55 protein-coding genes and 1 pseudogene (1 of these 56 only partly in view) are annotated in these 54,951 nt (G+C 68.4%); 29 read left to right on the plus strand and 27 right to left on the minus strand.

The annotated features are described in order from the left end of the window. Positions 1-48: 48 nt before the first annotated feature. The 5 genes from ACK4IU_RS11670 to ACK4IU_RS11690 all read right to left on the minus strand — a co-directional run bounded on the left by ACK4IU_RS11670 (position 49) and on the right by ACK4IU_RS11690 (position 3,460). Complete coding sequence (locus ACK4IU_RS11670; protein ID WP_149589499.1) at positions 49-267, minus strand: hypothetical protein; 219 nt, start codon at positions 265-267, stop codon at positions 49-51. Positions 268-583: 316 nt separating this feature from the next. Beyond that, positions 584-982 (minus strand): hypothetical protein, encoded by a 399-nt coding sequence (locus ACK4IU_RS11675; protein ID WP_409735198.1) that lies wholly within the window; start codon positions 980-982, stop codon positions 584-586. 186 nt (positions 983-1,168) lie between these two features. Next, the gene (locus ACK4IU_RS11680; RefSeq protein WP_268815787.1) at positions 1,169-1,303 is read right to left on the minus strand and encodes a hypothetical protein; all 135 of its coding nucleotides are present in this window, start codon (positions 1,301-1,303) and stop codon (positions 1,169-1,171) included. 211 nt (positions 1,304-1,514) lie between these two features. Continuing rightward, on the minus strand, positions 1,515-1,925 hold the full coding sequence (locus ACK4IU_RS11685; protein ID WP_409735355.1) for a DUF6497 family protein: 411 nt from the start codon (positions 1,923-1,925) through the stop codon (positions 1,515-1,517). 2 nt (positions 1,926-1,927) lie between these two features. After that, complete coding sequence (locus ACK4IU_RS11690; protein ID WP_409735201.1) at positions 1,928-3,460, minus strand: acyl-CoA carboxylase subunit beta; 1,533 nt, start codon at positions 3,458-3,460, stop codon at positions 1,928-1,930. Positions 3,461-3,643: 183 nt separating this feature from the next. Between ACK4IU_RS11690 and ACK4IU_RS11695 the strand changes: the two genes are divergently transcribed. From ACK4IU_RS11695 to ACK4IU_RS11705, 3 genes are all read left to right on the plus strand, one after another. After that, the gene (locus ACK4IU_RS11695; RefSeq protein ID WP_149589496.1) at positions 3,644-3,994 is read left to right on the plus strand and encodes a DMT family protein; all 351 of its coding nucleotides are present in this window, start codon (positions 3,644-3,646) and stop codon (positions 3,992-3,994) included. 64 nt (positions 3,995-4,058) lie between these two features. After that, positions 4,059-5,267 carry a multidrug effflux MFS transporter gene (locus ACK4IU_RS11700; RefSeq protein ID WP_409735204.1) on the plus strand — a complete coding sequence of 403 codons (1,209 nt, stop codon included), beginning with the start codon at positions 4,059-4,061 and terminating at the stop codon, positions 5,265-5,267. Positions 5,268-5,322: 55 nt separating this feature from the next. Next, positions 5,323-6,717, plus strand: coding sequence for a short-chain fatty acyl-CoA regulator family protein (locus ACK4IU_RS11705; RefSeq protein WP_409735207.1), 1,395 nt, complete (start codon positions 5,323-5,325; stop codon positions 6,715-6,717). 71 nt (positions 6,718-6,788) lie between these two features. Here the strand turns inward: ACK4IU_RS11705 and ACK4IU_RS11710 are convergent, their stop codons facing one another. The 3 genes from ACK4IU_RS11710 to betI all read right to left on the minus strand — a co-directional run bounded on the left by ACK4IU_RS11710 (position 6,789) and on the right by betI (position 9,330). Then, a complete protein-coding gene (locus ACK4IU_RS11710; RefSeq protein ID WP_409735210.1) occupies positions 6,789-7,025 on the minus strand; it encodes a YdcH family protein in 237 nt (78 codons plus the stop codon). A 71-nt stretch (positions 7,026-7,096) separates the two neighbouring features. Continuing rightward, entirely contained in the window at positions 7,097-8,746 is a 1,650-nt protein-coding gene (gene betA / locus ACK4IU_RS11715) for a choline dehydrogenase (RefSeq protein ID WP_409735213.1), read from the minus strand. Next, complete coding sequence (gene betI / locus ACK4IU_RS11720) at positions 8,746-9,330, minus strand: choline-responsive transcriptional repressor BetI (protein ID WP_409735216.1); 585 nt, start codon at positions 9,328-9,330, stop codon at positions 8,746-8,748. Before betI ends, betA begins: the two co-directional genes overlap by 1 nt. Positions 9,331-9,420: 90 nt before the next feature. Between betI and choX the strand changes: the two genes are divergently transcribed. The 3 genes from choX (at position 9,421) to choV (ending at position 12,301) form a co-directional block, all read left to right on the plus strand. Beyond that, positions 9,421-10,350: a choline ABC transporter substrate-binding protein gene (gene choX, locus ACK4IU_RS11725; protein WP_409735219.1), complete on the plus strand. Its 930-nt coding sequence runs from the start codon at positions 9,421-9,423 to the stop codon at positions 10,348-10,350. 74 nt (positions 10,351-10,424) lie between these two features. Beyond that, entirely contained in the window at positions 10,425-11,276 is an 852-nt protein-coding gene (gene choW, locus ACK4IU_RS11730; protein WP_149589489.1) for a choline ABC transporter permease subunit, read from the plus strand. Beyond that, positions 11,273-12,301, plus strand: a complete 1,029-nt coding sequence (choV, locus tag ACK4IU_RS11735) for a choline ABC transporter ATP-binding protein (protein WP_409735222.1) — start codon at positions 11,273-11,275, stop codon at positions 12,299-12,301. Before choW ends, choV begins: the two co-directional genes overlap by 4 nt. A 225-nt stretch (positions 12,302-12,526) precedes the next feature. Here the strand turns inward: choV and topA are convergent, their stop codons facing one another. Then, entirely contained in the window at positions 12,527-15,109 is a 2,583-nt protein-coding gene (topA, locus tag ACK4IU_RS11740) for a type I DNA topoisomerase (protein ID WP_409735225.1), read from the minus strand. A 149-nt stretch (positions 15,110-15,258) separates the two neighbouring features. After that, complete coding sequence (gene dprA, locus ACK4IU_RS11745; RefSeq protein WP_409735228.1) at positions 15,259-16,404, minus strand: DNA-processing protein DprA; 1,146 nt, start codon at positions 16,402-16,404, stop codon at positions 15,259-15,261. A gap of 186 nt (positions 16,405-16,590) precedes the next feature. Here dprA and ACK4IU_RS11750 point away from each other — a divergent pair, with 186 nt between their 5' ends. The 5 genes from ACK4IU_RS11750 to ACK4IU_RS11770 all read left to right on the plus strand — a co-directional run bounded on the left by ACK4IU_RS11750 (position 16,591) and on the right by ACK4IU_RS11770 (position 20,282). Further along, entirely contained in the window at positions 16,591-17,868 is a 1,278-nt protein-coding gene (locus tag ACK4IU_RS11750; protein ID WP_409735231.1) for a 4-aminobutyrate--2-oxoglutarate transaminase, read from the plus strand. A gap of 139 nt (positions 17,869-18,007) precedes the next feature. Next, positions 18,008-18,271: a glycine zipper 2TM domain-containing protein gene (locus ACK4IU_RS11755; RefSeq protein WP_409735234.1), complete on the plus strand. Its 264-nt coding sequence runs from the start codon at positions 18,008-18,010 to the stop codon at positions 18,269-18,271. Positions 18,272-18,405: 134 nt separating this feature from the next. Beyond that, positions 18,406-19,137: an energy-coupling factor ABC transporter ATP-binding protein gene (locus tag ACK4IU_RS11760; RefSeq protein ID WP_409735237.1), complete on the plus strand. Its 732-nt coding sequence runs from the start codon at positions 18,406-18,408 to the stop codon at positions 19,135-19,137. Next, the gene (locus ACK4IU_RS11765) at positions 19,112-19,708 is read left to right on the plus strand and encodes an energy-coupling factor transporter transmembrane component T (RefSeq protein WP_409735241.1); all 597 of its coding nucleotides are present in this window, start codon (positions 19,112-19,114) and stop codon (positions 19,706-19,708) included. Before ACK4IU_RS11760 ends, ACK4IU_RS11765 begins: the two co-directional genes overlap by 26 nt. 31 nt (positions 19,709-19,739) lie before the next feature. Beyond that, positions 19,740-20,282, plus strand: coding sequence for a biotin transporter BioY (locus tag ACK4IU_RS11770; RefSeq protein WP_149589481.1), 543 nt, complete (start codon positions 19,740-19,742; stop codon positions 20,280-20,282). Between the two features lie 4 nt (positions 20,283-20,286). Here ACK4IU_RS11770 and ACK4IU_RS11775 read toward each other — a convergent pair whose 3' ends face one another. The 4 genes from ACK4IU_RS11775 to metF form a co-directional block, all read right to left on the minus strand. After that, the gene (locus ACK4IU_RS11775) at positions 20,287-21,357 is read right to left on the minus strand and encodes a thiolase family protein (protein ID WP_409735244.1); all 1,071 of its coding nucleotides are present in this window, start codon (positions 21,355-21,357) and stop codon (positions 20,287-20,289) included. Then, positions 21,345-22,472, minus strand: coding sequence for an AMP-binding protein (locus tag ACK4IU_RS11780; RefSeq protein ID WP_409735247.1), 1,128 nt, complete (start codon positions 22,470-22,472; stop codon positions 21,345-21,347). The genes ACK4IU_RS11775 and ACK4IU_RS11780 overlap by 13 nt, the downstream gene beginning before the upstream one ends. Positions 22,473-22,624: 152 nt before the next feature. Further along, entirely contained in the window at positions 22,625-23,065 is a 441-nt protein-coding gene (aroQ, locus tag ACK4IU_RS11785; RefSeq protein WP_409735250.1) for a type II 3-dehydroquinate dehydratase, read from the minus strand. Between the two features lie 166 nt (positions 23,066-23,231). After that, positions 23,232-24,098, minus strand: a complete 867-nt coding sequence (gene metF / locus ACK4IU_RS11790; protein WP_409735253.1) for a methylenetetrahydrofolate reductase [NAD(P)H] — start codon at positions 24,096-24,098, stop codon at positions 23,232-23,234. 85 nt (positions 24,099-24,183) lie between these two features. On the opposite strand from metF, the gene ACK4IU_RS11795 reads away from it, so the two are divergent. Then, a complete protein-coding gene (locus tag ACK4IU_RS11795; RefSeq protein ID WP_409735256.1) occupies positions 24,184-25,089 on the plus strand; it encodes a LysR family transcriptional regulator in 906 nt (301 codons plus the stop codon). A 206-nt stretch (positions 25,090-25,295) separates the two neighbouring features. Beyond that, on the plus strand, positions 25,296-25,754 hold the full coding sequence (locus tag ACK4IU_RS11800) for an acyl-CoA thioesterase (RefSeq protein ID WP_409735259.1): 459 nt from the start codon (positions 25,296-25,298) through the stop codon (positions 25,752-25,754). Here ACK4IU_RS11800 and ACK4IU_RS11805 read toward each other — a convergent pair. From ACK4IU_RS11805 to ACK4IU_RS11820, 4 genes and pseudogenes are all read right to left on the minus strand, one after another. Continuing rightward, the gene (locus tag ACK4IU_RS11805; RefSeq protein WP_409735262.1) at positions 25,751-27,328 is read right to left on the minus strand and encodes a cation:proton antiporter; all 1,578 of its coding nucleotides are present in this window, start codon (positions 27,326-27,328) and stop codon (positions 25,751-25,753) included. The genes ACK4IU_RS11800 and ACK4IU_RS11805 overlap by 4 nt on opposite strands. Before the next feature lie 61 nt (positions 27,329-27,389). Next, positions 27,390-27,557 (minus strand): annotated as a pseudogene (locus ACK4IU_RS11810) (hypothetical protein); the annotation flags it as partial. Positions 27,558-27,652: 95 nt separating this feature from the next. Then, positions 27,653-28,165 (minus strand): hypothetical protein, encoded by a 513-nt coding sequence (locus tag ACK4IU_RS11815; protein WP_409735265.1) that lies wholly within the window; start codon positions 28,163-28,165, stop codon positions 27,653-27,655. A 5-nt stretch (positions 28,166-28,170) separates the two neighbouring features. After that, positions 28,171-28,584, minus strand: a complete 414-nt coding sequence (locus tag ACK4IU_RS11820; protein WP_409735358.1) for a VOC family protein — start codon at positions 28,582-28,584, stop codon at positions 28,171-28,173. Positions 28,585-28,805: 221 nt separating this feature from the next. Between ACK4IU_RS11820 and ACK4IU_RS11825 the strand changes: the two genes are divergently transcribed. Continuing rightward, positions 28,806-30,095 carry an O-acetylhomoserine aminocarboxypropyltransferase/cysteine synthase family protein gene (locus ACK4IU_RS11825; RefSeq protein ID WP_149589470.1) on the plus strand — a complete coding sequence of 430 codons (1,290 nt, stop codon included), beginning with the start codon at positions 28,806-28,808 and terminating at the stop codon, positions 30,093-30,095. A gap of 19 nt (positions 30,096-30,114) precedes the next feature. Here ACK4IU_RS11825 and ACK4IU_RS11830 read toward each other — a convergent pair whose 3' ends face one another. The 3 genes from ACK4IU_RS11830 to ACK4IU_RS11840 all read right to left on the minus strand — a co-directional run bounded on the left by ACK4IU_RS11830 (position 30,115) and on the right by ACK4IU_RS11840 (position 32,881). Beyond that, complete coding sequence (locus ACK4IU_RS11830; RefSeq protein ID WP_409735268.1) at positions 30,115-30,915, minus strand: hypothetical protein; 801 nt, start codon at positions 30,913-30,915, stop codon at positions 30,115-30,117. Beyond that, positions 30,915-32,066, minus strand: a complete 1,152-nt coding sequence (locus ACK4IU_RS11835) for a hypothetical protein (RefSeq protein WP_409735271.1) — start codon at positions 32,064-32,066, stop codon at positions 30,915-30,917. The genes ACK4IU_RS11830 and ACK4IU_RS11835 overlap by 1 nt, the downstream gene beginning before the upstream one ends. 119 nt (positions 32,067-32,185) lie before the next feature. Further along, the gene (locus ACK4IU_RS11840; RefSeq protein WP_409735274.1) at positions 32,186-32,881 is read right to left on the minus strand and encodes an SIMPL domain-containing protein; all 696 of its coding nucleotides are present in this window, start codon (positions 32,879-32,881) and stop codon (positions 32,186-32,188) included. 160 nt (positions 32,882-33,041) lie between these two features. On the opposite strand from ACK4IU_RS11840, the gene ACK4IU_RS11845 reads away from it, so the two are divergent. Continuing rightward, positions 33,042-36,032 (plus strand): hypothetical protein, encoded by a 2,991-nt coding sequence (locus ACK4IU_RS11845; RefSeq protein WP_409735277.1) that lies wholly within the window; start codon positions 33,042-33,044, stop codon positions 36,030-36,032. Positions 36,033-36,201: 169 nt separating this feature from the next. Here the strand turns inward: ACK4IU_RS11845 and cobT are convergent, their stop codons facing one another. Next, on the minus strand, positions 36,202-37,206 hold the full coding sequence (gene cobT / locus ACK4IU_RS11850) for a nicotinate-nucleotide--dimethylbenzimidazole phosphoribosyltransferase (protein ID WP_409735280.1): 1,005 nt from the start codon (positions 37,204-37,206) through the stop codon (positions 36,202-36,204). 86 nt (positions 37,207-37,292) lie between these two features. Here cobT and ACK4IU_RS11855 point away from each other — a divergent pair, with 86 nt between their 5' ends. From ACK4IU_RS11855 to ACK4IU_RS11880, 6 genes are all read left to right on the plus strand, one after another. Then, positions 37,293-38,054, plus strand: a complete 762-nt coding sequence (locus tag ACK4IU_RS11855; protein ID WP_409735361.1) for an adenosylcobinamide-GDP ribazoletransferase — start codon at positions 37,293-37,295, stop codon at positions 38,052-38,054. Between the two features lie 131 nt (positions 38,055-38,185). Beyond that, on the plus strand, positions 38,186-39,268 hold the full coding sequence (gene ribB / locus ACK4IU_RS11860; protein WP_409735283.1) for a 3,4-dihydroxy-2-butanone-4-phosphate synthase: 1,083 nt from the start codon (positions 38,186-38,188) through the stop codon (positions 39,266-39,268). Between the two features lie 3 nt (positions 39,269-39,271). After that, positions 39,272-39,772 (plus strand): 6,7-dimethyl-8-ribityllumazine synthase, encoded by a 501-nt coding sequence (locus ACK4IU_RS11865; RefSeq protein WP_409735286.1) that lies wholly within the window; start codon positions 39,272-39,274, stop codon positions 39,770-39,772. Further along, the gene (gene nusB, locus ACK4IU_RS11870) at positions 39,769-40,236 is read left to right on the plus strand and encodes a transcription antitermination factor NusB (RefSeq protein WP_409735289.1); all 468 of its coding nucleotides are present in this window, start codon (positions 39,769-39,771) and stop codon (positions 40,234-40,236) included. Before ACK4IU_RS11865 ends, nusB begins: the two co-directional genes overlap by 4 nt. Positions 40,237-40,305: 69 nt before the next feature. Beyond that, a complete protein-coding gene (locus ACK4IU_RS11875; protein WP_409735292.1) occupies positions 40,306-40,716 on the plus strand; it encodes an META domain-containing protein in 411 nt (136 codons plus the stop codon). An 88-nt stretch (positions 40,717-40,804) separates the two neighbouring features. Continuing rightward, positions 40,805-41,575 (plus strand): ion transporter, encoded by a 771-nt coding sequence (locus ACK4IU_RS11880; RefSeq protein WP_409735295.1) that lies wholly within the window; start codon positions 40,805-40,807, stop codon positions 41,573-41,575. Between the two features lie 84 nt (positions 41,576-41,659). Here ACK4IU_RS11880 and ACK4IU_RS11885 read toward each other — a convergent pair whose 3' ends face one another. Then, positions 41,660-42,607, minus strand: a complete 948-nt coding sequence (locus ACK4IU_RS11885) for an alpha/beta fold hydrolase (RefSeq protein WP_409735298.1) — start codon at positions 42,605-42,607, stop codon at positions 41,660-41,662. After that, positions 42,604-42,891, minus strand: a complete 288-nt coding sequence (locus ACK4IU_RS11890; protein WP_409735301.1) for an SCP2 sterol-binding domain-containing protein — start codon at positions 42,889-42,891, stop codon at positions 42,604-42,606. Before ACK4IU_RS11890 ends, ACK4IU_RS11885 begins: the two co-directional genes overlap by 4 nt. Positions 42,892-42,954: 63 nt before the next feature. On the opposite strand from ACK4IU_RS11890, the gene ACK4IU_RS11895 reads away from it, so the two are divergent. The 5 genes from ACK4IU_RS11895 to ACK4IU_RS11915 all read left to right on the plus strand — a co-directional run bounded on the left by ACK4IU_RS11895 (position 42,955) and on the right by ACK4IU_RS11915 (position 47,898). Continuing rightward, positions 42,955-43,518, plus strand: a complete 564-nt coding sequence (locus ACK4IU_RS11895) for a tetratricopeptide repeat protein (RefSeq protein WP_409735304.1) — start codon at positions 42,955-42,957, stop codon at positions 43,516-43,518. 3 nt (positions 43,519-43,521) lie between these two features. Continuing rightward, positions 43,522-46,386 carry a helicase-related protein gene (locus tag ACK4IU_RS11900; protein WP_409735307.1) on the plus strand — a complete coding sequence of 955 codons (2,865 nt, stop codon included), beginning with the start codon at positions 43,522-43,524 and terminating at the stop codon, positions 46,384-46,386. After that, positions 46,387-46,707, plus strand: a complete 321-nt coding sequence (locus ACK4IU_RS11905; RefSeq protein ID WP_409735310.1) for an RNA-binding S4 domain-containing protein — start codon at positions 46,387-46,389, stop codon at positions 46,705-46,707. It begins immediately after the preceding gene. 52 nt (positions 46,708-46,759) lie between these two features. After that, positions 46,760-47,098 carry a ferredoxin FdxA gene (gene fdxA / locus ACK4IU_RS11910; protein WP_149589455.1) on the plus strand — a complete coding sequence of 113 codons (339 nt, stop codon included), beginning with the start codon at positions 46,760-46,762 and terminating at the stop codon, positions 47,096-47,098. 290 nt (positions 47,099-47,388) lie between these two features. Beyond that, a complete protein-coding gene (locus tag ACK4IU_RS11915) occupies positions 47,389-47,898 on the plus strand; it encodes a CarD family transcriptional regulator (RefSeq protein WP_409735315.1) in 510 nt (169 codons plus the stop codon). Between the two features lie 314 nt (positions 47,899-48,212). Here ACK4IU_RS11915 and ACK4IU_RS11920 read toward each other — a convergent pair whose 3' ends face one another. Together ACK4IU_RS11920 and ACK4IU_RS11925 are read right to left on the minus strand one after the other, a co-directional pair. Next, positions 48,213-48,761: a hypothetical protein gene (locus tag ACK4IU_RS11920; protein ID WP_409735318.1), complete on the minus strand. Its 549-nt coding sequence runs from the start codon at positions 48,759-48,761 to the stop codon at positions 48,213-48,215. Between the two features lie 106 nt (positions 48,762-48,867). Next, positions 48,868-49,464: a riboflavin synthase gene (locus tag ACK4IU_RS11925; protein ID WP_409735321.1), complete on the minus strand. Its 597-nt coding sequence runs from the start codon at positions 49,462-49,464 to the stop codon at positions 48,868-48,870. A gap of 145 nt (positions 49,465-49,609) precedes the next feature. On the opposite strand from ACK4IU_RS11925, the gene ACK4IU_RS11930 reads away from it, so the two are divergent. The 3 genes from ACK4IU_RS11930 to ACK4IU_RS11940 all read left to right on the plus strand — a co-directional run bounded on the left by ACK4IU_RS11930 (position 49,610) and on the right by ACK4IU_RS11940 (position 54,186). Continuing rightward, positions 49,610-50,917: a capsule biosynthesis protein gene (locus ACK4IU_RS11930; RefSeq protein ID WP_409735323.1), complete on the plus strand. Its 1,308-nt coding sequence runs from the start codon at positions 49,610-49,612 to the stop codon at positions 50,915-50,917. 76 nt (positions 50,918-50,993) lie between these two features. Next, positions 50,994-52,136, plus strand: a complete 1,143-nt coding sequence (locus ACK4IU_RS11935; protein ID WP_409735325.1) for a polysaccharide biosynthesis/export family protein — start codon at positions 50,994-50,996, stop codon at positions 52,134-52,136. Between the two features lie 46 nt (positions 52,137-52,182). Next, positions 52,183-54,186 (plus strand): capsular polysaccharide biosynthesis protein, encoded by a 2,004-nt coding sequence (locus ACK4IU_RS11940; RefSeq protein ID WP_409735328.1) that lies wholly within the window; start codon positions 52,183-52,185, stop codon positions 54,184-54,186. A 67-nt stretch (positions 54,187-54,253) separates the two neighbouring features. On the opposite strand, the gene ACK4IU_RS11945 is transcribed toward ACK4IU_RS11940, so the two are convergent. Beyond that, on the minus strand, positions 54,254-54,951 hold the 3' portion of the coding sequence (locus ACK4IU_RS11945; protein WP_409735331.1) for an MATE family efflux transporter. Its footprint extends 649 nt past the window's final position; only the last 698 of its 1,347 coding nucleotides appear in the window; its start codon lies off the right edge, out of view; it ends in the stop codon at positions 54,254-54,256.

The following is a 54,951-nucleotide window of genomic DNA, read 5'->3' on the forward strand; positions in this document are numbered from 1 at the left end:
GCCCGGATGGTCCCTGGTGTCAGGTGAACCCGCCCGAAGGCGGTTACGTCAGTAGCCCGAGCGGCAGGGCGGCAGGCCCAGCTCGATGCCGCAGGTCGCGACCCCGGCAAGACCGCCGATGAGCGCGCCGGCGAGCACGTCATTCTCGGTCGCATCGGCGACCAGCGCACCGGCGGCCGCACCGGCGGCGCCGCGCGATGCCGGGTCCTGCATGCAGCCGGCAAGCGATGTGGAAAGAAGGGCAAAAACGATAAGCGACTTGCGCATGGGATACTGCCTCGCGGGTTTGTTGTTATTGCAGCGGAATCTACCGCAAAATCGCGGATTTGAAAGCAGTTTCTCGCCGTGTCGGCGCAATCGGCAAGGACCCGCTCCGGCCACAGGATCGGTCCGGCCGGGGACAGGCCGGACCGAAGAGAAGGGGAAGGGTAACAACGTAGACGATGCAAGCCAGAGCTGTAATGGCACGGGCCTGCAAGGAAACAATGGCGCCACGATCCGCCCATTGCAAATGCCTTGCAAACAGCCGCCCGGGCCTGAGCAAAACAGCGCCAAAAGCCATTCCCGGTCGGCAAGATCATGCCTAGTCCTCCCCGTCCCGGTCGTCGCCGGCGTCCAGCGCATCGGGCGCGTCCGGTGCGAAGACTTCGGGGAAGGCCGCCTCGGCGCGCTTGACGTCGATCCGCAGCAGTGCCTCGTAGGAGCAGGGATCGAACGGGTCCTCGGCTGCGATGACCTCGCGGCCGAACAGCCACGACAGCCGGCCGGCATCAAGATTGCCGCGCTCGAACGGTTCGGCGCCGAAGTACTGCCAGAGAGCGGCCATGAAGGCCCGGTCCGCCATCCGGTCCAGATGCTTGCGGTCCTTGAACCGCTCGCGCCGGATGAGTTTCGTCGCGCCCTCCTTCACGTTGGCGCGGCGGATGGTGAACTGGAAATCGGTGCCCGGCATCCGGCCCGGGAAGCCCCTGTGCTTCAGCATCTGTCCTGTCCTTTGTCGATGCGGCTGACGGGACGGATAGGCGAAACAGTCGGGCCCGCCCAGATCGGGCGACACCGAAGTTCTGACGGAGCTTGGAAAGATGATGCCTCGACCGCACGTCCGCGCAGGAGGCGAGGGGTTGGCGCGGGCCCGTCCGGCAGAGGCCGGCAGGCCCGCTCCGCAAGATTACTTGTACTTGCCCGTGTAGGTCGGCTCGACCGTGACCGGCTCCACCGGCTCGACCGGGGCCTCTTTCTTGGCGCAAGCGGCGAAAGCCGAAACCATAGCCAGAACCAGAACGAGACGTGCGCTCTTCGACATCCTCTACTCCATCCTTCTTGTGGTGCTTCGGACCCCTCGCGAGTATCCGGCACCTGTTCGCTGTTCAAGGCCGATTTGGCCCGGCCCGCAAGCACCCTAACCGAAACGGATCCGGATTGGTATGTCGGCGAGGCCAAGTTCCCGACCTGTGGCGTTCCTACATCAGCCCAATGTGCAAGGCCAGTCGAAAAAACAACATTTAGCGTCCGCATCAGAAAACTTCCCACACGCAAGTGCCGTTTTCCGGGCGGTAGGATTCGAAGAACTGCACGACACCGGGCGCCGCCTCGCCGAAGGGAACGACCTCGCTGGAAAACGAGATCACGATCTGCTGCGGCGCAGGCACCATTCCCTCTATACGCTTGATGGCAAAGCTGTCGCACAGCGCCTGCATGTCCTCGGCCGCGGCCTCGGCGTCATCGGCGTTCAGCCCCGGCGCCAGGAACCGGAATCGCGCCGTCGCCCCGGCCGGGCCGCGCGCATTGGTGATCACGTCGATAAGCGACAGTGTCCGCCCCGACGGAACGCTGATCGTCTCGCCCGCCGGCGCCTCCTCCTGACAGCCGGCCGTCGCCGCCAGGGCGACGAAGGTCACGACGTGAAGGATCGAGGCGCGGCGCATCGTCACAGCGGGATGTTGTCGTGCTTCTTCCAGGGCATCAGCGCCTTCTTCCCGCGCAGCGCCGCGAAGGCACGAGCCACCCGGCGCCGCGTCGAATGGGGCATGATGACCTCGTCGATGAAGCCCTTTTCGGCCGCGACGAAGGGGTTTGCGAAGCGGTCCTCGTAGTCCTTGACCCGGGCGGCGATCTTCTCCGGCTCGCCCAGCTCGCTGCGATAGAGGATCTCGACCGCACCCTTGGCCCCCATCACGGCCACCTCGGCCGTGGGCCAGGCATAGTTGAAGTCGGCCTTCAGGTGCTTGGAGGCCATGACGACATAAGCCCCGCCATAGGTCTTGCGCGTCAGCACCGTTACCTTCGGCACCGTCGCCTCGCCATAGGCGAACAGAAGCTTCGCCCCGTGCTTGATGACGCCCCCGTATTCCTGGCCCGTTCCCGGCAGGAAACCCGGCACGTCGACAAAGGTCAGGATCGGGATCTCGAAGGCATCGCAGAAACGGACAAAGCGCGCGGCCTTGCGGCTGGCGTCGATGTCCAGGCAGCCGGCCAGCACCATCGGCTGATTGGCCACCACGCCCACTGTCTGGCCCTCCAGCCGGATGAAGCCGATGATGATGTTGGCGGCAAAGTCCTTCTGAATCTCGAAGAAATCGCCCTCGTCCGCGACCTTCAGGATCAGTTCCTTCATGTCGTAGGGCTGGTTCGGGTTGTCGGGGACCAGGCTGTCGAGGCTGGGCTCGATGCGCGCGGGATCGTCGAAGAAGGGCCGCACCGGCGCCTTCTGCCGGTTGTTCAGCGGCAGGAAGTCGAACAGCCGGCGGATTTCCGCCAGCGCCTCGACATCGTTCTCGAACGCCCCATCGGCGACCGAGGACTTGCGGGTGTGGGTCGAGGCCCCACCCAGTTCCTCGGCCGTGACCACCTCGTTCGTCACGGTCTTCACCACGTCGGGGCCGGTGACGAACATGTAGGACGAATCCTTCACCATGAAGATGAAGTCGGTCATCGCCGGGGAATAGACCGCGCCCCCTGCGCAGGGACCCATGATGAGGCTGATCTGAGGGACGACGCCCGAGGCTTCGATATTGCGCTGGAACACCTCGCCATAGGCCGCAAGGCTGGCGACCCCCTCCTGGATCCGCGCGCCGCCGGAATCGTTGATCCCGATGACCGGCGCGCCGTTCTGCATCGCCATGTCCATGATCTTGCAGATCTTTCCGGCATGGGTCTCGCTGACCGACCCGCCCATGACCGTGAAGTCCTGCGAAAAGACATAGACCTGCCGGCCGTTGATCGTGCCCCAGCCCGTCACCACGCCGTCGCCTGCGGGGCGGTCCTTCTCCATGCCGAAGTCGGTGCAGCGGTGCGCGACGAACATGTCGAACTCCTCGAACGACCCCTCGTCGAGCAGAAGCTCGATCCGCTCGCGCGCCGTCAGCTTGCCCTTGGCATGCTGCGCCTGCACGCGGCGTTCGCCGCCCCCGGCGCGCGCCGCCGCACGACGGGCCTCAAGCTCTTCCAGGATGTCCTTCATCGCGCGCTCCCCCACGGCTGATGGCTCGGCGCAATCTAGGGGAAGGCGGCAGGTGCGAGAAGCACGAATGAGAAAATTTGCAAATCTATTTGAAAGGCAGCACATCAAATCGCAAATCTGCAAAGCATTGGACCTGCCGTCAGACCGCGCTATTCCCTTGCGGACACGCCCCCCGAGGACCCCATGACCCTGCCCATCCCCGTCATCACCATAGGCCTGCTGCTGGCCTCGAACATCTTCATGACCTTTGCCTGGTACGGACACCTGAAATTCAAGGAAAGCGCCCTGATCACGGTGATCCTGGTCTCCTGGGGGATCGCCTTCTTCGAGTATGTGCTGCAGGTTCCGGCCAACCGCATCGGCTATGGCTATTTCAACGCTGCCCAGCTCAAGACGATCCAGGAGGTCATCACCCTGACCGTCTTCGCCGCCTTTTCTGTCCTCTACCTGAAAGAGCCGCTGATGTGGAACCATGTCCTCGGCTTCGCGTTCATTGCGCTCGGGGCCTTCTTCATCTTCCACAAATGGGCGTGACCACGGCTACCCCCAGGCCTCGCGCCCCGTGGACAAACGACAGTCGCAGGCGTAGCCCATCCAGATGCAAGACGCGGTATTCCTCGACCGGACGACGCCTCCGAAGATCGTCACGCTGATCCTGATCGCCGGGCTCTCGGCGCTGACGATGAACATCTTTCTGCCCTCGCTCCCCGGAATGGCGACGTACTACGGCGTCCCCTATGGTGTGATGCAGCAGTCGGTCGCGCTCTACCTCCTCCTCTCCGCGCTCCTCCAGATCGTGATCGGCCCGATCTCCGACCGCTACGGCCGTCGCGCCGTGCTGATATGGTCGCTGGTCCTGTTCCTGCTGGCCACGATCGGCACGCTTCTTGCCCCCACCGCCACCTGGTTCCTGATCTTCCGCATGGCCCAGGCCGTCGTCGCCGCCGGCATGGTCCTGTCGCGCGCCGTGGTCCGCGACATGGTGGCCGATGAACGCGCGGCCAGCATGATCGGCTACGTCACCATGGGGATGAGCCTGGTGCCCATGATAGGCCCGGTCATCGGCGGCGTCCTCGACGACCTCTACGGCTGGCAGGCGAACTTCGCCCTCCTTCTGGTCCTCGGGCTCGCCACGCTCGCCCTCGTCTGGGCCGACCTGGGCGAGACTGCCACCCTCCGCCGCGTCAGCCTGATGGACCAGGTCCGCAGCTATCCCGCCCTCTTCGCCTCGCGCCGGTTCTGGGGCTATACGCTCGCGGCCGGCTTCGCCTCGGGCTGCTTCTTCGCGTATCTTGGCGGCGCGCCCTATGTCGGCGACAAGGTCTACGGGCTGAGTTCAACCCATGTAGGGGCGCTGTTCGCCCTGACCGCCATCGGCTATGCGGCGGGCAACTTCTTCGCCGGGCGCTATTCCGTCCGCATCGGCATGAACCGGATGATCCTTCTGGGCTGCCTCGTCACCTCCGCCGGTCTGGCCCTTCTCGCCCTCCTCACCCTTGCCGGCCTCTCCGGCCCGACCACCTTCTTCGGCCTCACCATCTTCATGGGCCTCGGCAACGGCATCTGCCTGCCGAACGCCAACGCCGGGATGCTGTCGGTCCGCCCCGACCTCGCCGGCACCGCCTCGGGCCTGGGCGGAGCCATCCTGATCGGTGGCGGCGCGGCCCTTGCCGCCATCGCGGGTATCCTCCTCGGCCCCGGCTCGACCGAGATGCCGCTGATCCTCCTGATGCTCGCCTCCTCGGTCGCCTCCGTGGTGGCCATCTTCTTCGTCATGCGCCGCGCGCGGCAGATCGGCGCCGCCTGACTTCCGCTTGACGCACCTTTGCAAAGCGCCGCATACCTTTGCAAAGAGGTCCCCGATGCCCACCCAGAAACTCTACGCCGGCGTCAAACTGCGCGAGATCCGCGGGCGGCTGGGCCTGACCCAGAAGGCCTTCGCCGACAAGCTGAACGTCTCGCTGCCCTACCTCAACCAGATGGAGAACAACCACCGCCCTGTCTCGGCGGCGGTCGTGCTGGCGCTGGCGCAGGAATTCGGCCTCGACGTGACCGAACTCACCGTCGGCGAAAGCGAACGCCTCGTCACCGACATGCGCGAGGCGCTGGCCGACCCGGTCTTCACCACCGCCAGCCCGCCGCTTGCCGACCTGCGGCTTGCCGCCTCGAACGCACCGGCCCTTGCGCGTGCCTTCCTGGACTTGCACCGCGCCTATCGCCAGACCCACGAACGCCTTGCCTCGCTGGACGAGGCGCTGGGGCGCGAGGACGCCGACCTGCGCCCCTCTGCCTGGGAGGAGGTGCGCGATTTCTTCCACTACTGCGACAATTACCTCGACGCGATCGACCGCGCGGCCGAGCATTTCGCGACCTCAGCAACCAACGGAAAACCTATCGAAATCCTGGCGCAAGACCTGCTAAGACGCGCAGGCATCAGCCTGCACTATTCGAACACCGCGCCCTTGCGGCACTACGACCCGCAGGCGAAACGCCTCGACATCTCGGCCCGTGCCTCCGGCCCCTCGCAACGCTTCCAGCTGCTGCATCAGGTGGCCCTTCTCACGCAGAATGAGCTTCTGGAAGCAACCCTCGACCTGGCGCGCTTTTCCACGCCCGAGGCGCGCGATATCGCCAAGATCGGCCTGGCGAACTACTTCGCCGGGGCCGCGCTCCTGCCCTACCGCGCCTTCCTCACCGCCGCGCAAGAGGTCCGCCACGACCTCGAACGGCTGGCCGACATCTTCGGCGCCTCGATCGAACAGGTCGGCCACCGGCTGTCCACCCTGCAACGCCCGGGCGCAAAGGGCATCCCCTTCTTCTTCGTCCGCGTCGACCAGGCCGGCACGATCACGAAACGCCATTCCTCGACCCGGCTGCAATTTGCCCGCTTCGGCGGCGCCTGCCCCTTGTGGAACGTCCACCAGGCCTTTGAAACCCCAGGACAATTCCTGCGCCAACTTGCGGAAACCCCGGACGGCGTGCGCTATCTCTGCCTCGCCCGCGATGTGTCGAAACCGGCCGGGGCCTTCCTCGCCCCGGTCCGCCGCTATGCCATCGGCCTTGGCTGCGAGGTGCAGCATGCCCCCCAGCTCGTCTATTCAGACGGGCTCGACCTGAAAGGCCGGTTCGAGCCCATCGGCATTTCCTGCCGCATCTGCGAAAGGGTGAACTGCCACCAGCGGTCTGTTCCGCCGCTGGAAGGGCGGTTGAAGATCAACCCCAACGCCCGCGACGTCCTGCCTTACGAGATCGGCTGACCCCTCGTCGTTTCCTTCGGTCCTCCTCGGTGCCCAGCGCGAGGAGAAGCCGAAGGCGCACGACGAGCAGCCTACTTGCGCAAGGCCGCCGCGATCTGGTCCTTCAGCCGCGACCGCTGCTTGCGCAGGTGCTCTTCCTCTTCCTCGGTCAGAAGATCCAGCCGGGTCTCGGCGCGATGCACCTTGTCGTTCACGCTGTCGTAGTCGGTCAGCAATTTGGCGAAATGCGCGTCCGATACCTTCAAGGCGCTGATCTTCGCCGCCTCGCCCGGGAATTCCTCTTGCAGCGTGTGCGGGGTGTTCGACATGCCGGTCTCCTTCTTGACTGTCTTGAAAAGTATGGTGCCCTGCGCCGGGTCGCGCCTTGACCCGGATCAAGTCAGCGCTGCGAAACGCGCCAGTTCGGGTTGATCCACGGCTCCAGGTTCGAGGCCGGCAAGGGCGCGCGTCCCAGGATGTGATCGGCCGCCTTCTCGCCGGTCATGATCGAGGGGGCGTTGAGATTGCCGTTGGTGATCTGCGGGAAGATCGACGAATCGGCCACGCGCAGCCCTTCCACCCCGATCACCCGGCACTCCGGATCGACCACCGCCAGCGGGTCCGAGGCCCGCCCCATCCGGCAGGTGCCGCAGGGGTGATAGGCGCTTTCGACATGCTCGCGCAGGAAGTCGTCCAGTTCGGTATCGGTCTGCACCTTCGGCCCCGGCTGCAGTTCGGCCTTCAGATAGGGCTTGAACGCCTCCTGCCCGAAGATCTCGCGGGTCAGGCGGATGCAGGTGCGGAAATCCTCCCAGTCCGAGGGGTCGGACATGTAGTTGAACCGGATCACCGGCGCGTCCGTGGGGTTGCCCGACCGCAAGCTGACCGACCCGCGCGATTTCGACCGCATCGGTCCGACATGAGCCTGGAAGCCGTGGCCCTCGGCCACGGCCTTTCCGTCATAGCGCACGGCGATCGGCAGGAAGTGGTACTGGATGTCGGGATATTCCACGCCCGCCTTCGACCGGATGAAGGCGCAGGCCTCGAACTGGTTCGAGGCGCCCGGGCCCTTGCCGGTCAAGAGCCACTGCGCCCCCACCCAGGCCTTTCCCCAGAGATTCCAGTATTTGTAAAGGGTTATCGGCTGGCTTGCCGCGAACTGCATGTAGATTTCCAGGTGGTCCTGCAGGTTCGCCCCCACCCCCGGCCGGTCGGCGACGACCTCGATCCCGTGCTCTTTCAGGTGCGCCGCAGGCCCGATCCCCGAAAGCATCAGAAGCTTGGGCGAGTTGATCGACGAGGCCGCGATGATGACCTCGCGCCCCGCCCGGATCACCTGCCGGCCGGCGCGGGTGTCGATCTCCACCCCCACGGCGCGCCTGCCCTCCATCACCACGCGCCGGGCAAAGCCGCGCACGACCTGGACATTCCCGCCCTTCAGCGCGGGCTTGAGATAGGCATTCGCCGCCGACCAGCGCCGCCCCTTGTGGATCGTCGCCTCGAAGGGGCCGAACCCCTCCTGCTGCTGGCCGTTGTAATCCTGCGTCACCGGATAGCCCGCCTGCCGCCCCGCCTCGATGAAGGCGTCGAACAGCGGATTCGCGCGGGACCCGCGCGTCACATGCAGGGGGCCGTCGGTCCCCCGGAACTCTGGCCCCGACCCGCCGTGCGACTGCTCCATCCGCTTGAAATAGGGCAGCACATCGGCATAGGCCCAGCCGTCCGCGCCCATCTCGGCCCAGGTGTCGAAGTCCTTGGCGTGACCCCGGACATAGACCATCCCGTTGATGCTCGACGACCCGCCGATCACCTTGCCGCGCGGCGTCGCCAGCACCCGGCCTCCAAGATGCGGCTCGGGCTCCGTGGCGAATCCCCAGTCGTAGATGCCCATGTTCATCGGATAGGACAGCGCGCCGGGCATCTGGATGAACGGCCCCGCGTCCGATCCGCCATGCTCGATCACCGTGACCCGCCGCCCCGCCTCGGCCAGCCGGTAGGCCATGGCGCAACCGGCCGAGCCCGCGCCGACGATCACATAATCCGCGTGCATCAGACCGCCCCCCGCACCAGTTCCGCCTCAAGATGCCGCAGCGCCAGTTCCACCGCCGCCGCCCCGTCCGGCGCGCCCGATTTCAGCACTTCCCGCAGGTAGAGCCCGTCGATCATCGCCCCCAGCGATTCGGCGATTCCCCCGGCCCGGTCCCCCGCCAGCGGCCGCAGCGCCGCCACCAGGTTCGACCGCAGCCGCCCCTGATAGACCGCCAGCAGCCGTTTGGCCTCGGGCACCGTCTGCGCCAGGACCCAGAAGTTCAGCCAGGCCCCCACCGCCTCGCGCCGGAAGTTGCCGGGGCTGAACGACGCCCGCAGGATCGCCCGGATCCGCCCCTCCGGCCCCTCCGCCGCAGCCAGCGCGCCCCGCACTTCCGCGCCGTACAGCGTCATGATGTGGCGCATCGCGGCCAGGAACATCTCTTCCTTCGACCCGAAGTAATGATGCGCCAGCGCCGAGGACATCCCCGCCCGCCGGGCGATCTGGCTCACGGTCACGTCCAGCGATCCCACCCTGCCGATCTCGACAATGGTGGCTTTCACCAGGGCTTCCTTGCGGATAGGCTCCATTCCAAGCTTCGGCATGACGGTCTGGCCCCAGAAAATGCTTGCCAAACCGAATAAGGGCGAAGTTTATTGACTCGTCAATCAACAAAAACACCACGGGGAGTTTCCATGTCCATCCGTTCCACACTCCTGACCAGCGCCGTGACCGTTGCTCTGGCGGGAAGCGCCTTCGCCGAGGGCTGCGACAAGATCGTCTTCTCCGATGTCGGCTGGACCGACATCACCGCCACCACCGCGGCCACGACCCTTGTCCTCGAAGCCCTGGGCTACCAGACCGAGACCAACATCCTCTCGGTCCCCGTCACCTACGCGGGCCTCGCCGAAGGCGACATCGACGTGTTCCTCGGTAACTGGATGCCGACGATGGAGGGCGACATCGCCTCCTACCGCGAGGCCGGCACGGTCGAGACCGTCCGCACCAACCTCGAGGGCGCGAAATACACGCTGGCCACCAACGAGGCCGGCGCGGCGCTGGGGATCAGCGATTTCAACAACATCAAGGACCATGCTGCCGAGCTTGAGAACAAGATCTACGGCATCGAGGCCGGCAATGACGGCAACCGGCTGATCCTCGACATGATCGCCGCCGACCAGTTCGGCCTGGGCGGGTTCGAGCTGGTGGAAAGCAGCGAACAGGGCATGCTCGCCGAGGTCGACCGCAAGACCGGCGCGGGCCAGCCCATCGTCTTCCTCGGCTGGGAACCGCATCCGATGAACTCGAACTTCAAGCTGACCTATCTTTCGGGCGGGGACGAGGTGTTCGGACCGAACTTCGGCGGCGCCATCGTGGCCACGAACACCCGCAAGGGCTATGTCCAGGAATGCCCGAACACCGGCAAGTTCCTGCAGAACCTCGTCTTCTCGCTCCAGATGGAAAACGAGATCATGGGCGCGATCCTGAACGACGGCACCGATCCGCGCGAGGCCGCAAAGGCCTGGCTCGCCGCCAACCCCGCCACCTGGGAAGCCTGGCTCGACGGCGTGACCACGAAGGACGGCGGTGACGCCAAGGCCGCGGTGGCCGCCGCGCTGCAATAAGGCGCTGACAGGACGGGCAGGCCGGGGCCAAACCCGGCCGCCCTTTTCGGGCCGGCTCATCGGGGGGGACGGATTTGGACTGGCTGCAAACCACGTTTCCGTGGCTGTTCGAGAAAATTCCGGTCGGCTGGGCCGCGAAACAGGCGGTGGACTGGCTGAAGGCCAACGCCCGGCCCTTCTTCGACGGGATCAGCGAGGCCTTCGGCTGGCTCATCGATGCCACTCTCTCCCTGATCCAGTGGCCCCATCCGCTGGTCGTGGTGGCGCTCTTCGTCGCGCTGACCTGGGTGCTGCAACGGTCCTGGAAGATCTGCCTCCTGGTCCTTCTGGGCTTCCTCTTCATCCTGAACCAAGGCTACTGGAAGGCCACGACCGAAAGCCTGGTCCTGCTGTTCTATTCCTGCCTGATCTGCATGGCCGTCGGCGTGCCCATCGGCATCGCCGCCGCGCACCGGCCCCGGCTTTACGCCGCCATGTCGCCGATCCTCGACCTGATGCAGACGCTGCCGACCTTCGTCTACCTGATCCCGGCCGTGGTGTTCTTCGGCCTCGGGATGGTGCCGGGCCTCCTCGCCACGGTGATCTTCGTGGTGCCCGCCCCGATCCGGCTGACCTATCTCGGCATCTCGGCCACGCCCCAGGCGCTGATCGAGGCCGCGACCGCCTTCGGCGCCACGCCCCGGCAGAAGCTGTGGAAGGTGGAACTGCCCTATGCCATGCCGCAGATCATGGCCGGCCTCACCCAGACCATCATGCTGTCGCTGTCGATGGTGGTGATCGCCGCGATGGTGGGCGCGAACGGCCTCGGCATCCCGGTGGTGCGGGCGCTTGGCCAGAACAACTCCGCGCTCGGCTTCGAATCGGGCATGGTGATCGTCGTGGTGGCGATCATGCTGGACCGCATGCTGAGGGTGACGCGCAAATGACCAATGCCGTCGAATTCGACCGAGTCTCCATCGTCTTCGGCGACCGCCCGGAAGCCGCCCTGCCCCTGATGGACCAGGGCAAATCCCGGGCCGAGGTGCAAGAGGCCACCGGCCAGGTGCTGGGCGTGCACGACTGCACGCTCTCTGTCGCCGAGGGCGAGATCCTGGTGCTCATGGGCCTCTCCGGCTCGGGCAAGTCCACGCTTCTGCGCGGGGTGAACGCGCTGAACCCGGTCGTGCGGGGCGAAGTGCGGATCCTCGACGGCGACCGCATGGTCTCGGTGACGAAGGCCGATCCCGCCACCCTGCGCCGGCTGCGTGCGACCCGGGTCGCCATGGTGTTCCAGCAGTTCGGCCTCCTGCCCTGGCGCACGGTGCGCGAAAACGTGGGCCTGGGGCTGGAGCTTGCCGGCATCCCCCCCGCCCAGCGCCGCCCCCGGGTGGATGCGCAGCTGGAACTGGTGAACCTATCGCAATGGGCCGACCGCAAGGTCGGCGACCTTTCCGGGGGCATGCAGCAGCGCGTGGGCCTCGCCCGCGCCTTCGTGACCGAGGCCCCGATTCTCCTGATGGACGAGCCCTTCTCGGCCCTCGACCCCCTGATCCGCTCGAAGTTGCAGGACGAGCTTCTGGACCTGCAGAAGAAGCTGAAGCGCACCATCGTCTTCGTCAGCCACGACCTCGACGAGGCGTTCAAGATCGGCAACCGCATCGCGCTGATGGAGGGCGGGCGGATCGTGCAATGCGGCACCGCGCGCGAGATCATCGCGAACCCGGTTTCGGATTACGTCGCCGACTTCGTGGCCCACATGAACCCGCTCGGCGTCCTGACCGCGCGCGACGTGATGGAGCCGGGGATGACCTCGGCCACGGCCCGCGAACTGCCGGCCGAAACCCCGGTCAAGGACATCATGGAGCTGATGTCCAAGGGCGCTGCGGAACTTGTCGTGACGGAAAACGGCCGGCCCCTTGGCCTCGTGCGCACCGCCGGCCTGATCGGCCGCCTCATCAACCCGCGCGGCTGAGTCGGACCGGGAGCCAAAAGTTTTCGAAAACTTTTGGCAAATCTTTTCGAAAAGATTTGCTCCCGGCCGCACGGTTGCACACCGCTTCCACTCCGCACCTCCCCTCCCCCACCGTGGGGCGGGGATGGGGGTCGGGGCTCATCGGCTGCCGGTAAAGAAATCCCTAACGCCCACCAGCAACCTTCTGATCCGGAAAGAAAATCCGGAAATGTCCACCGTGGACACTCAGGTCCCCGAAGCCGCCTTCTTCTTCGCCGGAGCCTTTTTCGGAGCCGCCTTCTTCGCCGCAGGCTTCCCCGCCGCCTTCTTCGGCGCGGCCTTCTTCTTCGTCCCCGACTTGCCCGCCTTCTCGGCGATCAGGGCCAGCGCCTCCTCCAGCGTGACCGCCTCGGGCTCCATCCCCTTGGGCAGGGTCGCGTTGACCTTTTCCCACTTCACATAGGGCCCATAGCGGCCGGGCATGACCTGCACCTCGCCGCCACCGGGATGCGCCCCCAGCACCTTCAGCGGCCCCGCCGGCGCCGCCCTGCCCCGCCCGCGCGCGGCCTTCTGGGCCAGCACTTCCACGGCCCGGTTCATCCCGATGGTGAAGACCTCCTCCACCTCGGGCAGGTTCGCATAGACCGACCCGTGCTTCACATAGGGCCCGAACCGCCCGATCCCCGCCTCGACCATCACCCCGTCCTCGGGATGCGGCCCGACCTCGCGCGGCAGCGACAGAAGCTGCAAGGCCCGCTCCAGCGTCAGCCCGTCCGGCGTCCACCCCTTCGGCAGGCTCGCCCGGTCAGGCTTGGGGTTTGCCTCGGAGGCTTCGCCACGCTGGACATAGGGCCCGAAACGCCCCGCCCGCAAGCTGATCTCGTTACCTTGCGCGTCCTGCCCCAGCACCCGCCCGTCCGAGGCCACCGCCTCCGCATCCCCCGCCAAGGGCCGCGTATAGCGGCACTCGGGATAGTTCCCGCAGCCGATGAAGGCCCCGCCCGACCGCGCGGTCTTCAGATGCAGCCGCCCCGTCCCGCAGGTCGGGCAGATGCGGGGATCGCCCCCGTCCGCGCGCGGCGGATACAGGTGCGGCGCCAGGAACTCGTCCAGCTTTTCCAGCACCTCGCCGATCCGCAGGTCGGCCGTCTCGGCCACCGCCGCGCTGAAATCGCGCCAGAAGCGGGCCAGCACGTCCTTGTAGTCGCGCTCCCCGGCCGAGACGTCGTCCAGCTCCGCCTCGAGGTCGGCGGTGAAATCGTACTCCACATACCGCTTGAAGAAGTTCGCAAGGAACGCCGTCACCAGCCGCCCCTTGTCCTCGGGGATCAGGCGGTTCTTGTCCTTGCGCACATATTCGCGATCCACGATCGTGCTCAGGATCGAGGCATAGGTCGAGGGCCGCCCGATTCCCAGCTCTTCCATCCGCTTGACCAGCGTTGCCTCGGTATAGCGCGGCGGGGGCTGGGTGAAATGCTGCTCGGGCGTCACCGCGCCCTTGTCCAGCCCCTCGCCCTGCATCAGCTGCGGCAGGCGGCCCTCCTCGTCCTCCTCGCCCTCCTGCCGGTCGTCGCGGCCCTGGTCGTAGACCTTCAGGTAGCCGTCGAACAGCACCACCTGCCCGGTGGCCCGGAATCCGACCTCGCGATCGGGGCTGGCGATGTCCACCGCCGTCCGCTCCATCCGCGCCGCCGCCATCTGGCTGGCGATCGTGCGCTTCCAGATCAGCTCATAGAGCTTGCGCTGGTCCTCCTCGACCCGGATCTTCTCGGGCCCAAGGGCCATGTCCGTCGGCCGGATGCATTCATGTGCCTCCTGAGCATTCTTGGCCTTGTTCTTGTACATTCTCGGAGATTCCGGAACGTAGCTGTCACCGAAACGCCGCCTGATCTCGTCGCGCGCGGCCATGACCGCCTCGGGCGCCATATCGATCCCGTCGGTCCGCATGTAGGTGATGTAGCCCGCCTCGTAGAGCCGTTGCGCCGCGTTCATGCACTGCTTGGCGCCCATGCCGTACTTGCGGCTGGCCTCCTGCTGCAGGGTCGAGGTCATGAAGGGCGGCCAGGGGTTGCGCGTCGCGGGCTTCGATTCGACCGCCGCCACCTTGAAATCGCGGCTCTTTGCCGCCTGCACAGCCAGTTCGGCCGCCGTGGCGGTGGGGATGTCGAATTTGGCCAGCTTCCGCCCACCCAACGTGACCATCCCCGCCTCGAACTCCTGCCCCCTCGGCGTGCGGAAGACGGCCTTCACCGTCCAGTATTCCTGCGCCTTGAAGGCCTCGATCTCCATCTCGCGCTCGACGATCAGCCGCAGGCAGACCGATTGCACCCGCCCCGCCGAACGCGCACCCGGCAGCTTGCGCCAGAGCACCGGCGACAGGGTGAAACCCACAAGGTAATCCAGCGCGCGACGGGCGAGGTAGGCCTCGACCAGCGCCTGATCGACCTCGCGCGGTTCCTGCATCGCCTTCGTGACCGCGTCCCTGGTGATCGCGTTGAAGGTGACGCGGGCGACCTTTTTCCCTTTCTTCAGGCTGGATTGCAGGGCTTCCTTCAGGTGCCAGCTGATCGCCTCGCCCTCGCGGTCGGGGTCCGTCGCAAGGATCAGGGTGTCATCGGATTTCAGCGCCTCGGCAATGGCGCGAACGTGTTTCTTCGACTCGGGCGCGACCTCCCAGAGCATTTCGAATCCATGCTCGGGATCGACCGAACCGTCCTTGGCCGGCAGGTCGCGGACATGGCCGTAGGAGGCAAGCACGGTGAAGTCCGGGCCGAGATACTTGTTGATTGTCTTGGCCTTGGCGGGGGATTCGACGACGACGACTGGCATGCTTTGCTGAAACTCCCGGGCCGGCGAATGGCGCGGCACCATGTGGGGGAAGCCGCGCGCTTGTCAACCGGGGGCGGCTCGGCGCTCCCCTCCGGTCGCTTCTCGCGAGGGCCTGCGAAGACCGACCGGAGGAAGGGATGAGCGGGTCGTCAGTCCACCCGTGCCAGAAGACCGCCCGGCTGGCGCGCGATGCGGCCGTCAAGCTCCAGCGTCAGGAGTTCTGGGGCCAGCTGGGCCGGGCTGACATCGAGGTCGCGCATCAGCTGATCCTCGGCCAGCGGGTTGGGCCCCAGGCGATCCAGGATCATCGCGTGCAACAGCGCCACCTCCTTCAGCGGGCGCTGCGGCGCTACCGGCCCGGGCAAGGGCCGGGCCACGGGCCCTGCGTCGCGGCAGACGGGGCCGGGCGCGCCCAGCGCCTCCAGCACGTCCTGCGGACCGCGCACCAGCACCGCGCCATCGCGGATCAGAATGTTGCAGCCCGAGGCGCGGGCATCGAAGGGGTGCCCGGGCACCGCCATCACCTCGCGCCCATAGTCCAGCGCGGCCCGGGCGGTGATCAGGCTGCCCGATTTCGCCGCGGCCTCGACCACCACCACGGCCTGCGACAGGCCGGCCACGATCCGGTTGCGCAGCGGGAAATGCCGGGCCTGGGGTTCGAGGCCGGGCGGATGCTCGCTGATCCGGCAGCCCTTTTCGTCGATCCGGCGGGCCAGAGCCGCGTTCTCGGCCGGGTAGATCACGTCGATCCCGCCCGCCATCACCGCAACCGTCCCCCCCGCGCAGTCCAGCGCCGCCTCGTGCGCCACGGCATCGACGCCGCGCGCCAGGCCCGAGACGACCGTCAGCCCGGCCTCGGCCAGACCCTGACCCAGCCTGCGCGCCATGCGCATGCCAAGGGACGAGGCGTTCCGCGCCCCGACCATGCCGATCGCGGGCCGGTTCAACAGCGCCACCTCCCCGATCGCCCACAGCACCGGCGGCGCGTCGGGAAGGTCCAGCAGCGCGCGGGGATAGTCCGCTTCGCCATGTACCAGCAGCCGGGCGCCGGCGGCCAGGCCCAGGCGTTCCTCGGCCAGGGCGACGCCCACCGGGCAGCACTCATAGCCCTCGACCCCGGCGGCAGCCGCGATTGCAGGCAGCGCCGCCAGCGCCGCGGCGGCCGAGCCATGCTCTGCCATCAGCCGGTGATAGGTGACGGCGCCCACCCGCCGCGACCGGACCAGGCGCAGCCGGTCCCGCCGTTCCTCGGCGGTCAGACCGGCAGCCCGTTCCGCAAGCTGTCCATCCGCCATCCCGTCCCCCGTCGCATCGCCTCGCGCCAGTCTGACCCGACGAGGGTTAACGAATGCTGAATCCCGCAAGGAAGCTTTGCCGTCACAAGGATTGCAGTCCCCCGGAATATTTGATCAAATGGAACAAAGACCCCGTGGCCCGAGTCTGTCCTCCGGGGGTGTCATGCTTTCTGGGGAGCGAAGACCATGCTGAACGCCGAAGTAGCCAAGCGCCGCGACGATGCCATCTCGCGCGGGGTGGGGATGATGACGCAGATCTATGCGGATCGGGCGCTGAACTCCGAGGTCTGGGACATCGAGGGCAACCGCTACATCGACTTCGCCGCCGGGATCGCGGTGGTCAATACCGGGCATTGCCATCCGAAGGTCATGGCCGCCGTGGCGAACCAGATGCAGAAGTTCACCCATACCTGCCACCAGGTGATGCCCTACGAAAACTACATCCGTCTGGCCGAACGCCTGAACGAAAAGGTGCCGGGCGACTTCAAGAAGAAGACGATCTTCGTCACCACTGGCGCCGAGGCCTGCGAGAACGCGATCAAGATCGCCCGCATCGCCACGGGCCGCAACGCCGTCATCGCCTTCGGCGGCGGCTTCCACGGGCGCACCTTCATGGGCATGTCGCTGACCGGCAAGGTCGAGCCCTACAAGAAGGGCTTCGGCGCGATGATGCCCGATGTCTTCCACGTCCCCTTCCCGATGGAGCCGCACGGGATCTCCACCAGGGACGCCATGGCTGGCATCGAGAAACTGTTCAAGGCCGACCTCGACCCGGCCCGCGTCGCCGCGATTATCTTCGAGCCCGTCCAGGGCGAAGGCGGCTTCTACCCCGCGCCGACCGATCTGGTGAAGGCGATCCGCGCGCTTTGCGACCAGCACGGCATCGTCATGATCGCCGACGAGGTGCAGACCGGCTTTGCCCGCACCGGGAACCTCTTCGCGATGGAGATGCACGGCGTCGCCGCCGACCTGACCACCATGGCCAAGGGCCTGGCGGGCGGCCTTCCGCTCGCGGCCGTCACCGGCCGGGCCGAGCTGATGGATGCCGCGAACCCCGGCGGCCTCGGCGGCACCTATGCCGGCAACCCGCTGGGCATCGCCGCCGCCAACGCCGTCCTCGACGTGATCGAGGAGGAGGATCTCTGCGCCCGCGCCAATGAGCTTGGAAGCCGGCTGAAGCAGCGGCTGGAGGCCCTGCGTGCCACGACGCCGGAAATCATCGACATCCGCGGCCCCGGCTTCATGGTCGCGGTCGAATTCGGCAAGCCCGGCACGAAGGAACCCGACGCGGGCTTCACCGGCCGGGTGCGGATGGAGGCGCAGAAGCGCGGCCTGATCCTTCTGACCTGCGGCGTCTATGGCAACGTGATCCGCTTCCTGGCACCGATCACCATCCCGGACGCCCATTTCGCCGAGGCGATGGAGATTCTCGAGGCCTCGGTTGCCGCTGCCCGGGCGGCCTGATCCGTCCGCCGGCCGGCCCGCGCCAGGGCCGGTCGATGCTCCGGTCGGAAGGAATCCGCCCAGATCGCGAGATTGTGGAACCTTTTGCGGAACGTGAAGTTACACTGTGGTTGTAGACTCATCCTTCCGGAGCACCAGAATGAAACTTTCCTACCTGATCCTTCCCCTCGTCGTGGCCGGGCTGGCCGCCTGCACTCCGTCCGAGCAGAACGCGGCCATAGGCGCCCTTGGCGGGGCGGCGGTCGGTGCTGCGGTCTCGTCGGACAAGGACCGCACGAAGGGCGCCGTGGTCGGTGCGATCGTCGGCGTGACTGCCTCGCAACTGCTTGGCCCGGCCCCGCAGCGCGGCAAGTGCTATTACCGCGACCAATACGGCAACCGCTTCATCGCCGACTGCCAGTAAGTCGCTTCCGGCTCCTCGGCCGGTCACCCTTGAGCCCCGGGTCCGCAACGGCCCGGGGTTTTCCTTTGCCCTGCGCCCTTCCGCCGACGGGCAAGAGCGGCTAGAAGCACCGCCAGTTCACCGCAGGGCCGCCCATGCCTGACCCCTCCCTCGGCATCGAGATCGCCTCGGCCAGCCTCCGGCTTGGCGGGCGCCCGGTGCTGGAGCGGATCGACCTGAGCCTCACCGAGCGCCGCATCGGCATCCTCGGCCGCAACGGATCGGGCAAGACCACGCTTCTGCGCCTGATCGCCGGGCTGATCGCGCCCGACACGGGCACCGTCCGGGTCGAGGGCTTCGACCCCTTCGCTGACCGCCGCGCCGCGGTCGCGGCCCTTGGCATCCTGTTCCAGAATCCCGACCACCAGATCCTTTTCCCCACGGTCGAGGAGGAACTGGCCTTCGGCCTTGCCCAGCAGGGCCTGCGCCAGTCCGAGGCGCTGGCCCGTGCCCATGCCGCGCTTGCCGCCGAGGGGCGCGCGCATTGGGCCGGCGTGCCGGTCACCAGCCTCAGCCAGGGGCAGCGGCATTACCTCTGCCTGCTCTCGGTCCTGCTGATGGCGCCGCGCACGATCCTCTTGGACGAACCGCTGGCCGGGCTCGACCTGCCGACGCAGGCGCGGCTCGCCCGCCGCTTCGCCGCCCTGCCGCAGCGGCTGGTGACGATCACCCACGATCCGGCGGTGCTGCGGGACGCCGACCGGGTGCTCTGGCTGGAAGCGGGCCGCGTGGTCGCCGACGGCCCTCCGGCCGAGGTCATCCCCGCCTTCACCGCCGAAATGGCCCGGATCGGAGCGGAAGATGCTGACGCTGACCTCGCCGGTTGAGACCTGGGCGCATCGCCTGCCGGCCGGGGCGAAGCTTCTGGCGCTGGCCCTGGCGACGACGGGGCTGTTCCTCCTGACCTCGCCCTTCGCGCTGACCTGCGCCGCCCTGGCCGCGGTCGCGCTGTATCTGACCGGCGGCGGGCGTTTTGCCCGGACCGGCGCGCGTCATCTCTGGCCGCTCTGGCCCTTCGTCGCGGTGGTCGGCCTCTGGCATCTCTGGACCGCCGACCTGTCCGGCGGCGTGGCCATCCTGCTCAGGATGGTGACGGCGGTGGCGCTGGCGAATTTCGTCACCATGACCACGCGGCTGTCCGACATGCTGGCGGTGTTCGAGCACCTCGCCCGCCCCCTGTCGCCCGTCCTGCCGCCTCGCCGCCTCGCGCTGGCCTTTGCCCTGGTGATCCGCTTCATCCCGGTGATGCTGGACCGCATGGCCCAGATTGAGGCCAGCTGGCGCGCACGCGCGGCACGCCCTCCGCGCTGGCGCGTGCTGGTCCCGGCCGTTCTGGCCGCGCTGGACGATGCGGACCGCGTGGCCGAGGCCTTGCGCGCGCGCGGCGGGGCAGGCTAAGCCTCGCGCACCGGAAACAACGGGGAACCAAATGGAACGCAACCTTACCCACATCGCCCTTTTCGCCGCCCTGATCGCCGTGCTGGGCCTGATCCCGAAGATCGACCTCGCCGCCGGCGTGCCGATCACCGCGCAATCGCTGGGGATCATGCTCTGCGGCACGGTGCTTGGCGCGCGGCGCGGGGCGCTGGCGGTGCTGCTGTTCCTGGCGCTCGTCGCCGCAGGCCTGCCGCTTCTGTCCGGCGGGCGCGGCGGGATCGGCGTCTTTGCCGGGCCCTCGGTCGGCTTCCTCGTGGGCTTCCCCGTCGCCGCCTTCGTCACGGGCTGGTTCATGGAGCGCACGACGCTCTCGCCCATGGTCGCGGCCACCGCGGCCTCGGTGATCGGCGGGATCGGCGTGCTTTACGTCTTCGGCATCATCGGCATGTCGGTAATGCTGGGCAAAACCCTGGGCGAGGCCGCCTTCCTCTCTGCCGCCTTCCTGCCGGGCGACGCGGTCAAGGCGGTGATCGCGGGCCTCGTCACGCAAAGCCTCGCGCGGATGCGTCCCGCCTCGCTCCTCTCCCGCGCCTGAGCCCTCAGGCCGGGGCCTCGACCAGAAGCGCCGTGCCGATCCCGCCGGCGGCGGCGATGGCGGCAAGGCCCCGGCTCTTCCGCAAGCCATGGAACAGCCGCACCGCCAGGATCGCGCCTGACGCCCCCACGGGGTGCCCGCGCGCCAGCCCCCCGCCGCCGGGATTGACGATTGCCGGGTCAAGCCCTGCCGCATCGATCACCGCCAGCGCCTGCACCGCATAGGCCTCCATGATCTCGGCCTGGGCCAGCGGCTCTCCACGCCAGACGCGACGGATCGCGGCGACGGGTGCCAGCCCCGGCTCCTCCGGGGTCCCACCGACCGTTGCACCCGACAGGAGGGCAAGCCCCCGCCCCGCCGCGATCCGGTCAGAGACGACCAGGCAGACCGCCGCCGCATCCGCCGCCACCGCCGCCGTGGCCGCGGTAATACTGCCGGTCAGGACTGGGGCGCGGGACATGAGTTTCGGCGTCAAGAGGCGCGGAAAGGCGTCGCGAGCGACACCGTTCAGCGCCACGATCTCCGCCGACATGTCGGCGGCCAGAGCCTTCGCGTGGCTCTCCGCCGCCCAGGCCTCCTGCCGGGCGCGCCCGATCCCCAGGCGCCGGGCCAGAGCCTCGGCGGCCTCGGCCATGCCGGGGTCGCGGTCGGGCCAGGGGGTGAAGGGGGCCTGGTCGTAAGCAACCGGCGGGCCGCCGTCCGGGTCGGTCGCCAGCCGCAAGGGCCGGCGGGAATAGCTTTCGACGCCGCCGGCCAGCACGACCTCGGCCGCGCCGCTGTCCACCAGCGCCCGCGCCAGCAGGATCGCATCCAGCCCCCCCGCGCATTGCCGGTCGATGGTCAGCCCCGCGACCCGCTCGGGCAACCCCGCCGCCAGCGCCGCCCGCCGCGCCGGATTGCCCCCGGCGCCAAGAGCGTTCGACAGGATCACCTCGTCCACCTGCCCCGGCCCGATCCCGACATCGTCCAGACAGGCCGTCAGCACTGGCGCGGCGAGATCCTCGATCCTGAGGCGCGCGAAGGCCCCCCCGCGCGGGACAACCGCCGTCCGCCGGGCGGCGATCAGGCAGGCCACAGCCCAGCCTCCAGCGCGCAAAGGTCGGTCTTGCCCGAGGCAAGCACCGGCCAGTCCTCCCGCCAGACCACCGCCTTCGGTGCCTTCGTCGGGCCAAGCTCGGCCCGCAGCGCAGAAAGGATCGCCGCCTCCCGCGCCCGGTCGCCCTGCACCACGGCGACCAGCCGCTGCCCGCGCGCCGCATCCGGCACCGGCAACACGGCGGCGCGGGCGATGCCGGGCAGACCCAGAAGGAAACCCTCGATCTCTTCGGGAAACACGTTCTGGTCGGCCACCGTCACCATCCGCCCCGCCCGCCCGCGCAGGGTGAGGCATCCGCCCTCCAGCCGGCCCACCTCGCCCACCGACAGCCAGCCGTCGCGCCAGCGCTCGGCGGAGGCCCCCCCACCCCCTCCCTCCCCCACCAGGGGGGAGGGTGCCGCGCCGGAACCGGCCTTCCCCCTGCCATCGCCGGCATAACCGAGGAACAGGTAGGGGCTTTTCACCCAGATCCTGCCATCCGCGTCAAGCCGCAGCTCCACCCCCGGATAGGGCCGACCGACCGACGCCTCGGGCGTTCCGGCATCGGCGAGGGTGACGAAACTCGTCTCGGCCGCACCGTAGAACTCGCGGACCTCCGCCGCCGGGGCCAGCGCCGCCAGCCCCGCGCGCAAGCCGCCGTCGAGCTTCGACCCGCCGATCAGGATCAGCCGCAGGTCGGGCAAGGCCCCCGGCCCCAGGATCAGCCGCAGCTGCGCGGGCGTTGCGTAAAGGTGGGTGATCCGCCGCTCGGCCAGCGCCTGCCGCTGCCGGTCGGGGCGCAGGTCGGCCAGAAGATGCACCTCGGCCCCCAGATGCAGCCCCTCGACCGCGCCATACAGCGACAGCGAATGCACCAGCCGCCCCGGCACCGCCACCCGCGCGCCGGGGCCGATGCCGAAACGCGCGTTCACAGCAAAACTCGCCGTCCAGGACCCTTGCGTCCGCCGGATCCGGCGCGGCCGGCCCATCGACCCCGAGGTCAGCGTCTCCAGCACCGGCACCTCGTGCCCATCGGGCTGCGGCTCATCGGGCGCGCCGATACGGAAGGCCGGATGCCCGATGGCGGCGGCCAGGCCCGCTGCACTGTCGGGCATGACCGCCCCGACCGGTCGATCTGGGCGCCTCCCCTCCCCCCCGTGGGGGTCGGGGCACTGACCGGACGATGGGGGTGGGGGGCCCGCGCGCAGAACCTCGTCCCCAGCAGCGTCGAACAGCCGGGCGGCGGGGTGCCAGCGGAACCCGTCGCTCATGACTTCAGCAGAGATGCGATCCGCCGCAGGGCCAGAAGATAGCCCTCGGTCCCGCAGCCCGCGATCACGCCGTCGGCCCGCGCCGAGACATAGGAGTGATGCCGGAACGCCTCGCGCTTGTGGATGTTCGATATATGCACCTCGATCACCGGCCCTTCATAGGCGTTCAGCGCATCCAGGATCGCGACCGAGGTATGCGAATAGGCGCCCGGGTTGATGATGATCCCGGCCGACACCCCCCGCGCCGCCTGGATCCAGTCCACCAGTTGGCCCTCGTGGTTCGATTGGTGGGCGCGGATCGTGAGGCCCAGCTCCTCGCCCAGGTCCGACACCTTGGAAGCCACGTCCTCCAGCGTCTCGCGGCCATATATCTCCGGCTGGCGCAGTCCCAGCAGGTTCAGGTTCGGGCCGTTGAGGAGAGTGACAAGCTTCGGCATATCCGGTCCGCGCTGAGGGTTGGCGCGAGATTATCCGATATCCCCCCTCCGGCAACCGACAAAAGCGGCGGCAACCGGCAAAAAGGTGGCGGCCTTCCGGGCACCTGCTGGGGACAGGTCGGAAGGCCGCCCAGGGAGACATCGGTCGCCCCGTAGGGGCATGTAATCAGGCAACTTTCTCCAAGACAACCTCTGGCAGGATTCCAAGCGCGCGAACAACCTCCCGAGTCAGGTGCGGACGGTTCAGCGTGTAGAAGTGCAGATCCTCCACCCCGCCCTGGATCAGCTTGTCGCAAAGCTGCGTGCACTGGGTCAGCGCCAGAAGCTCCTCGCGCCCATCGCGGGCGGCGGTGGCAAAGGCCTCGTCCAGCCTCTGCGGGATCGAGGTGCCGCAACGGCGGGCGAATTTCTTCGCGCCCTCCCACGAGGTGATCGGCAGGATGCCGGGGATGATCGGGGCCTCGATCCCCGCCTTCACGCATCGATCGCGGAAGCGGAAGAAGGTGTCGGCCTCGAAGAAGAACTGGGTGATCGCGCTCGATGCCCCCGCGTCGATCTTGCGCTTCAGCCAGGTCACGTCCGCGCTAGCATTGGCCGCGTCCGGGTGCGGCTCGGGATAGGCGCCGACGCGGATCTTGAACTTGCCAGTGCGGGCGAGCTTTTCCACCAGTTCCACCGAATTGGCAAAGCCCAAGGGATGCGGTACGAAGCGCTGCGCCCCCTTCGGCGCATCGCCGCGCAGCGCGACGATCTCGGTCACGCCGGCGGCCGCATAGGCCTCGGCGATGGCCAGCGTCTCGGTCCGCGTGGCATCGACGCAGGTCAGATGCGCCGCGACCGGCAGGCCATAGTTGCGATGGATGGTCGAGACCGCCTCATGCGTCAGCGTCCGCGTCGTCCCGCCCGCTCCATAGGTCACCGAGACGAACGAGGGCTGCAAGGGCGCCAGCGCCTGCACCGTCTCCCACAGCCGGAACGAGGCGTCCAGCGACTGCGGCGGGAAGAATTCGAAACTGATGCGCGGGGTGGGCATGATGGTCTCCTTCGCTGCCCCCTTGTCGCAGATCGGTTAGCGTGAGACAAATTCATAGTTCTCACGATCTTCATGAGGTTCATTCATGTATATCGAGCTGCGCCACCTGCGCACGATCCGGGCGATCCAGCAGGCCGGGGGTCTCGCGCGCGCCGCCGACATGCTGAACATGACGCAGTCCGCGCTGTCGCATCAGGTCAAGGGGTTGGAGGACCAGGCGGGGATGGAGCTGTTCGTGCGCCGCTCGAAACCCATGCGGCTGTCGGCGGCGGGCCTGCGCATGCTGCGCGCCGCCGACCGCATCCTGCCCGAGATCGACGCGCTGGAAGAGGAATTCCGCGCGCTCCGCGCCGGGCGCACGGGCCGGTTGCACATCGCCATCGAGTGCCACGCCTGTTTCGACTGGCTGTTTCCGGTCCTCGAACTCTTCCGCCACGCCTGGCCCGAGATCGACGTGGACATCCGCGCCGGCCTCGCCTTCGAGGCCCTGCCCGCGCTGCACCGCGAGGATGTGGACCTCGTCATCTCCTCCGACCGCGAACCGCCGCCGGGGATCGTGTTCAACCCCCTGTTCGACTACCACCCGACCTTCGTCGCCTCGTCGCAGAACGCCCTGGCCGCGAAGGCGTTCATCACCGCCGAGGATTTCCGCGACCAGGTGCTCATCACCTACCCCGTCGGGCGCGACAAGCTGGACGTGTTCACCGAAGTGCTGACCCCGGCCAAGGTCGAGCCCCGGGCGCAACGGACGGCGGAACTGACGGCGGTGATCCTGATGCTCGTCGGCTCGAACCGCGGCGTGGCGGTCCTGCCCGACTGGGTGATGCGCGAGGTCAGGACCAATGCCGACTACATCACCCGCCCCCTCGGCCCCGATCCGGTGACGAAACGCATGTATGCCGCCACCCGCGAGGAGGACGCCGGCAAAGCCTACATCGCCCATTTCCTGCGCCTCGCGCGCTCCGAGCCGGTCAAGCTGCAACGCGGCTAGGCGACCGCCCGGCCTTGCTTGGTGCAAGCACGGCTTGCTCTTTTCGCAAATACTCTTTGGGGTGGCCGATCAGGGCCGCCACCGGTTCGAGAGCCTGATCGGCCGGGGGGGGGGGGCGAAGCGCCCCCGCGGACCGCAGTCATGGCGACCAGAGCTTGACCTCCGCCGCGCCCTTGCCCACCCTGACCGCAAAAGGGGGGACAGGAATGACCGTCTGCTACACCACCGACCGCATGCTGCATTTCGGCGATTGCGACATCTCGGGCACCGCCTACTATCCGGCCTATCTCAACATCCTCAACGGCGTGGTCGAGGAGTTCTGGGCCCATATCGGCTGGCCCTGGCACGAGATCATCTGGAACGAACGCTGGGGCACGCCCACCGTCCACCTGTCCTGCGACTTTTCGAAACCCTCCTTCTTCGGCGACAGGCTGACCTTCCGCATCTCGATCCTCAAGGTCGGCAAGTCCTCGGTCAGGCTCCACCACACCATCCACTGCGGCGAGGAACACCGCTGGTCGGTGGAACAGGTGCTCGCGGCAAGCTGGCTCGACAAGCACACCTCCATGCCCTGGCCGCCCGAGGTGAAGGCGAAACTCGAAAGCCTGATGGCCCCGCCCGAACCCGCCGACCGCCCCGACCGCCGCCCCGTGGCGCGGCCCTAGCTTGCCGCCGGCTCGGCTGCGCCGGGTTCCCGACCGGCGGCCGGCTTCTGCGTTCCGGCGGCATGGCCGGCATTGCCCAGCAGCAGGCTCGTGCCGGAATAGATGTCGCCCGTCGTCTGCAGCGCCAGCCGCTCGGCATCGCGTTTGCGCACGCCCTCGGCGATCTCGGCGATCTCGTCGGGATCCACCCCCAGCACCTCCAGCACCTCGCTGCCCAGCGCCAGCGCGGAATGGAACACCTCGCGCATCTGGTGGTCCACTCCTTCCCGGATCAGTTCCAGCGCATGTTCCCGGTCGAAGGCGCGGGCCAGGATCGCCGCGTTCGGGAACTCGTCCCGCACCAGTTTCGCGATCCGCGTCGTCACCTCGCGCTTGTCGGTGGCGATCACCACCGCCCGCGCCGTATGCGCCCCGGCGGCTTTCAGGATGTCCAGCCGCGTGCCGTCCCCGAACCAGACCTTGAAGCCGAAGGTTTCGGCGGCGCGGATCATCTCGGGGTCGTCGTCGATGATGGTGATGGCGCAGCGCCGCGCCAGCAGCGGCTGGCTCGCGATCTGCCCGAACCGCCCGAAGCCGATGATGAGGACCGTGCCCGACAACCCTTTCGGCGCCTTGAGCCCCTCGGCCGAGACCTGCGCCACCGGGCGAAAGCGGTCATGCAGGATCACCATCAGCGGCGTCAGCACCATCGAGACGATGATGATGGCGTTCAGGATCGCGTTCTCGGTCGCGCCCAGAAGCCCCACCGCCAGCGCCGCCGAGTAAAGGACAAAGGCGAACTCGCCGCCCTGCGCCATCAGCACCATCCGCTCCAGCGCCTCGGCATGGGGCGCCTTCATCAGCCGCGCCACGCCGTAGATGATCGCCGACTTCAGCACCATGAAGGCAAGGACCGACACCGCGACCAGTCCCCAGTTTTCCGCGATCACCGACAGGTCCAGCGCCATGCCGACGGCCAGGAAGAACAGCCCCAGGAGGATGCCCCGGAACGGCTCCACATCCGCCTCCAGCTGGTGGCGGAAGCTCGATTCCGACAGAAGCACGCCGGCAAGGAACGCCCCCATCGCCGCCGAAAGGCCCCCCAGCTGCATCCACAGCGCCGCGCCCAGGACGACCAGCAGCGCCGCTGCCGTCATGACCTCGCGTGCGCGGCTGGCCGCAAGCAGCCGGAACATCGGGTTCAGAAGGTAGATGCCCGCCACCACCAGCGCCGCGATGGCGCCAAGGCCGATGCCCACCCCGATCAGCCGGTCGGCCAGCGTCACCTCCTCGCCCCCCGGCGCCAGGAAGGCCACCAGCGCGAGAAGCGGCACGATGGCCAGGTCCTCCAGCAAGAGGATCGACACGATCCGCTGCCCCTTCGGCGCGCTGATGTCGCCGCGCTCCTGCAACATCTGCATCACGATGGCGGTCGAGGTCAGCGTGAACCCGGCCCCCGCGATCAGCGAACTGGCATAGGGATAGCCCAGCGCATAGCCCACCAGGCTCAGGACCGCGATGCAGATGAGCACCTGCATCAGCCCCAGCCCGAAGATGTCGCGCCGCATGGACCAGAGCTTCGAGGGCTCCATCATCCAGACCGATGATGAACAGGAACATGACGACGCCCAGTTCCGCGACATGCAGGATCGCCATCGGGTCCGAGAAGAGGCCAAGACCGAACGGCCCGATCGCCAGCCCGGCGGCCAGATACCCCAGCACCGACCCGAGGCCTATCCGCTTGAACACCGGCACCGCCACGACCGCCGCGCCCAGCAGGGTGACTACCGAAACCAGATCGACACCCGCGGTTTCCGTCGCCATTCGCCACTCCCTCGCCAGAGGCGCAGAGTTGGCCGCCCGCGTCGGAAGCGCAACCGGAAATCCGTCGTAGGGTGCGCTTCAGCGCACCGGACGCTTCAGTCGAATTTGATCCCGAACTCTGTCGCCCAGAAATCAAGCGCAGGAAGCGGTCGAAGCTTCGAGGCGTCCTGCACACATGCAGCATGGGAAATCATGGGCATGGCTTGAGGAATTTTCGACAGCCACGCAAACACTTCCTGCAACTCGCTGTAAGTCATACTCTGGGTGCCACCATGCACCCACCAGGTCAGGTTCGCTTCTGTGTCACCTAGGCTTGCGGTCGCTCCACAGAGGCCATGACAGACGCCATTTCTGACATCCAGTGGCCCTTGAGCCTGACCCCATAGCGCGTCCGCCAACTGCGCCTCGTACGGCCGCGATTCTTGTTTTTCGAGAATCGAATCTCTCCATTCCCGCAGCGCCCCACGCGCACCGCGCACCTTCTTTAGTCGATCTGTTCGGCCGGCCTTTTCGATGATCTCACGAGCTTCATTCTCAATTCTTGCAAACAGAAGCAAAAGCGAGGCCACGGTCCCGCAAATGCGTTCGTAGCTCACCGTCACGGCCATGTCGCTCATCCTGCGAAAACGCTCTCCATCCGGGCAAACCCCTTCACCTCGATCGGATTGCCCGAGGGGTCGCGGAAGAACATCGTCCATTGTTCCCCGGGCTGCCCCTGAAACCTCACCTGCGGCGGCAGGACGAACTCCACCCCGGCGCCCGTCAGCCGGTCGGCCAGGGCGCGCCAGTCCGGCAGGTGCAGGACCAGCCCCAGATGCGGCATCGGCACCAGATGGTCGCCGACCTTGCCGGTGTTCGTCGTCCTGAACGGCTCGCCCAGATGCAGGCTGATCTGGTGGCCGAAGAAGTCGAAATCGACCCAGGTTTCCGTGCTTCTCCCCTCGCGGCAGCCAAGGACGCCGCCATAGAAGGCGCGCGCCTCGTCAAGGCTGGTGACGTGATAGGCCAGGTGGAATGGGGTCAGCATCATGGGCGCTCCGGTCAGGTCGGGACGAGGCAAGCAGAAAGCCGTGCCCCGCGCAACGATCCTCCTGCCGCAAGGCCGGATCAGGGATGAATATTCCGTAAACCTCCGCGCCCAAGCCGTTGATTTCCTTATCTCGCACCGCCCTGTCCACCGTGGACAGCTTCCCGTTGCCAGCCGCCGCGATCCCTCCTACCCTGCCCGGAAACAGGGAGGAACGACCCATGACCGACAGACCCCTCGGCTTCGAGACGCTTGCGATCCACGCCGGCACCGCGCCCGACCCCGCCACCGGCGCCCGGCAGGTGCCGATCTACCAGACTACCGCCTACGTCTTCCGCGACGCCGACCACGCCGCCAAGCTCTTCAACCTGCAAGAGGTCGGCTACATCTACTCGCGCCTGACCAACCCCACGGTCTCGGCACTGGCGAACCGGGTGGCGGCGCTGGAAGGCGGCGCGGGGGCCATCGCCTGCTCCTCGGGCCATGCCGCGCAGATCATGGCGCTCTTCCCGATCATGGCGCCGGGGCGCAACATCGTCGCCTCCACGAAGCTCTACGGCGGCACGATCCAGCAGTTCTCCAACACGATCCGCAAGTTCGGCTGGTCCGCCAAGTTCGTCGATTTCGACGACCCGAAGGAAATCGAGAAGGCCATCGACGCCGACACCCGCGCTCTCTTCTGCGAGACGATCTGCAACCCCGGCGGGGCGCTGTCCGACCTGCCCGCCATCGCCCGCGTCGCGAACCAGGCGCATATCCCGCTGATCGTGGACAACACCACCGCTAGCCCCTACCTCTGCCGCCCGATCGAGCACGGCGCGACCCTCGTCGTCCATTCGGCGACCAAGTATCTGACCGGAAACGGCACCGTCACCGGCGGGATCGTGGTCGACTCGGGCAAGTTCGACTGGTCGAAGGACGACAAGTTCCCCTCGCTTTCCCAGCCCGAACCCGCCTACCACGGCCTCGTCTTCCACCCGACGCTCGGCAACATGGCCTTCACCTTCCACTCCATCGCCATCGGCCTGCGCGACCTTGGCATGACGATGAACCCGCAGGGGGCCCACTACACCCTCATGGGGATCGAGACGCTGGCCCTTCGCATGGAACGGCACGTCCAGAACGCGCAGATCGTCGCCGAATGGCTGGAGCAGGATCCCCGGATCGGCAAGGTCACCTACCCGGGCCTGAAATCCTCGCCCTACTACCACCTTGCGCAGATGATCACCCCCAAGGGTCCCGGCGCGCTGTTCACCTTCAGCGTCAAGGGCGGCTACGAAGCCTGCGTCAAGCTGATCGACAACGTGAAGCTGTTCTCCCATGTCGCCAACCTCGGCGACACGCGCAGCCTCATCATCCACTCGGCCTCGACCACCCATCGCCAACTCAGCGAAGAGGCGCAGATCAAGGCGGGGGCGGCGCCCGACGTGGTGCGGGTGTCCATCGGGATCGAGGACGTGCGCGACATCATCGCCGACCTCGACCAGGCGCTGACGAAGGCCACGGCCTGAGGCAACACGCCCCGCTGCCTCAGCCCCCCGTTGCGGGGCCGAGCGGCGGGGCGGGGAACATGCCCTTCGGCAGCGGTGCCAGCCAGGCAATCCTCGCCCGCGCCTGGACCGGCTGGTCGGGAGCCCAGTCCAGCACGACCTGCACCACCCGGCAGACCTTCGCATCGGCCTGCGCCGCACAGGCGTCGGTCCCTGCGGACACCGCGGCAGCGAGCGCGGCCTCGGCGCTGGCGGTGCCCTCGGCTCCGGCCTCCAGCGTCAGCGAAACCGTGTCCTCGCGCAGGACATGCGCGGCAAGGTCGGGCAGGTCCTCGGTGTCGGGCAGGCGATAGACCAGTTCCAGCCGGAACTGGGCCGTGCCCGCGACCTGATCCACGCTGCCCTCGACGACGCGCGCCGCATTGACTGCGCAATCCGTGGCCAGCGACTGCACGAGCACCGCGCAGAGCCCCTCGGCGACCTTCGGCGCGCGGATGTCGGCCAGCACCTGCAGATATTCGGGCTGCGGCAGGGTCTCGCCCTCGGCCAGCAGGTCCGAGAGCCGCGCCTGCCGGATCACCGTGACCGTCCGGCGTTCGGCGAAACGCTCCTGCGCCAGATAGGCCCGGACATCGTCCTGCGGCACCAGCCCGCCCGAAGGCGAGATCAGCCAGGTCTGCCGTGGCGGCGGCGCGGCGGCCGCCGTCCCGCCCGCTTCTTGCGCCTTGGCGTCGGCCTGTGCGGCTTCCGCCTTCGGCAGTCCCTGCCAGTATTGCCAGCCGGCGGCGCCGAAGCCCACCGCCATCAACAGGACCCCGGTTCCGATTAGAAGGCGCAGCATCAGAAGGACACTCCCTGCCGCAGATAGGCCAGATCGCCGAAGGCGAAACTGGTCGCGATGGCCTTGACCCGGCCGGCAAAGCTGTTCACCGCCTCGCCCTGGCCGCGGATCTCGAAGTAGGTATCCTGCGTCGTGCGGATACGCGCCCCCCGGATCGGCGCATAGACCGCCAGCGGCCCCGCCTCACCCGGCACGGGGCCGACGACCGAGACCATGCCCTCGTCGAACCCGGCACGGATCTCCTCGGCCGATACGCCGAAGGTGTCGCGGAACCAGGTGTTCCAGGCCAGGATCGCCTCTTGCATGGCCGCGTATTTCACCTCGGCCTCCTTGCGATAGGACTCGGGGCCCGAGGTCAGCACCTCGAAGAAGCGGTGGCCGGGGTTCAGCGGATAGGCGGGCGCCAGCCCGCAGGCCGCCAGCGCCTCGGCCGGCAAGACCTCGACCGGGACCACAGGGTCAAGATTGGCCACCCCCGCCTGCTCGCCTCCCAGAAGCACCACCCGCTCGACCCGGGCGCCCTCGGCGAGGTGGATGTTCCAGATCTGGTGGCCATGGAAATTCAGCAACACAAGATAGACCGGCCGCGCGGTTTCCGTGACCGCGACATCGTAGGCCTCGTAGGCCAGTTCGGTCTGCGCCGAGACGGTGCCGCTGCCGGTCTGCCGATAGCTGTTGACGAAGACCTGCACCGCATCGGCAAGCACCCGGTCGCCATAGGTCAGAAGCGCCGTCTCAAGCCCGCTGCTGCCGGCCGTGACGTGGCCCACCAGCGCCTCCTGCGTCGGCGGCGTCGGCTTGCAGCCCGAGATCGGCCGGATCGTGGTGACCTCGGCCGGGATGTCCCTGTCGATCCGGGTCTCGTGGCCCTTCAGCACATCCGCGATCAGGACCGGTCGGTTGCCAGCCAGAGCGGCGATCGGCCCCCTCGCCTCAAGCCCGTCGGGGCCGTCGCTCAGCATGTCCTCGGGGCTGCCGCCCCGGGCACTGGTGGGATCGCCGAAGGCGGACAGCATGGTCTGCCCCTCGAGAAAGGCCATGGCGGATTCGGGCAGAAAATCCTCGAAGGCGCGCGGGCCCAGCGAGACGAGCAGGAACATGACAAGCGCGATCGACCCGACGATCACGAGGCTGACCGGTCCGCGGATCATCCTGGCTGCTCCTGCACTGTCCTCTCGCGGCGCTTTTGCCCTGCGACTTTGGCCAAATCATGACGCGGCACGGCGGAATCCCTGTGACTCCCGCCGCTTGTCCGCCCATTCGCCGGGCGTCAGTCCGCGATGGCGAAGGTCACGGTCACCGTGGCGACCAGGCCCAGCTCGCCCTGCGCCACCGGCACCGGCGCGGCCGAGACCGCCTCGCGATACATCGGCGCGGGATCGGTCATTGCCCCGCCGTCGGCGATGGACAGGACCTGTCCCAGGCTCACACCTGCGGCGTCGGCCAGAAGCTCGGCCTTGGCGCGGGCATCGGCCACGGCCTCCTTGCGTGCCTCGCTGTAGGCTGGCTCGGGGTCAGCCAGGCCGAAGGTCAGCCCGTTCAGCGTGTTGGCACCATCGGCCACTGCCGCGTCCAGCACCGTGCCGGTCGCGTCGAGATTGCGCACCCGCACCGTCAGCAGGTTCGCGGCGACATAGCCCGAGATGCGGGGGCTGGAACTGTCATATCCGGTCCAGTTCGGATTGATCGACAGGTTCGAGGTCTGCATGTCCCGCGCCTCGATCCCCGATGCGGTCAAGCGGGCGAGGACCGCTTCGGTCGCCTTCGAGTTCTCGGCCAGCGCCGCCGCCGCCGTCTCGCCCTGCGTGGTCACGCCGATCATCAGCGTGGCCATGTCGGGCGCGGCCTCGACCGTGCCGGTGCCGGTCACGCTGATGGTGCGCGGCGCGGCGCCCTCGGCCAGCACCGGGGCGGCAAGCGGTAGGACAAGGGCTGCGGACAGGAACAGGGCATTCAGGGCACGCATCGGGGTCTCCTTCGTTTTGCGCGACAATTCGTGACTGTGACGCGCGCCGCAACCGCTTCCTTGGCCGTTTTCCTTCCCTTCGGCGAAAAGCTGCTTTACTAAGGCAGCAACCGGCTGGGGCACGTTCCAGCACCTCCAAGATCCGTGCTAGACCCGCGACATGAAACCGACATTTGCACTTGACCTCACGCGCGAGACCATCAGTCTTCTGCATCGGACCCCGAAAGGCTGGCTCTCGATCGGCGAGGTCGCCTTCGACGCCCCCGATCTCGCCGAGGCGCTGGACTACATGCGCAAGACCGCGCTCGGCCTGTCGCCGATGGGCGTGGCCACCAAGCTGATCCTGCCGAACAGCCAGATCCTCTACACCGAAGTGCACGCGCCGGGCCCCAGCCGCGAGGACAAGCGCCGCCAGATCGCCGCCGCGCTGGAAGGCCGGACCCCCTATGCCGTCGAGGAGCTTGCCTTCGACTGGTCCGGCAAGGGCGCGACGGTCAAGGTGGCCGTGGTGGCGAAGGAAACCTTGGCAGAAGCCGAGGCCTTTGCCGTCGAACACAGGCTGAACCCGGTCTCCTTCGTGGCGATCCCGGAAGATGGCACCTTCGTGGGCGAACCGTGGTTCGGACCGACAAATGCCGCGGCGAGCCTCCTTTCCGAGGACGAGACCGTCGAGCGCGACCGCGAGCCGGTGACGGTCCTGCACCGGGAACTGCCGAAAGCAGCCCCCGCCGCCGAGGCCGAGGTCGCGCCTGTCGCGCCCGAAGCCGAGACAGTGAGCGAACCCGCCACCGCCTCGGCGCCGCCCCCCGCCCCCGAGGCGCCGGTCGAGGATCACGAGCCCCTCCCGGGCCTGGAAGAGGCGCTGAACGCCGACCTGCCGGTTGCCGAGGTCACGCCCGTTGCACAGGCGGCGGAACCCGCAGCCCTCGACCTGATAGACGAGGAGGGGCCCGTCGCCGACCTGCCCCCCGCTCCTCAGGCAGCCGTCGCAACCGAACGTGGCATTGACCGGGCGGCCGCCATGGCCGCATCTGCGCCCTCGGCCCCTGCCCGCGGCCCCGAACCGCAACCCGAGCCCGAGGAAGCGCCCTTCGCGCATGTCACCGACACGCAGGCCTTCCCCGAGGGCGACACCGACATGTCCCCGGCCGCTGCCGCCCCGGTCGGGACGCGGGCCGGCAAGGGGTCTGTCTCGGGCGTGCTTGCCGACACGGTCGAGGATGACATCCCCCCTGCGCCCCCTTCGGCCGCGATGGTGGCCTTCGCCAGTCGGCGGGCCGCGGCGGGCGAGGCTGCGGCCCGTCCGGTCGATGGCGTCACCCGCCCGGCGGTCGCCGTCAAGACCGCCGCCGCCCGGCCCGCAACCGCGAAGGGCTATTCCGGCCTGGTCACCGCCCCTTCGATCCCCGGGACCCGCGCCAAGGTCAAGGTCAAGGGCGGCGACATCCCGCGTCCGTCGCTTGGGCCGACCACGGTGAAGTCGCCGGCCCGCCCGGGCGGCACCTTCGGTGCGGCGGTCCCGGCCAAACGGCGCAGCGGGACCGTGTTCATGATCATGGTCGGGCTCCTCCTGCTGTTCCTCGCGCTGGTCGCCGCCTGGGCTTCCTATTTCATCGGTTCGCGCGATGCGGCGCCGCAGGCGGCAGCGACCGAGACCATCCCGGACGCCAGCGACGAGATGCTGGCCGACATGCAGGACCCCGACGGCCTGAATGAACCGTTGCCCGAAGCAGGTGAACTCGCCCGGTCGGCTGACCTCGACGCGCTGGCCACCGAGAGCCTGGCAGGGGATGTCGGGGCGGAAACCGCGCCGGTCGCCGATCCTGAAGCGATCGAAACCGATGTGCCGGTCGACGCGACGGCTGTCGCCGCGGAAATCGTCGAGCCAGAGACCACGCCGGAACCCGTTGTCGAGGCCCTCGCCACGGCGCCCGTCCAACCGGCACCCGAGCCGGCACCCGAGCCGGCACCCGACACAGCCTTGACCACCGAGGTTGCCGCCGCGTCCGCTCCGGTCGAGGACCAGGACGAGATCTTCCTGTCGGCGATGGATGCACCTCCCCCTGCGCTGGACGCGCTTGCCCTGCCGCCCCTGGCCGATCCGCGCGACAGCCTGCCCGACCCGGTGATGCCGCCGCCCGCGCCGGGAACGGTCTACCAGTTCGATGCAGCCGGCCTTCTGAAGCCGACGCCCGAGGGCATTCTCAGTCCCGACGGGGTGTTCCTGATCGCGGGCAAGCCGCCGCTTCTGCCGCCGTCCCGCAGCGAGGCCGCCTCGGCCGCCGCCCTGGCGGCCGCCGCCGCTTCGGCGCCCCCCGCCGAACCGGCCGCCGAGGCCTCCGATGCCGCAGATGCTTCTCTGGTGACAGGTGGCGAGAGCGCGGAACCCGAGGTCACGGTCCCGTCCGACCCCGAGATGGCCGGGTTCCGGCCGCGCCCACGTCCCGAGGGCCTGACCCCTGCCTCTGCCGCCCAGGACGATGACGCTTCGCTTGGCTCTGCCGCCGTCACCCAGTTCGCAGCGCTGCGCCCACTGCCGCGCCCGGCAAGCGTGACCGCTGCTGCGGCCGCCATCCTGCCCGCCAGCGCCGCGCCGGCCGATCTTGGTGCCCAGGGCGCCTCGCTGACCGCGCAGGCCGAGGCGAAGCTGGCCGAGGCCGCCGCGCTCGAGGCGCAGAACCCCTCGATCGTCGCGATCTCGATGCGGCCCGCCGCCCGCCCGCAGGACATGAGCCGCGCGGTCGAGGCTGCCGTGGCCGCTGCGGTGCGCGAACCTGCGCCTGCCGCGCCGAAGGAAGAGGTCGTCGAAGTAGCCGCGGCGGCCCCGGCTCCGGCAGCGGCAAAGCCCGAAGAAATCGACGAGCTTGACGAACCGGAGGTCGCGAAGGCCGCACCCTCGATCCCGACCAAGGCCAGCGTGGCCAAGCAGGCGACCTTCGTGAACGCGATCAACCTGTCGAAGATCAACCTGATCGGAACCTACGGCACCGACTCGCGCCGCTATGCGCTGATCCGGCAATCGAACGGCAAGTACAAGAAGGTCAAGGTCGGCGACAAGATCGACGGCGGCACCGTGAAGGCGATCACCGAGACCGAGGTGCGCTACCAGAAGGGTGGACGCCTGATCAGCCTGAAGATGCCGAAGGCTTAAGCCGGTCCACGCAGGACTGGCCCCACAGGTCATTTCGGATCAAGACGTTTCCCCTGGACGTTCACGGACTGGCAAGCCTTTCCGGCGGACGGGCTCGTCGATGACTTCGTCACTCCTCGCCGCGGCACCGCCCTGCGACGAGAGGACGAAGTCGAACGAGGAGCCCGGGTCAGCCGGCGGCGACCCCGGCCTCGGCAAAGGTCGCCATGCCGGAATGGCAGGCCACCGCGCCCTGCAGCACCCCGATCGCCAGCGCCGCGCCCGACCCCTCGCCCAGCCGCAGGCCCAGGGACAGCAGGGGCTCCTTCCCCAGCTTATCCAGCAGCCGCGCATGTGCCCCCTCGGCGCTCTGGTGCCCGGCGACGCAGTGATCCAGCGCCCCGGGCGCGGCCTTGTCCAGCACCGCCGCCGCCGCGCAGGCGATGAACCCATCCAGGATTACCGGCACCCGCGCCCGGCGTGCGCCCAGGATCGCCCCCGCCATCGCCGCGATCTCGCGCCCGCCAAGGCAGCGCAGAACCTCCAGCGGATCGGACAGCGCCGCCGCGTGCCGCTCCACCCCGGCGGCGACGGCGGCCTCCTTGCGGCGCAGCCCCTCGTCGTCAACGCCGGTGCCCCGCCCCGCCCAGCCGGTGCCGCCGTAAAGCGCGGTGGCTATGGCGGCGGCAGAGGTGGTGTTGCCGATCCCCATCTCGCCGGCCACGAACAGGTCGGCCTCCGGGTCCACCGCCTCGTAGCCCTTGCGCAGGGCGGCCACGACCTCGGCCTCGGTCATCGCCGGGGCCTCGGTGAAATCCGCCGTCGGCCGGTCGAGGTCCAGCGCATGCACGTCGAGCTTCCCCCCGAAGGTGCGGGCCAGCTGGTTTATCGCCGCCCCGCCATGGGCGAAGTTCGCCACCATCTGCACCGTGACCTCGGCCGGGAAGGCCGAAACGCCCTTGGCCGTCACCCCGTGATTTCCGGCAAAGACCACGATCTGCGGTTTGCCCGCGCGCGGGCGGTCCGTTCCCTGCCAGCCCGCCATCCAGACTGCCAGCCGTTCCAGCCGGCCCAGCGCGCCGGGCGGCTTGGTCAGCTGGCCGTTGCGCGCCTCGGCCGCCGCAATCGCGGCAGCGTCAGGGGCCGGAAGCTGGCGCAGGGCGGCACGGACATCGGCAAGGGTCTGGAACGGCATCGTCTTCTCCGGATTGCACATCGTCGCATCCGGGGCTACCCCAAGGCCTAGACGAACGCCAGCCGGGACAAGCCGTTTTGACCCCAATCCGCGACATCGCCCTCCGGTTGCCGTCCGACCTCCTGTCGGCCTTCGCGCTGCTCACCCGCCTGCCCCTGCCCGACCATCGGGGGACCGGATCCGCTTCGGCCTGGGCCTGGCCGCTGGTCGGCGCCGTGCTCGGAGCGATGGGGGCCGCCCTTGCCTCGGGCGTGCTCTGGCTTGGCGTGACGCCGGGCGTGACGGCAGCCCTGGTGCTGGCGGCGGGCGCCATGCTGACCGGGGCCCTGCACGAGGACGGGCTGTCGGACACGGCGGACGGGTTGTTCGGCGGCTGGACGCGCGAACGCCGGCTGGAGATCATGAAGGACAGCCGTGTGGGCAGCTACGGCGTCCTGGCCCTTGTCCTGGCGACCCTGGCGCGCTGGTCGGCGCTGACGGCGGTCCTGGTCCACGCGCAGCAGGGCAGCGGCCCCTGGACCGCCCTGATCGCCGCCGGGGCGCTGTCGAGGGCGCCGATGGCGCTGACCATGGCGCTTCTGCCCAATGCGCGCGGCGAGGGGCTGAGCCATGCCACCGGCCGCCCCACTGCCGCAACCGCGCTGGCCAGCCTTGCGCTTGCATCGGGGATCGCGGTGGCGCTGACCGGCTGGACCGCGGTGCCGCTGGTCCTTGCGACGCTTGCGGTGACGCTCTGGCTGGCCATCACCGCGCTGCGGCGGATCGGCGGGCAGACCGGAGACATTCTCGGCGCCAACCAGCAACTGGCCGAGATCGCCTGCCTCACGGTGCTGTCCGCGCGCGGTTAGGCGGGCGATCAGCCAGAGGGCCACGCCCCCTACCACCGCACAGCGGGTCTTCGGGGCCGCGCCGGGACACCCTCTGGCCTTTGCGCCGCTGCCGCGTTAGACGGGCAGAGAGAGCTTGCGAGGCCGCACCCATGTCCGAATTCACCGACGCCATATCCTCGACCGAAGAGATCATCGAGGATGCCCGCAACGGGCGGATGTTCATCCTGGTTGACCACGAGGACCGCGAGAACGAAGGCGACCTCGTGATCCCGGCCCAGATGTGCACGCCGAGCGCGATCAACTTCATGGCCACCCATGGCCGGGGCCTGATCTGCCTGGCGCTGCCCGGATCGCGGGTCGATCAGCTGGGCCTGCCGCTGATGAGCCCGAAGAATTCCTCCCGCCACGAGACCGCCTTCACCCTGTCCATCGAGGCGCGCGAGGGGGTGACGACCGGCATCTCGGCCGCCGACCGGGCGCGCACCGTCTCGGTCGCGATCGACCCGACCAAGGGCGCGGCCGACATCGCCACGCCCGGCCACATCTTCCCGCTGCGCGCCCGCGAAGGCGGCGTGCTGGTCCGGGCGGGCCACACGGAGGCGGCCGTGGATGTGGCGCGGCTGGCGGGGCTGAACCCCAGCGGCGTGATCTGCGAGATCATGAACGACGACGGCACCATGGCCCGCCTGCCCGACCTCGTGGCATTTGCGCAGAAGCACGGGCTGAAGATCGGTACCATCTCGGACCTGATCGCCTACCGCCGCCGCCACGACAACCTGATCACCGAAAAGGCCGTGAAATCCGTCACCTCCGCGCATGGCGGCGACTGGCTGATGCGGGTCTATGCCGACGAGACCCATGGCGATGAGCATATCGTGCTGTCCAAGGGCGACCTGTCCGGCCCCGGTCCGGTCCTGGTGCGGGTCCACGCGCTGAACCCGCTCGAGGACGTGCTGGGCATCGGCGGCGGCGGCGAGTTGCCCGCCGCCATGCGGATCATCGCCGCCGAGGGGCGCGGGGTCGTGGTCCTTTTGCGCGACACCACGATGAAGATGGTGACGCCCGGGGAACATTCGCCGCAGACCCTGCGCCAGTATGGCCTTGGCGCGCAGATCCTGTCGTCGCTGGGGCTGTCGTCGATCACGCTGGTCACCAACTCCGCCGCGCCGCGCTTCGTGGGCCTTGACGCCTACGGCCTGACCATCGCCGGCACCCGGCCCCTCAAGGAATAGCCCATGGCCACTGCCGAGACCCACTACACCCTTCCGCTGCCCGGCTTCGACAAGCCGGTGAAGCTTCTGATCGTCGTCGCCCCCTACTACAAGGACATCGCCGACAACCTCGTCGCCGGCGCGAAGGCGGTTGCCGCGGAATGCGGGGCCGAGGTGGACCTGGTGGAAGTGCCGGGAGCGCTGGAAGTGCCCTCGGCCATCGCCATGGCGGAACGGCTGGCGGAATACGATGGCTATGTCGCGCTTGGCTGCGTGATCCGGGGGGAAACCACGCATTACGACACGGTCTGCAACGACAGCTCGCGTGCACTCAGCCTCCTGGGCCTGCAAGGCGCCTGCATCGGCAACGGGATCCTCACGGTGGAAAACCGCGCCCAGGCTGAGGTGCGGGCCGATCCCGCGGGCCAGAACAAGGGCGGCGGTGCCGCAGCGGCGGCCTTGCACCTGATCGCGCTTTCGCGCAAATGGGCCGGGAAATCCAAGGGGATCGGTTTCCGGGCATGACGGACAGGCGGCAGGAAAAGCGCCAGATGAAATCGGCGGCGCGGCTTTACGCCGTGCAGGCGCTGTTCCAGATGGAGGTCTCGGGCCAAACGGTCGAGGCGGTGACGCGCGAGTTCGAGACGCACCGCTTCGGCGCGACCTACGAGGAGGGCGAATTCGCCGAGGGCGACGTAGACCATTTCCGCGCGGTGGTGGGCGCGGCCGTCAACTGGCAGGCGAAGATCGACCAGATGACCGACCGCGCGCTGGTCGCCGCCTGGCCGATCGACCGGATCGACCCGGTGCTGCGCGCGCTCTTCCGCGCGGCGGGGGCGGAACTGGTGGACCTATCCACTCCCCCCAAGGTCGCGATCACCGAATATGTGGACGTGGCCAAGGCCTTCTTTCCGGACGGCAAGGAACCCAAGTTCGTGAACGCCGTCCTCGACCACATGGCGCGCGAGGCCAGACCCGAGGCGTTCTGACCGCGGCATCCGGATTGACCCGGCAGCGGCGGCCACGCAAATTGCGGGGACAATCGCATGAGGTGCCCCATGACCGCTGCCCGCAGATCCCTGGCTGCCGCCGCCCTGCTTGCCGCCTGCACCGCGACGGCCTCGGGCAACGGCACCGTGCCGCCCGAATACCTGGCCCCACAATGGCGCATTGTCGCCATCGACGGCCAGCCCTTCGGCGCGCGCGGCACGATCGACTTCTCCGAACCCGGACGCGCCTTCGGCGAGGCGCCCTGCAACCGCTGGACCGGATCCTACGAAGGGCCGCTGCCGGCCTTCGTGCTGAAGGGCGTCGCCGTCACCCGCATGGCCTGCCCCGACATGAAGGAGGAGGCCCGTTTCCTCGAGGCCCTCTCGGCCATGACCGAGGCGCGGACCGAGGGCATCCTCGGCCTCAAGCTGACCGGGCTGGGCGGGCGCAGCATGGACTTCGTCCGCCCGATGAACTGACCACGCCGGAAAGGCGCGCATCGGGCTCTGGCATCGCCGGGCGGGGTTCCCCATATCCGCGCTCAGTCGCAACAATCCCGGAATCGACATGTCCAGCCGCGCCGCAGTTGCCGCCTTTCTCGACCGCCCCGCCATCGCCCGCTTCCTGATCGCCGTCATTTTGCTCAATGCCGTCACTCTGGGGCTGGAGACCTTCCCGGCGGTGATGGAGCGGGCCGGCACGGCGCTTGTCACCATCGACCGGGCCTGCCTCGCGATCTTCGTCGCCGAACTGGCGGCGCGGCTTTACGCGCAAGGTTTGCGCTTCTTCCGGTCGGGCTGGAACCTCTTCGACTTCGTGATCGTCGGTATTTCCCTGATCCCTGCGGCCGGGGGCCTTTCGGTCCTGCGCGCGCTGCGCATCCTGCGGGTGCTGCGCGTCGTCTCGATTGTGCCATCGCTGCGCCGAGTGGTCAACGGCCTTGGCCGGGCGCTGCCCGGGATGGGGTCGGTCTTCCTGTTGATTCTGCTGATCTATTACATCGCCGCCGTGATCGCGACCAAGCTCTTCGCCGCCAGCTTCCCCGACTGGTTCGGCAGCCTCGGCGCCTCGGCCTATTCGCTCTTCCAGATCATGACGCTGGAAAGCTGGTCCATGGGCATCGTCCGCCCGGTGATGGAGGTCTACCCTTATGCCTGGGCCTTCTTCGTGCCGTTCATCCTGATGACCACCTTCGCGGTGATGAACCTGATCGTGGGTCTGATCGTGAACTCGATGCAGGAGGCGGCCTCGGAGGAGAGCCGCGAGGAAACCCATGCCTTCGAGGAAAAGGTCCTCGCGCGGCTGGCCGAGATCGAACGCAAGCTCGACGCCCGTTAGCGCCCGGGACCGCTCATCGCGTCCCTCCGGTCGCTCTTCGCCGCCCCGCGAAGACCGACCGCAAGGGAGGGATGAGCCGCGCGCCTATCCCCGGGTCGCCTCGAACATGGCGGCGGCCCGGTCGAAGAACCGCTTCCGCACGGCCGGACCTTCCATCATGATCTCGTGCTCGGCACCGGGATAGAGGTCCAGCTCGCCCTTTTCCCAGCCCGCCATCCGCAGATGCACCGGCGCCGTGGCCACGACCTTCTCGGCCGTCCCCAGCGCACAGACCGCCGGCACCCGCGGCGCCGACAGCGCCGCCAGCGCCGCACATTCGGCCAGCGCGGCCGAGACCCAGCCGATCGACGGCCCGGCCAGCGCCAGCTCCGGCACCTCGACGACCTGCCGGCGCATGTAGTCCCACATCTCGCGGTCGGTTGTCAGCACGTTGCCCGCAAAGGGTGCCGTGGTGAGGTAAACCGCCGGCCCCGTCGAGGGTGCATAGCGCGCGTTCAGCCCCAGGGGCCGCGCGACCGACGAGACCACCGCCGCGAGCGGTTTCTGCCAGGGGGTCATCGCGATCCCCCACATCGGCGCGGAGAAGACCGCCGCCGCGACCGGCAGCCCGCGCATCAGCCCGCGCAGGCCGATGCAGCCGCCCATGGAATGCGCCACCATGTACCAGGGCCGCGGCAGGTCCAGCCGGGAGGCCTCGGCCAGCATGGCGTCCAGGTCCTGCTGGTATTCCGCGAAATCGCCCACATGGCCCATCAGCCGGTCGGGCAGCGCCCGGTCGGCCAGCCCCTGCCCGCGCCAGTCGATCGTGATGACCGAAAAGCCGCGCGCCACCAGGTCCCCGGCGGCGCGGCCGTATTTCTCGATGCATTCCGTCCGGCCGGGCAGCAGCAGCACCGTGCCCTTCTCTCCCGCCTTCCACGAGGCGAGCCGGATCCGCGCCGCCCCCGCCTGCACCCAGACCGCCACCACTCCGGGCGGCGCATCGGCCACCCCGGCGTGGAACGGCGCCGGCAGGGCGGCCTCCTGTCTCATCCCAGGACCGAGCCCAGCTTCATCGCCAGCCCCATGCTGCCATCGACCGACAGCTTGCCGGTCATGAAGGCCATCGTCGGGTTCATCTCGCCATCGAGGATCGCGCGGAACACGTCCGCCTCGGCGGTCAGCGTCACGTCGGCCTCCTCGTCGCCGGCCCGCACGCCGGCCGCGTCCAGCATGATCGCCCCTTCGCCGGGGATCACGAACTTGGCCACCCCGTCGAAGCCGCCCGAAACCTTGGCGGACAGCGCCTTGACGGCCGCATCGATCATTTCGCTCATTCGTCTCTCCTTCGTGACCCCGGCGCCACTGGCAATCCGGCGCGGATCGGTTACTTTCCCGTTATGGGCATCCGGGCCACCATTCTCAATCGTATCGTTGCGGCACTTCTGCCGCTTTTCCTGTCCTGCGCCATGGTGCAGGCCCAGGACGCGGCCAAGCTGGACGGTCTCTTCGACCGGCTCAAGACCGCCGAGGCGGGCGAGGCCAGCCGGATCGAGCGCGAGATCCAGCTGGAATGGTCGAAATCCGGCTCTCCGGCGCTGGATCTGCTGCTGCAACGCGGCAAGGACGCGATGACGATGGGCGACTATCCCGCCGCGATTGAACATTTCACCGCCCTGATAGACCACGACCCCGGCTTTGCCGAGGCCTGGAACGCGCGGGCCACCGCCTATTACATGGCCGGCGAGTTCGGGCCCTCGGTCGGCGACATCGCCCAGGTCCTGACGCTGAATCCCAGGCATTTCGGGGCGCTTTCGGGGCTGGCGCTGATTCTGGAGGAAACCGGCAAGCCGGAAAGGGCGCTCGAGGTCTATCGCGCGGCCCTTGCCATCCATCCCCATCTCCAGGGCGCGGCCGAGGCGGTCGCGCGGCTGGAGAAGGCCGCCGAGGGTCAGGAGCTTTAGGCCATGGACGCCACCCGGCGGGTGACGGCGGTCCTCGGACCGACGAACACCGGCAAGACCCATCACGCGATCGAGCGGATGCTGGCGCACCGCACCGGCGTCATCGGCCTGCCGCTGCGCCTGCTTGCTCGCGAGGTCTATGACCGCATCGTCGCCCGCGTCGGCCCCTCGGTCGTGGCGCTGGTCACGGGCGAGGAACGCATCGTCCCCGACCGCACGCAATACTGGGTCTGCACGACCGAGGCGATGCCGCTGGAAATCGGCGCCGATTTCGTCGCGGTGGACGAGATCCAGCTTTGCGCCGATGCCGACCGGGGCCATGTGTTCACCGACCGGCTGCTGCGCGCGCGCGGGCTGAACGAGACGCTGTTCCTCGGCTCCGACACCATGCGGGGCGCGATCGCGGCGCTGGTGCCGCATGTGACCTTCCTGAAACGCGACCGGATGTCCACCCTGCGCTATGCCGGGTCGAAGAAGATCAGCCGGATGCCGGAACGCTCCGCCATCGTCGGCTTCTCGGTGGAAAACGTCTATGCCATCGCCGAACTCATCCGCCGCCAGAAAGGCGGCTGCGCGGTAGTCATGGGCGCGCTGTCGCCCCGGACCCGCAACGCGCAGGTCGCGCTCTACCAGAACGGCGACGTGGATTACCTGGTGGCCACCGACGCCATCGGCATGGGGCTGAACCTCGACATCAAGCATGTGGCCTTTTCCGCCACCGCCAAGTTCGACGGCCGCCGGATGCGCGCGCTCTACCCGCAGGAACTGGGCCAGATCGCCGGGCGCGCGGGCCGCCACACCGAGGACGGCAGCTTCGGCGTCACCGGCGAGGCGCGCCCCTTCGACGAGGAACAGGTCGAGGCGATCGAGTCCCACCGCTTCGCCCCGGTGAAGAAACTGCACTGGCGCAACGAACAGCTGGATTTCGGCTCGGCCGAGCGGCTGATCCGCAGCCTCGAGGCCCCCACCTTCAACGACTGGCTGACCCGCGCGCGGGATGCCGACGACCTTCTGGCGCTCAAGGCCCTCTCCGCCCTGCCAGAGGTGCAAGACAAGCTGACCGAACCGAAGCGCGTCCAGCTTTTGTGGGATGTCTGCCGGATCCCCGATTTCCGCTCCTCCACCGGCCCGGAACACACCACGCTCCTGGCCCGGATCTTCGACTTCCTCGTCGGCCGGGGCCTCGGCGGCGGGCGCATCCCAAGTGACTGGCTGGCGACCGCGATCAAGCGCATCGACCGCACCGAGGGCGACATCGACACCTTATCGCGCAGACTGGCCTATATCCGCACCTGGACCTACGTCACCCAGCGGAAAAACTGGGTCGAAGACGAAACCCATTGGCGCGAGGAAACGCGCGCGGTAGAAGACCGCCTGTCGGATGCCCTGCATGCGGCGCTGACCCAACGATTTGTCGACCGGCGGACGAGTGTCCTCCTTCGCCGGTTGAAACAGAAGGAGACCCTCGTGGCCGAGGTGAACGACAAGGGCGAAGTGACGGTCGAAGGCGAATTCGCCGGCAAACTGGAAGGCTTCCGCTTCAAGCAGGACGCATCCGCAACCCCCGACGCGGCGCGCACGCTGGCGCAGGCCGCGTTGCAGGCGCTCAAGCCGGAGTTCCACCTGCGCGCCGACCGGTTCTACAACGCGCCGGATACCGAGCTTGATTTCACCGAACAGGGCGGCCTGATGTGGGGCACCTCTGCGGTGGGCAAGCTGGTCAAGGGGTCCGAGCCCGCCAAGCCCGCCGTCGAGGCCTTCGTGGACGAGGAAGCGGGACCGGAGGTCGCCGAAAAGGTCCGCCGCCGCCTTCAGCACTTCATCGACCGCAAGGTCGCGGCGCAGTTCGAGCCCCTGCTCGCCATGGCGCGCGACGAATCCCTCACCGGCCTCGCCCGCGGCTTCGCGTTCCGGCTGTCCGAGGCGATGGGCGTCCTCCCGCGCGAGCAGGTCGCGGCCGAGGTCAAGGAACTGGACCAGGAGGCGCGTGGCGCGCTGCGCAAGCACGGCGTCCGCTTCGGCCAGTTCACCATCTTCCTGCCCGCGCTGCTGAAACCCGCGCCGACGCGCCTGCGGCTGGTGCTCTGGTCGCTCTGGAACGGCTTGCAGGAATTCCCCGAGTCGCCGCCGCCCGGTCTCGTCACCATCCCGAACGTGCCCGAGGTGCCGAAAAGCCATTACACGCTCGCGGGTTATCACCCGGCCGGCAGCCGCGCGATCCGCATCGACATGCTGGAGCGGCTCGCCGACATCCTGCGTCAGAAGGACAGCCGCGCCGGCTTCGAGGCCACGCCCGACATGCTGTCGATCACCGGCATGACGCTCGACCAGTTCGCCGACCTGATGGCGGGTCTGGGCTACAAGGGCGAAAAGGGCGAACGCCCGAAGGTGAAGGCCGCCGAGCCGCCGAAAGAGCCCGAGATCTCCGAGGAAGCCGCCGCCGCCATCGCCGCCGGCGTGCCGATCCCGGAAGAGGTCTCGATCCTCGCCCCCGAACCCGCGCCCGAGCCCGAGACGGCAGCCACGCCCGAGATGGAGGTGTTCTACACCTTCACCTGGGCACCGAAGCCCCGCCCCCAGCGCCCCGATCGCGGTGGCGAGCGCGGCCCCCGCCCCGAGCGGAAGGAGGGCGAAGCCCGCGCCCCGCGCGGCGACCGTCCGCAAGGCGATCGTCCGCAAGGCGACAGGCCCAAGGGCGACCGGCCCAAGCACGACCGACCCAAGGGCAACCGTCCCCATGGCAAGGGGGCCAAGCCCCCGCGCGAGGAGCGGCACAAATCCTACGAGGCCCGCCCGCCCCGGCAGGATAAGCCCATCGACCCCGACAACCCCTTCGCGGCGCTGCTCGCGCTCAAGGGCAAGGTCTGATTGGCCGGGCCCTCGGGCAGACCCGACCCGGACGCCGCCGCGAAACTGCGGCTGGACAAATGGCTGTGGCAGGCGCGCTTCTTCAAGTCGCGCAGCCTAGCCGCCGCCGTGATCGAGGCCGGATCGGTCCGCGTCAACGGCACCCGTGTCAGCCGCCCCGGGCGAGATGTGGTGGCGGGCGACACGCTGACCTTCCCGCAGGGCAACCGCATCCGCCTGGTGCGGATCACCGCCCTCGGCCACAGGCGCGGCCCCGCGACCGAGGCGCAGGCGCTCTATCTCGATCTGGAACCCTCCGCAGCGCCGGACCCGCTTGAATGATCCGCCCTGCTGCTCTAACTGGCATGCAGACCATCCGCTCCGGGGCCCGCCCATGACCTATGTCGTCATCGACAACTGCATCGCCTGCAAATACACCGACTGCGTCGAGGTCTGCCCGGTCGACTGCTTCTACGAAGGCGAGAACATGCTCGTCATCCACCCCGACGAATGCATCGACTGCGGCGTCTGCGAACCCGAATGCCCCGCCGACGCGATCCGTCCCGACACCGAGCCGGACATGGAGGAATGGGTCGCCTTCAACCGGAAATACGCCGTGCAATGGCCGGTGATCGTGACCAAGAAGGACCCGCTTCCCGGCTATCAGGAACGCGATGGCGAGAAGAACAAGCGCGAGAAATACTTCTCGGAAGCCCCCGGCACGGGCGGCTGAGCCTGGGCCCGATTCGGGCACAACTGTGACCACGAATCGGTTACGACGCGCAAAGTTGCATGGATTCAACGTGTTATCCCAACCCACCCGTGAGTCGCGGCAGTTGGAATCGGGCGATGTTTGTGTTATGATTTCTTTACAAAGCAAGCATGGATGCCTGACGCCGGCTTAGAGCACTTCGCCTGGGCCAAAATCTGTTGTGACAATCAGCTCCACACGCCTGAACGAGTGGTTCAGGGCGCGCGGGGCGTTTGTTGCGGGTAGAGGGCATCCTTTCTGGGGAAGCGTGAATGACCAAGTCGAAGAAGCCTGAATTCCGTCCGAACGATTTCGTGGTCTACCCGGCGCATGGCGTCGGCAAGATCATCTCGATCGAAGAACAGCAGATCGCCGGGATTCAGCTGGAGCTTTTCGTCATCTCCTTCGAGAAGGACAAGATGACCCTGCGAGTGCCGACCCACAAGGCCATCGACATCGGCATGCGCCCCCTTTCGGCCCCCGATGTCGTGACCAAGGCGCTCGACACGCTGAAGGGCAAGGCCAAGGTCAAGCGCGCGATGTGGTCGCGCCGCGCCCAGGAATACGAACAGAAGATCAATTCCGGCGACCTGCTCTCGATCGCCGAGGTCGTCCGCGACCTGCACCGCACCGACGACCAGCGCGAACAGTCCTATTCCGAGCGTCAGCTTTACGAGGCCGCCCTGGAACGCCTGACCCGCGAAGTCGCGGCCGTGTCCGGCGTGGACGAGGCGGGCGCCGCAAAGCAGGTGGACAGCGTCCTGGTCGGCCGCGCGGCCTGATCCATCGAAGTCATGGAATGCAGAACGGCGGTCCCGCGGGGCCGCCGTATTGCATCGCTGGCGCCGAAGATGGAGCCGGCGGAGGTGGACCGGAACGGCACCGGGACCCATGGCGATCAAGCCGGTCGTCCCGCCGACGATCATCCGCTGCAAATTCGACAGGATGAAGTCGTCTTGCCCAGGCAAAGGCTACGGCCGACGGCTCGCCCGGTCGATCTCCAGTTCATGCAGCCTGGCCACAGTCGGAACCGGGAACACTGCCAGGAGCACCAACGCCCAAGGCGCCACCCGCAGCGCAATCGCACCAACCCGCCTTACCCGAAATACCGCTCCGCCGGCAGATAGGCGGCCAGCCGCCCCGCCGCGCACCAGTCGCGCTCCAGCCCCACGTCGCCCACCAGGATCACCTGGTCCGAGGGCAGCTTTCCAAGCGCCGCCCGCACCCTCTCCCGCATCTCTCCGAACCCCGCCAGCGCATAGGGCGCGGGGGAAACCCCGTCCAGCACCGGATTGGCCGCCGCCACCATCCCGGGCGTCAGCGGCGCCACCGCCAGCGCCAGCCGCCCACCCTGCACCTCGGCCAGCTTCAAAGCCCGCGCTTCCGGCATCGCCGGTCGCACCACCGAGACGCGCAAGGCGTTGGAAGAAAACAGGAACGCCACCACATCATGCCCTGTGGCCGCCCGCACCCCGGCATAGGTCCGGTAGTCCAGCCCCAGTGCCTCGGCCCGCTTGACCCGCAGCCGCACCACTTCGATGGGCAGCGTGGGCAACAGCGCGTCGCGCGCCAAGGACCAGCAGTGCCGCCGCCAGCTGACCCGGCCCTCCAGCGACGGCCCGCCGTTGTGCCCGATCCCGCTCATCCAAAACTCCGAAACTCCTGATTCGAACTGCGCTTGCCCTTTGGCAAATACTCCACGGGAGGTCCGGAGAGTGTGAAACCCTCCGGGGCCACCCCCGGGACCGACTTCAATCATACTCGCGCAGCCGCGCCACATAGCGCGCCATGGTATCGACCTCGAGGTTCACCATGTCCCCCACGGCCACCTCGCCCCAGGTCGTCACCTCCTGGGTGTGCGGGATCAGGTTCACCCCGAACTCCGCGCCCGAGACCTCGTTCACCGTCAGGCTCGTCCCGTTCAGCGCCACCGACCCCTTCGGCGCGATGAACTTCGCCAGCGCCTCCGGCGCGCGGAAGGTCACCCGGACCGACCCGCCCTCGGGCCGGACCCCCACCACCTCGGCCAGCCCGTCGACATGGCCCGAAACGATGTGCCCGCCCAACTCGTCCCCGACCTTCAGCGCCCGCTCCAGATTCACCCGCTTGCCCGGGCGCCAGTTGCCCAGATTCGTCTTCGACACCGTCTCGGCCGAAATCTCCACGTCGAACCAGCCCTCCGGTTCGCTGCCCAGCGCGACAACCGTCAGGCAGACCCCGTCGCAGGCGATGGATGCGCCGATATCGATGCCGCCGATGTCATAGTGCGTGCCGATGCGTGCGCGCAGGTCTCCCGCGACCCTGGTGTCGATGATCCGCCCCACATCGGTGACAATTCCGGTAAACATGACTGCACCCCGCCTTCTCTCGATCCCGACCTGCCGTTCCGAGGTAAAGCCCGCCCTCGCCGCTTGCAAGCCTCGGCCGGTTCGGGCCATCATCCCTCACCCGCTTTTCACCCTTTCCGGGGCAGGCTGTCCCGACGACCGCTGCATGACCCGACGGAACACAAGGCCCGACTTGCCCCCCGCCTCCCGCCACTTCCTCCTGCTGCAAGGCCCGCACGGTCCCTGGTTCCACCGCCTGGGCCAGCACCTGCGCCGAACTGGGGCGCGGGTGACGCGCGTGGGCTTCAACCTTGGCGACCGGGTGTTCTGGCCCGGCCCCGGCTACGTCGCCTTCGAGGACCCGCAGGACTGCTGGCCGGAAACCTGCGACCGCCTGATGACGGACCTCGGCGTCACTGATCTGGTGCTCTACGGCGACACGCGGCCGATCCATGCCCAGGCGATCCGGCTGGCAAGGGCGCGCGGGATCACCGTGCATGTGTTCGAGGAAGGCTACCTGCGCCCCTACTGGGTCACCTACGAACGTAACGGATCGAACGGCCATTCGCGGCTGATGGACCTGACGGTCGAGGAGATGCGGGGCGCACTGGCACGGGTCGATCCCGACCTGCCCGAGGTGCCCGCAACCTGGGGCGACATGCGCCAGCACATGTTCTGGGGCGCGCTCTACCACGGCTGCGTCGCGGCCGGCTTCCGTGCCTACCGGAATTTCCGTCCGCACCGCGCGCTGACGGTGGGCCAGGAATTCCGGCTCTACCTGCGCCGCTTCCTGATGATGCCGGTCCACCGCATCGAACGGCGCCTCTCCACCCGGCGCATCCGCAATGGCGGCTTTCCCTATCACCTGGCGATCCTGCAACTGGAACACGACGCCAGCTTCCGGGCCCATTCCCCCTTTGCCAGCATGACCGACTTCCTGGCCGAGGTCATCGCGGGCTTTGCCCGGGGCGCCCCCAGCCATCACCACCTGGTCTTCAAGGCCCACCCGCTTGAGGACGGGCGCGTGCCGCTCCTGCCGGAAATCCGCCGGCTGGCCCGCCTGCACGGCGTGATGGGCCGGGTGCATTTCGTCCGCGGCGGCAAGCTCGCGCAGCTTCTGAACGACGCCCGCTCGGCGGTGACGGTGAATTCCACCGCCGGGCAGCAGGCGCTCTGGCGCGGCCTGCCGCTGCGCACCTTCGGGGCGGCGGTCTATGCCAAGCCGCAATTCGTCTCGTCCCAGCCGCTGGCAGAGTTCTTCGCCGCACCGGATCGGCCGGATACCCGCGCCTATCGTGACTACCGCCACTTCCTCCTGGAAACCTCGCAACTGGTCGGCGGGTTCTACTCGGCGCGGGGGCGGCGGCGGCTCTTGCGGCAGGTTGTCGACCTGATGCTGTCGCCGGAAGACCCCTACCAGTCGCTGTTGCAGGGCACGGCAGGCCCGCGGCAGCAGTTGCGGCTCGTCCGCTGATTCCGCACTGGCCTTGGTGAACTGGCTTCGCTAGGTTACGCCGCAAGAAAGCTGCTCGAAGCCAGGGGACAGTCAGGTGAAGGTTGGTGTGTCGCACACGGCAAGGGCGCTTGCGCTGCTTGCCGCGATTGGTCTGGTGGCCTCCTGCGGTCTGCCCCGCTCGGGCCCCAACAAGCGCGAGATCCTCGCCGGCTCGGTGGACAAGCAGGGAAATGCGCATGTTGTCCGCGTCACGCCCGCGGTGACGCGCGCCACCTCGGCGCAGCCGGTCTTCGGTTTCAGCCAGAGCTTCCGCAACGCCGGTGTCGTCGCGTCGGACATGATCTCGCCGGGCGACACGATCAACGTGACGGTCTACGAAAACGTCAAGGACGACCCGCTGCTCGGCAATACCGGCCAGCGCGTCTCGGGCCTGACGGATGTCCAGGTCGATGGGCAGGGCTACATCTACATCCCCTATGCCGGGCGCATCAAGGCGGCGGGCCAGACGACCGAAGGCCTCCGCCAGGCGATCACCCGCAAGCTGGAAAACCAGACGCCCGACCCGCAGGTCAGCGTCTCGCGGGTGGCGGGCGAAGGCGCGACGGTGTCGATCTCGGGCCAGGCCGGGCTGAACGGCGTCTATCCGATCGAGGCTTCGACCCGGACGCTGGCCACCATGCTGGCCAAGGCCGGCGGCGTCACGATCGACCCCGCGATCGCCATCGTGCGGGTGACGCGCGGCAAGCATACCGGCAAGATCTGGCTCAAGGATCTCTACGAGAACCCCGCGCTCGACATCGCGCTGCGCCCGGGCGACAAGATCAACATCGAGAAGGATGACCGCAAGTTCATCGCGCTCGGGGCGACCGGCGCACAAAGCCTGGTGCCGTTCGAATCCGAATCGATGTCCGCACTCGAGGCCATCGCCACCGTGGGCGGGCTGTCCACGATGGCCGCCGACCCCAAGGGAGTCTTCATCCTGCGCGACGAAAGCGAGGAAATCGCCCGCGCCGTTCTGGGCCGCAACGACCTGATCGGCGACCAGCGCATCGTCTATGTGCTGGACCTGACCGAGCCCACCGGCCTGTTCGAGGCCCGCGACTTCCAGATCCGCGACGGCGACACGCTCTATGTCACCGAGGCCCCCTTCGTGCAGTGGCAGAAGACGCTTGGCGCCATCACCGGCAGCACCACGGCCGCGACCAGCCTTGCCAGCGTCGGCGATACCGGCGATTGATCCCGCCCTGCCGGCGAGGCCAGGGGCGCATCCGGCGCTGGCCGGGGTGCCGCGCGTTCTGGTGCATCAGAACCTGTCGATCCTGCGCAATGCCCGGCTGCACCGGGTTCTTGCGCTTGCCGGACACGAGCTGCGCTTCGGCCTGCCCCGATCCGGCGAGGGCGTCCTGGTCTGGGGCGCAAGTCCCACCGCCTGGCGCGGCGAGGCGCTAGCCGCCCGGCGCGGCCTCGCGCTGATCCGGGTCGAGGACGCCTTCCTCCGCTCGATCCACCCCGGGCGCGCGCGGGGCGAAGCGCCCACGGGCTACCTGATCGACCCCGAGGGCGTGCATTTCGACGGCCGCAGACCTTCGCGGATCGAGCGGATCCTGACCTCAACAGACTTTCATAATTCAGACATTCTAAGTGAGGCTCGCACTCTGATTGACTGTATCCTTGAAAATGATTTGTCAAAATACAACAATCATGCGTCCGACCTTGCCGCACCCGACCCCGGCTATGTTCTGGTGATCGACCAGTGTGCCGGGGACGCTTCGATCCGCCAGGGCGGGGCCTCGGCCGCGACCTTCCGCAGCATGCTCGCGGCCGCGCTGCGCGACAATCCCGACCGCCGCATCGTGATCCGCACCCATCCCGAGACCGCCGCCGGCCTGCGCCCCGGCCATTTCGGCCCGACTGACGCCGGAGGCCGCGTCACGCTCCTGACCGCGCCGGTCTCGCCGCACCGTCTTCTCGCGGGCGCGGCCGAGGTCTATGCCGTCACCTCGCAACTCGGCTTCGAGGCGATCCTGCACGGCCACCGCCCCTGGATCTTCGGCCAGCCCTTCTATGCCGGCTGGGGCCTCAGCCGGGACGAACAGCCGATCCCGCGCCGCACCCGCCGCCTGACGCGCGAAGAGCTGTTCGCCGGCGCGATGCTGCTGGCGCCGCTCTGGTATGACCCCTGCCGCGACCGGCTCTGCGGGCTGGAAGAGGTGATCCACCAGCTTGCCGCCGAAGCCCGCGCCTTCCGCGAGGACCGCCGGGGCCATGTCGCGGCGGGGATGCGGCTGTGGAAACGGCCCCGGTTGCAGGCGGTGTTCGGGGCCACGAGGGCGCTGCGCTTTCGCGACGATCCCGTGGCGGCGGACCGGCTGGCCAGGGCCACCGGGCGCGGCCTTCTGGTCTGGGCGGGCAGGGAACCGGAGGACTTCACCCCTGCCGCACCCTGCCGGCGGGTCGAGGACGGCTTCCTGCGCTCGCGCGGGCTTGGCGCGGAACTGGTGCCGCCCCTGTCGCTGGTGACGGACGACCTCGGCATCTATTACGACCCGACCCGCCCCTCGCGGCTCGAGAGGCTGATCGCAACGCCCCTCACCCCCGCGCAGCGCCGCCGGACCGAGGCCTTCCTTGACCTGCTGCGCGCAGAGGGCCTCTCGAAATACAATCTCGGTGGCACGATCCCCGCCCTGCCTCCGGGCCACCGGATCCTGGTGCCGGGGCAGGTGGAGGATGACGCCTCGATCCGCAAGGGGGCGGGCGCGGTGCGGACGAACCTTGCGCTGCTGCGCGCGGCGCGGGCTGCGAACCCCGATGCGGTGGTGATCTACAAGCCGCACCCGGATGTCGAGGCGGGCCTGCGCGCCGGCGCCATCGCGACCGCCGATCTGGATGGTCTCGCCGATCTCATCGCCTCCGGCGCGGATCCGGTGGCGCTTCTGGCCGAGGTGCAGGAGGTCTGGACCATGACCTCGCTTCTTGGCTTCGAGGCGCTGCTCCGCGGCCTGCCCGTCACCTGCCTCGGCGCCCCTTTCTACGCGGGCTGGGGCCTGACGCGCGATCTCGGGCCTGTTCCGGCGCGGCGGACGGCGCGGCCCGACGTGGTGCAGATCGCCCATGCCGCGCTGATCGCCTATCCGCGCTACTGGGATCCGGTCAGCCGCCGCCCCTGCCCGCCCGAGGTGGCGCTGGAGCGGCTGGCCACGGGGGCGATCCCGCATCCGGGGCGGCTCAACCGGCTGCTGTCCAAGGCGCAGGGCCGTTTCGCCAGCCTGGCGCCGCTCTGGCGCTGAAGCTCCTCGTGCGATTGCATCGCCTCGTCGCGGGACCGGCGAGGAGGGACGCAGTCGCCGACGAGCGCTACCGGGCCAGCCGCCAGAACCGCCACATCAGGCTCGCCGCGGCGCAGACCAGGCCCACGACCAGCCCCAGCCACAGCCCGACCCCGCCAAAGCCCAGCGGGAAGGCCAGCACATAGCTGCACGGGATGCCGATCAACCAGTAGCTGACCGCTGCCAGCCACATCGGCATTCGCGTGTCCTGCACCCCGCGCAAGAGGCCCAGCGCCATGACCTGCATCCCGTCGGCCAGCTGGAACAGCGCCGCCACCCCCAGAAGCACCGTGCCGTAGGCGAGGATCGCCGCGCTTTCCGGCTTCGTCAGGTCGAGGAACAGCGCGACGATCGGCCGGGGTGCAGACAGGAACAGGAGGATCGAGGCCAGCGCCACGCCCAGGGAGATCACCACCGCCACCTTCGCCGCCCGGCGCAGCTCTGTCCGCTCGCCCCGCCCGTCGAACCGCGCGATGCGGATCGTTGCGGCGCTGGACAGGCCGACATGCAGCATGAAGGTCAGCGCCGCCACCTCCAGCGCGATGCCATGCGCGGCCAGTTCCACCGTGCCGATCCAGCCCATCATCAGGGCCGATGCCTGGAAAAGCCCGCCCTCGGCCAGCCCGGTCAGCCCGATGGGCAGCCCCAGCCGCCAGACCTGCCGCATCGCCGGCCAGTCCGGCCGCCAGAAGCGCTGGAACAGGTGGAACCGGCGCAGGGCGGGCA

Origin of the sequence: Tabrizicola flagellatus, assembly GCF_046295235.1 — a bacterium.
Lineage (GTDB): Bacteria > Pseudomonadota > Alphaproteobacteria > Rhodobacterales > Rhodobacteraceae > Tabrizicola > Tabrizicola flagellata_A.

Bases quoted from the DNA above. Each gene is read 5' to 3' on its own strand.
- ACK4IU_RS11670 (WP_149589499.1), bottom strand. From the start codon at position 267: ATGCGCAAGTCGCTTATCGTTTTTGCCCTTCTTTCCACATCGCTTGCC.
- ACK4IU_RS11675 (WP_409735198.1), bottom strand. From the start codon at position 982: ATGCTGAAGCACAGGGGCTTCCCGGGCCGGATGCCGGGCACCGATTTC.
- ACK4IU_RS11680 (WP_268815787.1), bottom strand. From the start codon at position 1,303: ATGTCGAAGAGCGCACGTCTCGTTCTGGTTCTGGCTATGGTTTCGGCT.
- ACK4IU_RS11685 (WP_409735355.1), bottom strand. From the start codon at position 1,925: ATGCGCCGCGCCTCGATCCTTCACGTCGTGACCTTCGTCGCCCTGGCG.
- ACK4IU_RS11690 (WP_409735201.1), bottom strand. From the start codon at position 3,460: ATGAAGGACATCCTGGAAGAGCTTGAGGCCCGTCGTGCGGCGGCGCGC.
- ACK4IU_RS11695 (WP_149589496.1), top strand. From the start codon at position 3,644: ATGACCCTGCCCATCCCCGTCATCACCATAGGCCTGCTGCTGGCCTCG.
- ACK4IU_RS11700 (WP_409735204.1), top strand. From the start codon at position 4,059: ATGCAAGACGCGGTATTCCTCGACCGGACGACGCCTCCGAAGATCGTC.
- ACK4IU_RS11705 (WP_409735207.1), top strand. From the start codon at position 5,323: ATGCCCACCCAGAAACTCTACGCCGGCGTCAAACTGCGCGAGATCCGC.
- ACK4IU_RS11710 (WP_409735210.1), bottom strand. From the start codon at position 7,025: ATGTCGAACACCCCGCACACGCTGCAAGAGGAATTCCCGGGCGAGGCG.
- betA (WP_409735213.1), bottom strand. From the start codon at position 8,746: ATGCACGCGGATTATGTGATCGTCGGCGCGGGCTCGGCCGGTTGCGCC.
- betI (WP_409735216.1), bottom strand. From the start codon at position 9,330: ATGCCGAAGCTTGGAATGGAGCCTATCCGCAAGGAAGCCCTGGTGAAA.
- choX (WP_409735219.1), top strand. From the start codon at position 9,421: ATGTCCATCCGTTCCACACTCCTGACCAGCGCCGTGACCGTTGCTCTG.
- choV (WP_409735222.1), top strand. From the start codon at position 11,273: ATGACCAATGCCGTCGAATTCGACCGAGTCTCCATCGTCTTCGGCGAC.
- topA (WP_409735225.1), bottom strand. From the start codon at position 15,109: ATGCCAGTCGTCGTCGTCGAATCCCCCGCCAAGGCCAAGACAATCAAC.
- dprA (WP_409735228.1), bottom strand. From the start codon at position 16,404: ATGGCGGATGGACAGCTTGCGGAACGGGCTGCCGGTCTGACCGCCGAG.
- ACK4IU_RS11750 (WP_409735231.1), top strand. From the start codon at position 16,591: ATGCTGAACGCCGAAGTAGCCAAGCGCCGCGACGATGCCATCTCGCGC.
- ACK4IU_RS11755 (WP_409735234.1), top strand. From the start codon at position 18,008: ATGAAACTTTCCTACCTGATCCTTCCCCTCGTCGTGGCCGGGCTGGCC.
- ACK4IU_RS11760 (WP_409735237.1), top strand. From the start codon at position 18,406: ATGCCTGACCCCTCCCTCGGCATCGAGATCGCCTCGGCCAGCCTCCGG.
- ACK4IU_RS11765 (WP_409735241.1), top strand. From the start codon at position 19,112: ATGCTGACGCTGACCTCGCCGGTTGAGACCTGGGCGCATCGCCTGCCG.
- ACK4IU_RS11770 (WP_149589481.1), top strand. From the start codon at position 19,740: ATGGAACGCAACCTTACCCACATCGCCCTTTTCGCCGCCCTGATCGCC.
- ACK4IU_RS11780 (WP_409735247.1), bottom strand. From the start codon at position 22,472: ATGCCCGACAGTGCAGCGGGCCTGGCCGCCGCCATCGGGCATCCGGCC.
- aroQ (WP_409735250.1), bottom strand. From the start codon at position 23,065: ATGCCGAAGCTTGTCACTCTCCTCAACGGCCCGAACCTGAACCTGCTG.
- metF (WP_409735253.1), bottom strand. From the start codon at position 24,098: ATGCCCACCCCGCGCATCAGTTTCGAATTCTTCCCGCCGCAGTCGCTG.
- ACK4IU_RS11795 (WP_409735256.1), top strand. From the start codon at position 24,184: ATGTATATCGAGCTGCGCCACCTGCGCACGATCCGGGCGATCCAGCAG.
- ACK4IU_RS11800 (WP_409735259.1), top strand. From the start codon at position 25,296: ATGACCGTCTGCTACACCACCGACCGCATGCTGCATTTCGGCGATTGC.
- ACK4IU_RS11805 (WP_409735262.1), bottom strand. From the start codon at position 27,328: ATGATGGAGCCCTCGAAGCTCTGGTCCATGCGGCGCGACATCTTCGGG.
- ACK4IU_RS11815 (WP_409735265.1), bottom strand. From the start codon at position 28,165: ATGGCCGTGACGGTGAGCTACGAACGCATTTGCGGGACCGTGGCCTCG.
- ACK4IU_RS11820 (WP_409735358.1), bottom strand. From the start codon at position 28,584: ATGCTGACCCCATTCCACCTGGCCTATCACGTCACCAGCCTTGACGAG.
- ACK4IU_RS11825 (WP_149589470.1), top strand. From the start codon at position 28,806: ATGACCGACAGACCCCTCGGCTTCGAGACGCTTGCGATCCACGCCGGC.
- ACK4IU_RS11830 (WP_409735268.1), bottom strand. From the start codon at position 30,915: ATGCTGCGCCTTCTAATCGGAACCGGGGTCCTGTTGATGGCGGTGGGC.
- ACK4IU_RS11835 (WP_409735271.1), bottom strand. From the start codon at position 32,066: ATGATCCGCGGACCGGTCAGCCTCGTGATCGTCGGGTCGATCGCGCTT.
- ACK4IU_RS11840 (WP_409735274.1), bottom strand. From the start codon at position 32,881: ATGCGTGCCCTGAATGCCCTGTTCCTGTCCGCAGCCCTTGTCCTACCG.
- ACK4IU_RS11845 (WP_409735277.1), top strand. From the start codon at position 33,042: ATGAAACCGACATTTGCACTTGACCTCACGCGCGAGACCATCAGTCTT.
- cobT (WP_409735280.1), bottom strand. From the start codon at position 37,206: ATGCCGTTCCAGACCCTTGCCGATGTCCGTGCCGCCCTGCGCCAGCTT.
- ribB (WP_409735283.1), top strand. From the start codon at position 38,186: ATGTCCGAATTCACCGACGCCATATCCTCGACCGAAGAGATCATCGAG.
- ACK4IU_RS11865 (WP_409735286.1), top strand. From the start codon at position 39,272: ATGGCCACTGCCGAGACCCACTACACCCTTCCGCTGCCCGGCTTCGAC.
- nusB (WP_409735289.1), top strand. From the start codon at position 39,769: ATGACGGACAGGCGGCAGGAAAAGCGCCAGATGAAATCGGCGGCGCGG.
- ACK4IU_RS11875 (WP_409735292.1), top strand. From the start codon at position 40,306: ATGACCGCTGCCCGCAGATCCCTGGCTGCCGCCGCCCTGCTTGCCGCC.
- ACK4IU_RS11880 (WP_409735295.1), top strand. From the start codon at position 40,805: ATGTCCAGCCGCGCCGCAGTTGCCGCCTTTCTCGACCGCCCCGCCATC.
- ACK4IU_RS11885 (WP_409735298.1), bottom strand. From the start codon at position 42,607: ATGAGACAGGAGGCCGCCCTGCCGGCGCCGTTCCACGCCGGGGTGGCC.
- ACK4IU_RS11890 (WP_409735301.1), bottom strand. From the start codon at position 42,891: ATGAGCGAAATGATCGATGCGGCCGTCAAGGCGCTGTCCGCCAAGGTT.
- ACK4IU_RS11895 (WP_409735304.1), top strand. From the start codon at position 42,955: ATGGGCATCCGGGCCACCATTCTCAATCGTATCGTTGCGGCACTTCTG.
- ACK4IU_RS11900 (WP_409735307.1), top strand. From the start codon at position 43,522: ATGGACGCCACCCGGCGGGTGACGGCGGTCCTCGGACCGACGAACACC.
- fdxA (WP_149589455.1), top strand. From the start codon at position 46,760: ATGACCTATGTCGTCATCGACAACTGCATCGCCTGCAAATACACCGAC.
- ACK4IU_RS11915 (WP_409735315.1), top strand. From the start codon at position 47,389: ATGACCAAGTCGAAGAAGCCTGAATTCCGTCCGAACGATTTCGTGGTC.
- ACK4IU_RS11920 (WP_409735318.1), bottom strand. From the start codon at position 48,761: ATGAGCGGGATCGGGCACAACGGCGGGCCGTCGCTGGAGGGCCGGGTC.
- ACK4IU_RS11925 (WP_409735321.1), bottom strand. From the start codon at position 49,464: ATGTTTACCGGAATTGTCACCGATGTGGGGCGGATCATCGACACCAGG.
- ACK4IU_RS11930 (WP_409735323.1), top strand. From the start codon at position 49,610: ATGACCCGACGGAACACAAGGCCCGACTTGCCCCCCGCCTCCCGCCAC.